Annotated in this window: 56 protein-coding genes, 1 tRNA gene and 1 pseudogene (2 of these 58 running past the window's edge); 35 read left to right on the top strand and 23 right to left on the bottom strand. The window is 63.2% G+C overall.

Features of this window, described 5'->3' with window-relative positions; all coding sequences use genetic code 11:
- The 10 genes from B0G82_RS00555 to upp form a co-directional block, all read right to left on the bottom strand.
- On the bottom strand, positions 1-275 hold the start of the coding sequence (locus tag B0G82_RS00555) for a dihydrofolate reductase family protein (RefSeq protein ID WP_121306336.1). It extends 388 nt beyond the left edge of the window; 275 of the gene's 663 nt are visible here — the first part of the coding sequence; it begins with the start codon at positions 273-275; its stop codon lies beyond the left edge, outside the window.
- A gap of 209 nt (positions 276-484) precedes the next feature.
- Positions 485-1,954: a ribonuclease G gene (gene rng / locus B0G82_RS00550; protein ID WP_012432329.1), complete on the bottom strand. Its 1,470-nt coding sequence runs from the start codon at positions 1,952-1,954 to the stop codon at positions 485-487.
- Positions 1,955-1,963: 9 nt separating this feature from the next.
- Positions 1,964-2,593 carry a Maf family protein gene (locus B0G82_RS00545; RefSeq protein WP_116148599.1) on the bottom strand — a complete coding sequence of 210 codons (630 nt, stop codon included), beginning with the start codon at positions 2,591-2,593 and terminating at the stop codon, positions 1,964-1,966.
- 250 nt (positions 2,594-2,843) lie between these two features.
- Positions 2,844-3,314, bottom strand: coding sequence for a 23S rRNA (pseudouridine(1915)-N(3))-methyltransferase RlmH (gene rlmH / locus B0G82_RS00540; protein WP_106280297.1), 471 nt, complete (start codon positions 3,312-3,314; stop codon positions 2,844-2,846).
- A 70-nt stretch (positions 3,315-3,384) separates the two neighbouring features.
- Entirely contained in the window at positions 3,385-3,843 is a 459-nt protein-coding gene (gene rsfS, locus B0G82_RS00535; protein ID WP_116119403.1) for a ribosome silencing factor, read from the bottom strand.
- 4 nt (positions 3,844-3,847) lie between these two features.
- Positions 3,848-4,588 carry a nicotinate-nucleotide adenylyltransferase gene (locus tag B0G82_RS00530; RefSeq protein WP_121306335.1) on the bottom strand — a complete coding sequence of 247 codons (741 nt, stop codon included), beginning with the start codon at positions 4,586-4,588 and terminating at the stop codon, positions 3,848-3,850.
- 28 nt (positions 4,589-4,616) lie between these two features.
- On the bottom strand, positions 4,617-5,540 hold the full coding sequence (hemF, locus tag B0G82_RS00525) for an oxygen-dependent coproporphyrinogen oxidase (RefSeq protein WP_121306334.1): 924 nt from the start codon (positions 5,538-5,540) through the stop codon (positions 4,617-4,619).
- A gap of 283 nt (positions 5,541-5,823) precedes the next feature.
- Positions 5,824-7,122, bottom strand: coding sequence for a phosphoribosylamine--glycine ligase (gene purD / locus B0G82_RS00515; protein ID WP_121306332.1), 1,299 nt, complete (start codon positions 7,120-7,122; stop codon positions 5,824-5,826).
- 260 nt (positions 7,123-7,382) lie between these two features.
- The gene (locus B0G82_RS00510) at positions 7,383-8,111 is read right to left on the bottom strand and encodes a YebC/PmpR family DNA-binding transcriptional regulator (protein WP_106280309.1); all 729 of its coding nucleotides are present in this window, start codon (positions 8,109-8,111) and stop codon (positions 7,383-7,385) included.
- 485 nt (positions 8,112-8,596) lie between these two features.
- Complete coding sequence (gene upp / locus B0G82_RS00505; RefSeq protein ID WP_012432337.1) at positions 8,597-9,247, bottom strand: uracil phosphoribosyltransferase; 651 nt, start codon at positions 9,245-9,247, stop codon at positions 8,597-8,599.
- A gap of 362 nt (positions 9,248-9,609) precedes the next feature.
- On the opposite strand from upp, the gene B0G82_RS00500 reads away from it, so the two are divergent.
- The 15 genes from B0G82_RS00500 to B0G82_RS00430 all read left to right on the top strand — a co-directional run bounded on the left by B0G82_RS00500 (position 9,610) and on the right by B0G82_RS00430 (position 25,626).
- Positions 9,610-10,389, top strand: a complete 780-nt coding sequence (locus B0G82_RS00500) for an SDR family oxidoreductase (protein ID WP_106280311.1) — start codon at positions 9,610-9,612, stop codon at positions 10,387-10,389.
- Between the two features lie 87 nt (positions 10,390-10,476).
- Complete coding sequence (locus B0G82_RS00495; protein WP_121306331.1) at positions 10,477-10,866, top strand: methylglyoxal synthase; 390 nt, start codon at positions 10,477-10,479, stop codon at positions 10,864-10,866.
- 49 nt (positions 10,867-10,915) lie between these two features.
- Positions 10,916-11,890 (top strand): quinone oxidoreductase, encoded by a 975-nt coding sequence (locus tag B0G82_RS00490; protein WP_121306330.1) that lies wholly within the window; start codon positions 10,916-10,918, stop codon positions 11,888-11,890.
- A 258-nt stretch (positions 11,891-12,148) separates the two neighbouring features.
- Positions 12,149-12,262 carry a hypothetical protein gene (locus B0G82_RS00485; protein WP_007175652.1) on the top strand — a complete coding sequence of 38 codons (114 nt, stop codon included), beginning with the start codon at positions 12,149-12,151 and terminating at the stop codon, positions 12,260-12,262.
- Positions 12,259-12,351 (top strand): K(+)-transporting ATPase subunit F, encoded by a 93-nt coding sequence (kdpF, locus tag B0G82_RS00480; RefSeq protein WP_007583461.1) that lies wholly within the window; start codon positions 12,259-12,261, stop codon positions 12,349-12,351. The genes B0G82_RS00485 and kdpF overlap by 4 nt, the downstream gene beginning before the upstream one ends.
- Positions 12,348-14,153, top strand: coding sequence for a potassium-transporting ATPase subunit KdpA (gene kdpA, locus B0G82_RS00475; RefSeq protein ID WP_121306329.1), 1,806 nt, complete (start codon positions 12,348-12,350; stop codon positions 14,151-14,153). The genes kdpF and kdpA overlap by 4 nt, the downstream gene beginning before the upstream one ends.
- Positions 14,154-14,221: 68 nt before the next feature.
- Positions 14,222-16,306: a potassium-transporting ATPase subunit KdpB gene (gene kdpB / locus B0G82_RS00470; RefSeq protein WP_121306328.1), complete on the top strand. Its 2,085-nt coding sequence runs from the start codon at positions 14,222-14,224 to the stop codon at positions 16,304-16,306.
- A gap of 51 nt (positions 16,307-16,357) precedes the next feature.
- A complete protein-coding gene (kdpC, locus tag B0G82_RS00465) occupies positions 16,358-16,936 on the top strand; it encodes a potassium-transporting ATPase subunit KdpC (RefSeq protein ID WP_116142466.1) in 579 nt (192 codons plus the stop codon).
- Positions 16,937-17,108: 172 nt separating this feature from the next.
- A complete protein-coding gene (locus B0G82_RS00460; RefSeq protein WP_116142465.1) occupies positions 17,109-19,943 on the top strand; it encodes a DUF4118 domain-containing protein in 2,835 nt (944 codons plus the stop codon).
- Complete coding sequence (gene kdpE / locus B0G82_RS00455; protein WP_106280323.1) at positions 19,936-20,634, top strand: two-component system response regulator KdpE; 699 nt, start codon at positions 19,936-19,938, stop codon at positions 20,632-20,634. The genes B0G82_RS00460 and kdpE overlap by 8 nt, the downstream gene beginning before the upstream one ends.
- Before the next feature lie 152 nt (positions 20,635-20,786).
- Positions 20,787-21,107 carry a quaternary ammonium compound efflux SMR transporter SugE gene (gene sugE / locus B0G82_RS00450; protein WP_116119413.1) on the top strand — a complete coding sequence of 107 codons (321 nt, stop codon included), beginning with the start codon at positions 20,787-20,789 and terminating at the stop codon, positions 21,105-21,107.
- 257 nt (positions 21,108-21,364) lie between these two features.
- Positions 21,365-21,976, top strand: coding sequence for a DUF4126 domain-containing protein (locus tag B0G82_RS00445; protein WP_012432348.1), 612 nt, complete (start codon positions 21,365-21,367; stop codon positions 21,974-21,976).
- Positions 21,973-24,558 carry an FtsX-like permease family protein gene (locus tag B0G82_RS00440; protein WP_199730042.1) on the top strand — a complete coding sequence of 862 codons (2,586 nt, stop codon included), beginning with the start codon at positions 21,973-21,975 and terminating at the stop codon, positions 24,556-24,558. Before B0G82_RS00445 ends, B0G82_RS00440 begins: the two co-directional genes overlap by 4 nt.
- Before the next feature lie 26 nt (positions 24,559-24,584).
- Positions 24,585-24,998 (top strand): group II truncated hemoglobin, encoded by a 414-nt coding sequence (locus B0G82_RS00435; protein WP_012432350.1) that lies wholly within the window; start codon positions 24,585-24,587, stop codon positions 24,996-24,998.
- Positions 24,991-25,626: a DUF924 family protein gene (locus B0G82_RS00430; protein ID WP_121306327.1), complete on the top strand. Its 636-nt coding sequence runs from the start codon at positions 24,991-24,993 to the stop codon at positions 25,624-25,626. The genes B0G82_RS00435 and B0G82_RS00430 overlap by 8 nt, the downstream gene beginning before the upstream one ends.
- A gap of 161 nt (positions 25,627-25,787) precedes the next feature.
- On the opposite strand, the gene B0G82_RS00425 is transcribed toward B0G82_RS00430, so the two are convergent.
- The 10 genes and pseudogenes from B0G82_RS00425 to B0G82_RS00380 form a co-directional block, all read right to left on the bottom strand.
- Complete coding sequence (locus B0G82_RS00425) at positions 25,788-26,534, bottom strand: SDR family oxidoreductase (RefSeq protein WP_121306326.1); 747 nt, start codon at positions 26,532-26,534, stop codon at positions 25,788-25,790.
- Positions 26,535-26,558: 24 nt separating this feature from the next.
- A complete protein-coding gene (locus tag B0G82_RS00420; protein ID WP_106280332.1) occupies positions 26,559-27,143 on the bottom strand; it encodes a TIGR00730 family Rossman fold protein in 585 nt (194 codons plus the stop codon).
- Between the two features lie 2 nt (positions 27,144-27,145).
- The gene (locus tag B0G82_RS00415; RefSeq protein ID WP_106306725.1) at positions 27,146-27,871 is read right to left on the bottom strand and encodes a TetR/AcrR family transcriptional regulator; all 726 of its coding nucleotides are present in this window, start codon (positions 27,869-27,871) and stop codon (positions 27,146-27,148) included.
- A gap of 202 nt (positions 27,872-28,073) precedes the next feature.
- The gene (locus B0G82_RS00410) at positions 28,074-28,721 is read right to left on the bottom strand and encodes a diacylglycerol kinase (protein ID WP_121308572.1); all 648 of its coding nucleotides are present in this window, start codon (positions 28,719-28,721) and stop codon (positions 28,074-28,076) included.
- Positions 28,722-28,741: 20 nt separating this feature from the next.
- Positions 28,742-29,773 carry a glycosyltransferase family 1 protein gene (locus tag B0G82_RS00405; RefSeq protein ID WP_106280336.1) on the bottom strand — a complete coding sequence of 344 codons (1,032 nt, stop codon included), beginning with the start codon at positions 29,771-29,773 and terminating at the stop codon, positions 28,742-28,744.
- A gap of 36 nt (positions 29,774-29,809) precedes the next feature.
- Entirely contained in the window at positions 29,810-30,751 is a 942-nt protein-coding gene (locus B0G82_RS00400; protein WP_106280338.1) for a UDP-2,3-diacylglucosamine diphosphatase, read from the bottom strand.
- A 333-nt stretch (positions 30,752-31,084) separates the two neighbouring features.
- Positions 31,085-31,609, bottom strand: coding sequence for an RDD family protein (locus B0G82_RS00395; RefSeq protein ID WP_121306325.1), 525 nt, complete (start codon positions 31,607-31,609; stop codon positions 31,085-31,087).
- Positions 31,610-31,623: 14 nt separating this feature from the next.
- A pseudogene (locus B0G82_RS00390) lies at positions 31,624-32,380 on the bottom strand (DUF3106 domain-containing protein).
- Between the two features lie 16 nt (positions 32,381-32,396).
- Positions 32,397-32,825 (bottom strand): DUF3619 family protein, encoded by a 429-nt coding sequence (locus tag B0G82_RS00385; protein WP_116142457.1) that lies wholly within the window; start codon positions 32,823-32,825, stop codon positions 32,397-32,399.
- Complete coding sequence (locus B0G82_RS00380; protein WP_012432361.1) at positions 32,822-33,385, bottom strand: RNA polymerase sigma factor; 564 nt, start codon at positions 33,383-33,385, stop codon at positions 32,822-32,824. The genes B0G82_RS00385 and B0G82_RS00380 overlap by 4 nt, the downstream gene beginning before the upstream one ends.
- Positions 33,386-33,747: 362 nt before the next feature.
- Here B0G82_RS00380 and B0G82_RS00375 point away from each other — a divergent pair, with 362 nt between their 5' ends.
- From B0G82_RS00375 to B0G82_RS00350, 6 genes are all read left to right on the top strand, one after another.
- The gene (locus tag B0G82_RS00375; protein WP_012432362.1) at positions 33,748-35,511 is read left to right on the top strand and encodes an acetolactate synthase 3 catalytic subunit; all 1,764 of its coding nucleotides are present in this window, start codon (positions 33,748-33,750) and stop codon (positions 35,509-35,511) included.
- A gap of 124 nt (positions 35,512-35,635) precedes the next feature.
- Positions 35,636-36,127 (top strand): acetolactate synthase small subunit, encoded by a 492-nt coding sequence (gene ilvN, locus B0G82_RS00370; protein WP_012432363.1) that lies wholly within the window; start codon positions 35,636-35,638, stop codon positions 36,125-36,127.
- A gap of 121 nt (positions 36,128-36,248) precedes the next feature.
- Positions 36,249-37,265, top strand: coding sequence for a ketol-acid reductoisomerase (ilvC, locus tag B0G82_RS00365; RefSeq protein WP_074763518.1), 1,017 nt, complete (start codon positions 36,249-36,251; stop codon positions 37,263-37,265).
- A gap of 133 nt (positions 37,266-37,398) precedes the next feature.
- A complete protein-coding gene (locus B0G82_RS00360) occupies positions 37,399-38,037 on the top strand; it encodes a phosphatidylserine decarboxylase (RefSeq protein WP_012432365.1) in 639 nt (212 codons plus the stop codon).
- A 23-nt stretch (positions 38,038-38,060) separates the two neighbouring features.
- Entirely contained in the window at positions 38,061-38,927 is an 867-nt protein-coding gene (gene pssA, locus B0G82_RS00355; protein WP_012432366.1) for a CDP-diacylglycerol--serine O-phosphatidyltransferase, read from the top strand.
- Between the two features lie 423 nt (positions 38,928-39,350).
- Positions 39,351-40,898 carry a 2-isopropylmalate synthase gene (locus tag B0G82_RS00350; RefSeq protein ID WP_106280347.1) on the top strand — a complete coding sequence of 516 codons (1,548 nt, stop codon included), beginning with the start codon at positions 39,351-39,353 and terminating at the stop codon, positions 40,896-40,898.
- Positions 40,899-41,021: 123 nt separating this feature from the next.
- Here the strand turns inward: B0G82_RS00350 and B0G82_RS00345 are convergent, their stop codons facing one another.
- From B0G82_RS00345 to B0G82_RS00335, 3 genes are all read right to left on the bottom strand, one after another.
- Complete coding sequence (locus tag B0G82_RS00345) at positions 41,022-42,602, bottom strand: SulP family inorganic anion transporter (RefSeq protein WP_121306324.1); 1,581 nt, start codon at positions 42,600-42,602, stop codon at positions 41,022-41,024.
- 87 nt (positions 42,603-42,689) lie between these two features.
- Positions 42,690-43,328: a carbonic anhydrase gene (locus tag B0G82_RS00340; RefSeq protein WP_106280351.1), complete on the bottom strand. Its 639-nt coding sequence runs from the start codon at positions 43,326-43,328 to the stop codon at positions 42,690-42,692.
- A gap of 226 nt (positions 43,329-43,554) precedes the next feature.
- A complete protein-coding gene (locus B0G82_RS00335; protein ID WP_116119424.1) occupies positions 43,555-44,106 on the bottom strand; it encodes a hypothetical protein in 552 nt (183 codons plus the stop codon).
- Between the two features lie 183 nt (positions 44,107-44,289).
- Here B0G82_RS00335 and B0G82_RS00330 point away from each other — a divergent pair, with 183 nt between their 5' ends.
- From B0G82_RS00330 to nuoG, 14 genes are all read left to right on the top strand, one after another.
- On the top strand, positions 44,290-45,645 hold the full coding sequence (locus tag B0G82_RS00330; protein ID WP_121306323.1) for a branched-chain amino acid ABC transporter substrate-binding protein: 1,356 nt from the start codon (positions 44,290-44,292) through the stop codon (positions 45,643-45,645).
- Positions 45,646-45,820: 175 nt separating this feature from the next.
- Complete coding sequence (gene rpsO, locus B0G82_RS00325) at positions 45,821-46,093, top strand: 30S ribosomal protein S15 (RefSeq protein ID WP_011487489.1); 273 nt, start codon at positions 45,821-45,823, stop codon at positions 46,091-46,093.
- 344 nt (positions 46,094-46,437) lie between these two features.
- Positions 46,438-48,594 carry a polyribonucleotide nucleotidyltransferase gene (gene pnp / locus B0G82_RS00320; RefSeq protein ID WP_181916771.1) on the top strand — a complete coding sequence of 719 codons (2,157 nt, stop codon included), beginning with the start codon at positions 46,438-46,440 and terminating at the stop codon, positions 48,592-48,594.
- 151 nt (positions 48,595-48,745) lie between these two features.
- Positions 48,746-49,762: an NAD(P)H-quinone oxidoreductase gene (locus B0G82_RS00315; protein WP_121306322.1), complete on the top strand. Its 1,017-nt coding sequence runs from the start codon at positions 48,746-48,748 to the stop codon at positions 49,760-49,762.
- Positions 49,763-49,883: 121 nt separating this feature from the next.
- Entirely contained in the window at positions 49,884-50,663 is a 780-nt protein-coding gene (gene tpiA / locus B0G82_RS00310) for a triose-phosphate isomerase (protein ID WP_121306321.1), read from the top strand.
- Between the two features lie 82 nt (positions 50,664-50,745).
- Complete coding sequence (gene secG, locus B0G82_RS00305; RefSeq protein ID WP_095419939.1) at positions 50,746-51,123, top strand: preprotein translocase subunit SecG; 378 nt, start codon at positions 50,746-50,748, stop codon at positions 51,121-51,123.
- A 113-nt stretch (positions 51,124-51,236) separates the two neighbouring features.
- Positions 51,237-51,321, top strand: a tRNA-Leu gene (locus B0G82_RS00300).
- A 162-nt stretch (positions 51,322-51,483) separates the two neighbouring features.
- Complete coding sequence (locus B0G82_RS00295; protein WP_013339872.1) at positions 51,484-51,843, top strand: NADH-quinone oxidoreductase subunit A; 360 nt, start codon at positions 51,484-51,486, stop codon at positions 51,841-51,843.
- A gap of 63 nt (positions 51,844-51,906) precedes the next feature.
- On the top strand, positions 51,907-52,386 hold the full coding sequence (locus B0G82_RS00290) for an NADH-quinone oxidoreductase subunit B (RefSeq protein ID WP_006052903.1): 480 nt from the start codon (positions 51,907-51,909) through the stop codon (positions 52,384-52,386).
- A 21-nt stretch (positions 52,387-52,407) separates the two neighbouring features.
- Positions 52,408-53,010, top strand: a complete 603-nt coding sequence (locus tag B0G82_RS00285; protein ID WP_106280363.1) for an NADH-quinone oxidoreductase subunit C — start codon at positions 52,408-52,410, stop codon at positions 53,008-53,010.
- 9 nt (positions 53,011-53,019) lie between these two features.
- Entirely contained in the window at positions 53,020-54,273 is a 1,254-nt protein-coding gene (locus B0G82_RS00280; protein WP_012432378.1) for an NADH-quinone oxidoreductase subunit D, read from the top strand.
- Positions 54,274-54,404: 131 nt separating this feature from the next.
- Positions 54,405-54,890, top strand: coding sequence for an NADH-quinone oxidoreductase subunit NuoE (nuoE, locus tag B0G82_RS00275; RefSeq protein ID WP_106280364.1), 486 nt, complete (start codon positions 54,405-54,407; stop codon positions 54,888-54,890).
- Positions 54,887-56,215, top strand: coding sequence for an NADH-quinone oxidoreductase subunit NuoF (gene nuoF, locus B0G82_RS00270; RefSeq protein ID WP_116142448.1), 1,329 nt, complete (start codon positions 54,887-54,889; stop codon positions 56,213-56,215). The genes nuoE and nuoF overlap by 4 nt, the downstream gene beginning before the upstream one ends.
- A gap of 122 nt (positions 56,216-56,337) precedes the next feature.
- Positions 56,338-56,679, top strand: the 5' portion of a protein-coding gene (gene nuoG / locus B0G82_RS00265; protein WP_121306320.1) for an NADH-quinone oxidoreductase subunit NuoG. It continues 1,992 nt past the right edge of the window; only the first 342 of its 2,334 coding nucleotides appear in the window; the start codon lies at positions 56,338-56,340; its stop codon lies beyond the right edge, outside the window.

Raw genomic sequence — 56,679 nt, 5'->3', positions numbered from 1 at the left:
CTCATGTCCGGCCAGGGCCCACGAACGGGGCTGAACATGTTTCTGCCGAGAATCCAGGCCCCGACATTCTCAAAGCCGCGAGCCGCGAAGTCGTCGTCTGCCCCGGTCGTGCCGCCGTCCTTACCGAATAAGGTCCGCTGGAACGTGCGTGTTGGAATCAGCCAATGGTGCAGATCCGTCCCGCCAACGCCGAGCGGATTGTCAATGTCCTGGTTTGGGCCTGCTCCGTATCCGTCGAGCGAGATGGTGAAGCCGTTAACGCGAACTCGTGTCATCTTGTGTCTCCGCTTGGACGCCTAACTATTCGTTCTCGGACAGTGCCGTGTAGGAACTCTACAAGTGGCGCGTCTGGACGTGTTCGTTTGCAGGCGTTGAAGTGTTCAAGTACGACGGGTATTGCATTCGGGAAGGGAAGAGCGGTAGCCAGAGGAGAAGCTGGCTGCCGATCTCTTTACAGATGTTTGTTTCTAAACAAAAAACACTTTCACATCAGCACAATATCGTACTGCTCCTGGCTCAAATTCGACTCCACCTGCAGCGACACCGGCTTGCCGATGAAATCAATCAGCATTGCCAGATGCTGCGACTCTTCCTCGAGAAACAGGTCGATCACCTGCTGCGACGCCACCACGCGAAACTCGCGTGGATTGAACTGGCGCGACTCGCGCAGAATCTCGCGCAGCACGTCGTAACACACCGTGCGTGGCGTCTTGACCTGCCCCTTGCCCTGGCAAACCGGACAAGGTTCGCACAGCACATGAGCAAGAGATTCACGCGTACGCTTGCGCGTCATCTCCACAAGGCCGAGTTGCGAGAACCCATTCACCGTCACACGCGTGCGATCGCGCGACAACGCTTTCTTCAGTTCGCCCAACACCTGATCGCGATGCTCGACGTTCTCCATGTCGATGAAGTCGATAATGATCACGCCGCCCAGATTGCGCAGACGTAATTGCCGCGCAATGGTGTGCGCGGCTTCGAGGTTGGTCTTGAAGATCGTATCGTCGAAGTTGCGCGCGCCGACGTAGCCGCCGGTATTCACGTCGATGGTCGTCATCGCTTCGGTCTGGTCGATCACGAGATAACCGCCCGACTTCAGATCCACCCGGCGCGACAACGCGCGCTGAATTTCCGCCTCGATGTTGTACAGATCGAAGAGCGGCCGCTCGCCCGTGTAGTGATGCAGCTTCGACGACACCGCCGGCGTGAACTCGGCCGCGAAATCCGCCAGCATCTGATACGTCTCGCGCGAGTCGACCTGAATGCGCGACGACTCGTCGTTGACGAAATCGCGCAGCACGCGTTGCGCGAGATTCAGATCCTGATACAGCAGGCTGGTGGGCGGCATGCGCTGACCTTGCGACAGAATCGTCGCCCACGTCTTGCGCAGATACGCGACGTCGCCGGCCAGTTCCTCGCTAGTCGCATCTTCGGCGATGGTGCGCACGATGTAGCCGCCTTTTTCGTCGGCGGGCAGCACGGCGGTCAGACGCGCACGCACGGCTTCGCGCTCGGCTTCGCTCTCGATCTTCTGCGAGATGCCGATATGCGGCTCCTGCGGCAGATACACGAGCGTGCGCCCGGCGATGCTCACTTGCGTGGACAGTCGCGCGCCCTTGGTGCCGATCGGATCCTTCACGACCTGCACCATCAACGTTTGCCCCTCGAAGACGATTTTTTCGATCGGCTGATGCGGTGTTTGATGCTGGGGCTCGCCGGCAATGCGCGGGTGCCAGATGTCGGCTACATGAAGGAACGCGGCGCGTTCGAGACCGATGTCGATGAAGGCGGACTGCATGCCCGGCAACACGCGTACGACCTTGCCGAGATAGACGTTGCCGACGCGGCCGCGCGACAGCGTTCGTTCGACGTGAAGTTCCTGGACGGCGCCTTGCTGGACCAGCGCGACGCGCGTTTCCTGCGGCGTGACATTGATCAGGATTTCTTCATTCATGGTGTTATTTTAGAAGTCGATGCGCGCTGCACGCAGGAGGGCAGCGGATTCAAAAAGCGGCAAACCCATGATACCTGAATAGGACCCGTCGATATGCTCGATAAACTCCGCGGCGCGCCCCTGCACACCGTACGCGCCCGCCTTGCCGAGCGGCTCGCCGCTCGCGGCATAGCGGCGGATCGCGTCTGCGTGCAGTGCAGCAAAACGTACCTTCGACACGGATAGCGCAGCCGGCAGTAGCGTGCCTTCGGCATCGACCACGGCCACGGCCGTCAGCACTTCGTGATCGCGTCCGGCGAGGCGCTTGAGCATCGCGACGGCGTCGTCGGCATCGACGGGCTTGCCGAGAATCGCGTCGTCGATCGTGACGGTTGTATCCGCAACCAGAATCGGCCGCGCGGCATGGCCGCCGGCCACAAGGCGCGCGCGCGCCGCATGCGCCTTGGCGACGCACACCCGCTGCACGTAGTCGTGCGCGCGTTCGCCGGGCAGTTCGGCTTCGAGTGCTTCGGCGTCTTCATCGGGGCGCGGCAGCAGCAGTTCGAAACGCACGCCGAGCTGTTGCAACAACTCCTGGCGGCGTGGACTCTGCGAAGCGAGGTAGACGAACGGATGCAGCGAAGCGGCGGACGTGGACATGAACAGGTCTCGATGAAGCGGATTGCGTGGGGGCGCGACGGGTGTCGAGCGTCGATCAGTGCGGTGGGAAACCAGCGGTGCGAGCATGACGACGCGTGGCACGCGCACGTTGTTGTGCACGCCAGCATGCACGTGGGTCAGCTCCGCAAATGCGAGCCGAAAAACACGGCTACAAGGCGCGACTACGACACGCAACCTGGCGTCGCGACCGCCAACCGCGCCCGCGCATTCTCCGCGCCGCCTCATTCGCTCACACGCGATGATAGGGGTGATTTTGCGTGATGGTCCACGCGCGGTAAAGCTGTTCGGCAAGCAGCACGCGGACCATCGCGTGCGGCAAGGTCAGGCTGGAGACGCGCAGCAGCATATCGGCACGCGCTTTCAACTGAGGATCGAGTCCATCGGCGCCGCCGATCAGGAACGCCACGTCGCGGCCGTCCTGCTGCCAGCCGGGCAGGGCGCCGGCGAGCTGCATGGTGGTCCAGTCCTTGCCGCGTTCGTCGAGCGCGACAATGCGCGCGTTCTTCGGCAACGCGGCTTCGATTTTCAGCCGCTCGGCGGCCATCACGCTTTCCGCCGGCCGTCCCGACGAACGCTGCTCGGGTTTGATTTCGCGTAACTCGATGCGCAGCTCGGGCGGCATACGCTTCGCGTATTCGTCGAAGCCGGTGGCGATCCAGTCCGGCATCTTGTGGCCGACGGCGAGGATATGCAGTTTCATGACGGATCGAAGATCGCGAATGTCATCGCGGACCGGAACGGTGTGAGTCGCCCAAAGCCCGCCGGCTGACTTACTTGCGGCGCGCGGCCGTCTTGCGTGCGGGCTTCTTCACGGCCGGCGCTGCTTCCTCTTCGTCCTCGTCCTCATCGGGTTCGCTCGAACGAGCGCCGCCAAACGGATCCGGCGTGGACAGCTTGATGCGCACCGGCTTGTCGCCCCAGATTTCCTCGAGGTTGTAGTACTGGCGCAGGGCCGGTTGCAGGATGTGCACGATCGCGTCGCCGCAATCCACCAGCACCCATTCGCCGATGTCCTCGCCTTCGGTACTGATGATGTCGCCGCCGTTTTCCTTGACGCTCTCGCGCACGCTCGAAGCGAGCGCCTTGGTCTGGCGATTGGAGGTGCCGCTCGCGACGATCACGCGATCGAACAGCGCGGTCAGGTGGCTGGTGTTGAACACCTTGATGTCTTGCGCTTTGACGTCTTCAAGAGCGTCGACGATCACGCGTTGCAGTTTGCGAATATCCATAGGGTTACCGGTGGTACAGATGATGTTGAAGAATATAGTCCCACACCGCGGTGGGGACATGGCTCGCCGCCTGGTCTTGCTGTTCGTCGCCCGCGAGGGCGAGCCGCTGGCTCACCTGTTCGCGCAGATGCGCGCGAATGTCGGTGGCCGAAACGTTGAACGCAAGCGTCGTATCGATCAGCAAGTGGCCGCAGGGCGTGGCTTGCAGAACGTCGGCGCGGGCACGGCGCGCGTCGATTTCTTTTGCGACCACGGGAGGAATCGACGCGAGGTCGAAGCCGGGCCGCGTGGCCGCACAAATATGCGCAAAGTCGAACAGGCGCCGCCAGTCGTGCCATGTGTCGAGATGCACCAATTGATCCGCGCCGATCAGGAGCGCAATCGAGGCGTCCTCACCTTCGCGTTCACGCCAGCGTTGCAGCGTGTCGACCGTGTAGGTCGGGCCGTCGTGCTCGATCTCGTCGGTCGCGACACGCACGGTCGCGCCCGGCAGCACCAGCTCGCTGGCCGCCGCGCGCGTCATGGCCAGCCGATGCACGGCCGGCGAGACGTCGGCTTTCTGCCAGGGCTGGCCGGCCGGCAACAGCACGAGTTCGGTCAGATGCAGCACGTGCGCGAAACGACGCGCGAGCGCGAGGTGGCCGTCGTGGATCGGATCGAAAGTGCCGCCGAGCAGTCCGATCCGGCGAGGCAGGGCAACAGGATGAGCGTTCGGCTTCAGGTGAAGATCCTTTGTCGTGACGATGCGCGGCGCAGTGCGGGCCTGATGAGCCTCACACCCACTCGCGCGGCACGAGAAAATCGCTATAAAGACGCGCTTCCGGCGTGCCCGGTTCGGGGTGCCAGTTGTAGCGCCAGTTCACCACAGGCGGCATGGACATCAGGATCGATTCCGTGCGCCCGCCGCTCTGCAGCCCGAACAGTGTGCCACGGTCGAAGACCAGATTGAACTCGACGTAGCGCCCGCGCCGGTATGCCTGGAAATCGCGCTCGGCCTGGCCATATGGAATGCTGCGGCGCTTTTCGATGATCGGCAGGTACGCTTTGAGGAATGCGTCGCCCACGCTTCTGAGCATCGCGAACGATTGGTCGAAGCCCGGCGCCGAGAAATCGTCGAAGAAAATCCCGCCGATGCCGCGCGCTTCGTTGCGGTGCTTAAGGAAGAAATACTCGTCGCACCAGCGCTTGAAACTCGGGTAGAGGTCCGCGCCATAAGGTTGCAGCGCGTCGCGGCAAGTGCGATGAAAATGCTGCGCGTCTTCCTCGTAGCCGTAGTACGGCGTCAGATCCATGCCGCCGCCGAACCAGAACACCGGCTCTTCGCCGGCCTTGGTCGCGATCAGCAGACGCACATTCATATGCACGGTCGGGCAATGCGGATTGTGCGGATGCAGCACGAGCGATACGCCCATTGCTTCGAAACCACGGCCGGCCAGTTGCGGACGCGCGGCGCTCGCCGAAGCCGGCAAAGCGTCGCCCGCGACGTCCGAAAAACCGATGCCGGCCCGCTCGAAGAAGTTGCCGCCTTCCAGAATCCGCGTGTAGCCGCCGCCGCGCAGCTTCTCGCCGGGCGCGCGCTGCCATGCGTCGGTGGCGAACGGCGTGCCGTCGAACGCGCCGAGCGTGTCCGCGATATGCGTTTGCAGGCCTTGCAGCCAGCTGCGCACGGCCTGTGCGTCATAGCTCGAATCGGTCATGAATGCAGATGCTGAGGGCGGCACGCTCGTCGTGCCGCGGGTTCATCGTGAAGGGCGACGGCCGGGCCGGCGTCAGGGGGAACCTGCGAAGGCGCGGCCACACGGTTTTTCGCTGCGGGCGGAATACTGCCGCCGCGACGGGCTTCGGTCAGGCCACGTCGGGCCTGCGTCGGTTCATATCGGCCCAGGTCATGCCGCGGGCGTGGATAGCGAAGCGAAACTCGCCGCGAAAACCCGCAGTGTAGCGCCGTTGGTGCCGCACGCGGGCGAGTGGGGTCGTGGCTTAGTGCTTGCCGTCGGTCTTGACGTCGTGCTTGCGATTCAACGCACGGTAGCCGATGTCGCGGCGATACTGCATGCCGTCGAACGAGATCTGGTTGATCGTTTCGTACGCGACCGACTGCGCGCTGCGTACCGAATCCGCCAGTCCCACCACGCACAGCACGCGGCCGCCCGAGGTGGTCAGCTTGCCGTCCGCCAGCGTAGTGCCGGCGTGGAACGTGACCGAATCCGCAGTTTCAGCCGGAATGTCGTTGATGCGGTCACCCTTGCGCGGCGTGTCCGGATAGTTGTACGCGGCGAGCACGACGCCGAGCGCGGTGCGGCGATCCCACTCCAGTTCCACCGTATCCAGCGTGCCGGCAATCGCCTGCTCGACCACCTTCGAATAGTCGCCCTTCAGACGCGCCATGATCGGCTGCGTTTCCGGGTCGCCCATGCGGCAGTTGAATTCGAGCGTTTTCGGGTTGCCTTGCGCGTCGATCATCAGACCGGCGTACAGGAAACCCGTGTAACGGATGCCTTCCTTCTCCATGCCGCGCACTGTGGGCAGGATGATTTCGCGCATCACGCGAGCGTGCAGTTGCGGCGTGACGATCGGCGCGGGCGAGTAGGCGCCCATACCGCCCGTGTTCGGACCCTGGTCGCCGTCGAGCAGACGCTTGTGATCCTGGCTCGACGCGAGCGCCAGCACATGCTTGCCGTCCACCATCACGATGAAGCTCGCTTCCTCGCCGGTGAGGAATTCCTCGATCACCACACGCACGCCGGCGTCGCCGAGCTTGTTGTCCGACAGCATCATGTCGACGGCGGCGTGCGCTTCTTCCAGCGTTTGCGCGACCACCACACCCTTGCCCGCGGCGAGGCCGTCGGCCTTGATGACGATTGGTGCGCCTTTGGCGTCGAGATACGCGTGCGCGGCGGCGACGTCGGCGAAGGTTTCGTATTCGGCCGTCGGGATCGCATGGCGCTTCATGAACGCCTTGGCGAAGTCCTTCGAGCTTTCGAGCTGGGCGGCTTCTTTGGTCGGCCCGAAAATCTTCAGACCGCGCGAGCGGAACAGATTGACGATGCCGGCTGCCAGCGGCGCCTCCGGCCCGACCAGCGTGAAGGCGATCTGTTCCTGTTCGACGAAATCGGCGAGCGCAGCCGGCTCGGTGATGTTGACGTTGCGCAGACGCTCGTCCTGGGCGGTGCCGCCGTTGCCCGGAGCAACGTAGACGAGCTGAACCCGCGGCGATTGCGCGAGCTTCCATGCGAGTGCATGTTCGCGACCGCCGGAACCGACGACGAGTAACTTCATGTGAATCCCCGAGACTTAAAAACCATAAACGGCTGACGCAGCACGCTCAGCCGTGGAATGACAGCAAGGTTCGCAAAGAGCCCGCAGCAGCCGGTGGCGGCGCGCAGGGCGCAGTACGAACCCGGGTGGTCGCGCGATGTGAGGTCACACACGCACGCCCGCTCAGCAACAACGCGAGGGCCAGACGGCGGCGCGGGCGTGGGTGCATGCAAGTGCAAGTGCCACTGCAAGTGCATGCGCCACGCGCTGCCGTGGCACGCTCATTCGTCGGCGATCGCGGCGTTTGTATAGACTTCCTGCACGTCGTCCAGATTCTCCAGCGCGTCGAGCAGCTTCTGCATTTTCACGGCGTCTTCGCCGGTGAACTCGACTTCCGTCTGAGGTTTCATCGTCACCTCGGCCAGTTCGGCCTTGAAGCCGGCGGCTTCCAGCGCCGACTTCACCTTCGGGAAATCGTTCGGCGGGCACAGCACTTCGATACTGCCGTCTTCATTCGTGACGACGTCGTCGGCGCCGGCTTCGAGCGCGGCTTCCATCAGCTTGTCTTCCGCCGTGCCGGGCGCGAACAGGAACTGGCCGACGTGATCGAACATGAACGACACCGAGCCGTCCGTGCCCATATTGCCGCCGTTCTTCGAGAACGCGTGACGCACTTCCGCCACCGTGCGCGTGCGGTTGTCGGTCATGGTGTCCACGATCACCGCCGCGCCGCCGATGCCGTAGCCTTCGTAGCGGATTTCTTCGTAGCTTGCGCCGTCCACGCCGCCCACGCCACGCTGGATCGCGCGGTTGACGTTATCTTTCGGCATGTTGGCGTCGTACGCCTTTTCGACGGCGAGCCGCAGGCGCGGGTTCGAGTCGATGTCGCCGCCGCCCATGCGCGCCGCGACCTGGATTTCCTTGATGAGCCGCGTCCAGACCTTGCCGCGCTTGGCGTCGGCCGCTGCTTTCTTATGCTTGATGTTGGCCCATTTCGAATGACCCGCCATACCTGTTCTCCATCGCGCGCGCCAGTGGGGCGCACGCATTGTGCAATTGTCGTTGCGATGTCGGGCGCTTGCTCGTGTTCGCGCGCCTGTGCGCGCGTTCGCGGTATTGTGCGCCTCGCTGTCAAACCGCCCGCTGCCTGACTGTCCGGCTCAACTGTTCGTGGCCAACCCGCCGTGGCTGAGCGTCTCGAGCCTGCTCGCGGCCAGCCGGGCCCGGCTGGCGGGACCGCGAGTCGGCAGCGCGATTGGGACGGGGCGGTGCGGCTGGCACGCGGCAAACGCCGCGCCGGCCTGCCAGGCCCCGCGAAAGGCGCGATGCGCCTGGCGGTGTGGTCGACGGTAATGCGAGTTGAGCCGCTCTTTGAGCGGATTCGAATTTTATCACGCCGCAGGGGGGCGGCAGAGGACGAGATAGCGGCGAACGCCGCGAAAAGTGCGTGATGACGGCGGCCGGCGCGCGCCGTCACGCGTTTTTCAGGCCGCTTTCAGTTTTTCGTGCCGAACAGGCGGTCGCCGGCGTCGCCGAGACCCGGCACGATGTACGCGTGCTCGTTCAGATGCGAATCGAGCGAGGCGACATACAGCTTGACGTCCGGATGGGCGTCCTGGAACACCTGCACGCCTTCGGGGGCGGCGACCAGCGCGAGGAACATGATGTTCTCGCCGGCCACGTTGCGGCGCTTGAGCACGTCGACCGCGTGCACGGCGGAGTAGCCGGTGGCGACCATCGGATCACACAGGATGAACACGCGGTCTTCGAGGTCGGGCAGACGCACCAGATATTCGACCGGGCGATGATCTTCGGCACGGTACACGCCGATGTGGCCCACCCGCGCCGACGGCACCAGTTCCAGCAAGCCGTCCGACATGCCGATGCCGGCCCGCAGCACCGGTACGATCGCCAGCTTCTTGCCGGCGATCACCGGCGCGTCGATTTCGACGAGCGGCGTGGTCAGGCGGCGCGTGGTCATGGGCAGGTTGCGGGTGATCTCGTAGCCCATCAGCAGCGTGATTTCACGCAGCAGTTCGCGGAACGTGCGAGTCGAGGTATCCCGGTCGCGCATATGCGACAGCTTGTGCTGGATCAGCGGGTGATCGAGGATGAAGAGATTGGGAAAACGGCTGTCCTGGGTCATGGCGGGTGCGCACGGGGCGGCTAGAGGGATCGGTTCGGCGCGCCGCGCGGCCGGGAAACCGGCAGGCTGGCGGACGCGCCACGGCGCAAGTTTACCGAAAGAGTGCCGCCGGAAGATACCGGAGATTGCAGCGGCCCGCCGCAGTCCGGCACCGATTCTTCTAGAATCGGGGAAACTTGCCGCGCGAGGGTCCGGGATATCTCGCCGGGGCCGAGGCCGAGGGGAGAGCGCGCGAGGCGGTCCGCGGTTTCGCCAGAATGCAGCCCGGACCTGTCGCTTTACGCCAGGCCTCTGAGGAACGTAAGAAAACTTGCGGCGGCCCGGTGTCTCGCACGCGGCACAACTTCACGAGGAGCACACATATGGACATGGGAATCGCAGGACGCACCGCGCTGGTCTGCGCGGCCAGCAAAGGCCTGGGGCGCGGCTGCGCGGAAGCGCTCGCCGCCGAAGGCGTCAACCTGACGATCGTCGCGCGCACCGCGGAGACGCTGGAGGCGACCGCGGCCGAGATTCGCAAGCAAAGCGGCGTGGAAGTGAAGACGGTGGCGTGCGACATTACCACGCCGGAAGGCCGGGCCGCGGCGCTCGCCGTCTGTCCGCAGCCGGACATTCTGGTCAACAACGCGGGCGGCCCGCCGCCGGGCGACTTCCGCGACTTCACGCACGAAGACTGGATCCGTGCGCTCGAAAGCAACATGCTCACGCCGATCGAGCTGATACGCGCGACCATCGACTCGATGAGCGCGAAAGGTTACGGGCGCATCGTCAATATCACGAGTTCGGCGGTGAAGGCGCCGATCGACGTGCTCGGGCTGTCCAATGGCGCGCGCTCGGGGCTGACCGGCTTCGTCGCGGGACTCGCGCGCAAGGTCGCGCCCACCGGTGTGACCATCAACAACCTGCTGCCGGGGCTGTTCGACACCGACCGCATCGGCGTCACCTTCGCGGCGCAAGCCAAGGCGCAGAACATTTCCGTCGACGAGGCGCGCAAGCAGCGCACGAAGACGATTCCCGCCGGCCGTTTTGGCACCCGCGAGGAATTCGGCGCTGCCTGCGCGTTCCTGTGCAGCGTGCATGCCGGCTATATCACCGGACAAAACTGGCTGATCGACGGCGGCGCCTATCCCGGAACGTTCTGAACGGCACGTCCTAAAGCATCACCACAAGCATCACCACAAGCATCACCACAACAACGACAATCACAACGGTTTCAGGAGTCTTACGTCATGACCACCCGCATCGCGCTGATCGCGCACGATCACAAGAAGGACGACATCGTCAAACTGGCCGGCGAATACGTCGACACGCTCAGGCGCTGCGACATCGTGGCGACCGGCACGACCGGCGGGCGCATCGCCGACGCGCACGGCCTCGTGGTCGAGCGGATGTTGTCCGGTCCGCACGGCGGTGATCTGCAGATCGGCGCGCAACTCGCGGAAGGGCGCGTGGGCATGGTGATCTTCCTGCGCGACCCAATGACGCCGCAGCCGCATGAGCCGGACATCAACGCGCTGGTGCGCGCGTGCGACGTGCACAACATTCCGTGCGCAACCAACATTTCGACGGCGCGCATGGTGCTCGACTCGCTGACCTTGCGCCTCACGCAACAGGTTTGAGCTTTCGCTCCCGGCACGCCTGAATCAAAACCAACCTCAAGGAGACGTGATGGTCAAAGCAATCCGATTCGATAAAACCGGCGGTCCCGAAGTGATGAAGTGGGTCGACGTCGAAGTCGGCGAACCGGGCGCGGGCGAGATCCGCGTCAGGCAGACGGCGGTCGGGCTGAACTATATCGACGTGTACTTCCGCACGGGTCTCTATCCGTTGCCGTTGCCCGGCGGTCTCGGCATGGAAGCGGCCGGCGAAGTGACGGCGCTCGGCTCGGGCGTCAGCGGTCTGAAAGTGGGCGATCGCATCGCGTACGTGGGACGTCCGCCTGGCGCGTATGCGCAGGAGCGTGTGCTGCAGGCGGCGCAAGCGGTGAAAGTACCCGACGCGTTGAGCGACGAGCAGGCCGCCTCGGTGATGCTGCAAGGCCTCACCGCGCAATATCTGCTGCGCCGCACGTATCCCGTGAAAGCCGGCGACACGATCCTGATCCAGGCCGCGGCGGGCGGCGTCGGTCTGCTGGCATGCCAGTGGGCGAAGGCGCTCGGCGCGACGGTGATCGGCACAGTCGGCTCGGATGAGAAAGCGGAGATCGCCAAGGCGCACGGTTGCGACCACGCGATCGTCTACACGCGCGAGAACTTCACCAAACGCGTGCGCGAGATCACCAACGGCGCGGGCGTGCCGGTGGTGTACGACTCGATCGGTAAAGACACGTTTACGGGCTCGCTCGATTGCCTCGCGCCGCTCGGCATGTTCGTGAGCTTCGGCAATGCGTCGGGGCCGTTGCCGCCGATCGATTCGTCGGAATTCGCCGGACGTGGCTCACTGTTTTTCACGCGGCCGACGCTCTTTACCTACATCGCCAAACGCAGCGATTACGAGGCAATGTCCACCGAGTTGTTCGACGTGCTGGTGTCGGGCGAGGTCAAGACGAGCATCAATCAGCGTTACGCTTTGTCGGACGTTGGCCAAGCGCATGCGGATCTCGAAGGGCGCCGCACAACGGGCTCGACGGTGCTCCTGCCGTAACGGACGACGACGACCCGAGCGCGATAGCGACGGCCGTATAAAACGAACGCACATCGACGAACCCGCCCAAGCCCTGGTCAAACCGGCGCCGCACGCCGCAAAGCCTGACGCAGCCCACCCAAGGCTGTTCCATCGCAGGATGGAACAGCCTTGTTCGTTTACGCGATTTTTATACACGCCACTCCATCTTTGACCAGGCCTTTACACGGATCGGCATAACGTTGCGGCTATCCAAAGTCCGTGTAATGGAGAACAAAAATGGATGTGCTGTATGTCGGAGGGCTGGTGCTGTTTGCCGCGCTGACCTTCGCGTTGATTGCCGGCTGCGAGAAGTTGATGCAGTTCCGCCGTGGGCAGGGAGCGCGCTCATGAACTGGATTCTGTGGTTATCGGGCGCGGCGACCGCGCTGCTGTTCGCCTATCTGGTCTATGCGCTGTTGCGCGCGGAGGACATTGAATGAACTCGAACAATGTCCTGCAAGCGGGCCTCTTCATCGTCGTGCTGCTGGCAGCCGCGGTGCCGATGGCCCGCTATCTGAGCGCCGTGATGGACGGCAGTTCGCGCGTGGTCCGCTTCGGCGGTCCCGTCGAACGTCTGCTGTATCGCATCGCGGGCGTCGATCCGTCGAAGGAAATGAGCTGGAAGCACTACGCGATCGCCACGATCGCCTTCAACGTGCTCGGCGTCGCGTTTCTCTACCTGCTGTTGCGCGTGCAAGGCTGGCTGCCGGGCAACCCGCAGCAGTTCGGCCCGATGACGGTCGACGGCGCGTTCAACACGGCAATCAGTTTTGTGACCAACACGAACTGGCAGGATTACACGCCCGAGCAGACGGTAGGTTATCTAACGCAGATGCTCGGTTTCACCGTGCAGAACTTCTTCTCGGCGGCCACCGGCATCGTGGTGGTGATTGCGCTGATTCGCGGCTTTGCGCGTCACACGGCACAAACCATCGGCAACTTCTGGGTCGATCTGACCCGCGTGACGCTGTACGTGTTGCTGCCGATGGCGGCGATCGTCGCGGCGCTGTTGATGAGCCAAGGGGTGATTCAGAACTTCAAGGCCTATCAGGACGTGCCGACGCTGCAAACCACCACCTATGCCGCGCCGAAACTCGACGCGCAAGGCAACCCGGTGAAGGACGCCAAGGGCAATCCGGTCACGGTCGATACGCCTGTGAAGACGCAAACCCTCGCCATGGGCCCGGTCGCGTCGCAGGAAGCGATCAAGATGCTCGGCACCAACGGCGGCGGCTTCTTCAACGGCAACTCGGCGCATCCGTTCGAGAACCCGACGCCGTTCTCGAACTTCCTGCAGATCTTCTCGATCCTGATTATCCCCGCGTCGCTCGCGCTGGTGTTCGGCCGCATGATTGCGGACCGCAAGCAGGGCGTGGCCGTGCTCGCCGCCATGACGATCGCGTTTGCGGTCTGCGTGTTCGGCGAGATCAGCGCGGAGCAGGCCGGCAATCCGGCCATTGCCGCCTTGCATGTCGACCAGTCGGCTAACGCGCTGCAATCGGGCGGCAATGCGGAAGGCAAGGAGACGCGTTTCGGCATCGCGCAGTCGGGCATCTTCACGGTCGCGACCACCGCAGCTTCGTGCGGCGCGGTCACCAACACGCACGACTCGCTGACGCCGATCGGCGGCCTCTATCCGATGCTGCTGATGCAGCTCGGCGAAGTGATCTTCGGCGGCGTGGGTTCCGGCATGTACGGGATGCTCGTATTCGCGATGCTGGCTGTGTTCGTGGCGGGCCTGATGATCGGCCGCACGCCGGAATACGTGGGCAAGAAGATCGAAGCGTACGAGATGAAGATGGTGTCGATCGTCGTGCTGCTCACGCCGCTGCTGGTTCTGGTCGGCACGTCGATCGCGGTATTGAGCGACGCGGGCAAGGCGGGCATCGCCAACCCCGGCGCGCACGGTTTCTCCGAAATCCTCTATGCGTTCAGTTCGGCGGCCAATAACAACGGCAGCGCGTTCGCGGGCCTCACCGTAAGCACGCCGTTCTACAACTGGCTCACCGCAATCGCGATGTGGTTCGGCCGCTTCGGCACGATCATTCCGGTGCTCGCGATTGCCGGTTCGCTGGCCGCGAAAAAGCGCATTGGCGTGACGGGCGGCACGCTGCCCACGCATGGACCGCTCTTCGTCGTGCTGTTGCTCGGCACGGTGCTGCTGGTCGGCGCGCTGACTTATGTGCCCGCGCTCGCGCTCGGTCCTGGTGTCGAACATCTGATCATGATGGGCGCCCATTGAGGCGGCCCGTCGGGATGGCACACGCGACCAACGACTGAACAGGCGCAAACGGGAAATTCGAGGATTCAATGACTGAACATAATGCAACCCGGTCCATGTTCGACCCAGCGCTGCTGCGCCCGGCGATCGTGGACTCCTTCAAGAAGCTGACGCCGCGCACGCAGTTCCGCAATCCGGTGATGTTCTGCGTGTACGTGGGCAGCATTCTCACGACCATTCTCTGGATCGCCGCGCTCGGCGACCAGGCCGAGGCGCCCGCGGGCTTCATTCTCGCGGTCACGCTGTGGCTGTGGTTCACGGTGCTGTTCGCCAACTTCGCGGAAGCGCTCGCCGAAGGCCGTTCGAAGGCCCAGGCGGCGTCGCTGCGCAGCGCGAAGAAAGACGTGATGGCCAAGAAGCTGAACGAGCCGCATCCGAAGTCGCCGATCCGCATTCTGACGGCTTCCGATCTGCGCAAGGGCGACGTGGTGCTGGTCGAAACCGGCGACGTAATCCCGGCCGACGGCGAAGTGATCGATGGTGTCGCGTCGGTCGACGAATCGGCGATCACGGGCGAATCCGCGCCGGTGATCCGCGAGTCGGGCGGCGACTTTTCGTCGGTGACGGGCGGCACGCGCGTGCTGTCGGACTGGATCGTGGTGCGCGTCACCGCGAATCCGGGCGAAGCATTCCTCGACCGCATGATCGCGATGGTGGAAGGCGCGAAGCGTCAGAAGACGCCGAATGAAATCGCGCTGACGATTCTGCTGGTCGCCTTGACGATCGTGATGCTGCTCGCGACCGCGACGCTGCTGCCGTTCTCGATGTTTTCGGTCGAAGCGGCGAAAGCGGGCCACGTGGTGACGATTACTGCACTAGTCGCTCTGTTGGTATGTCTGATTCCGACCACCATCGGTGGTTTGCTGTCGGCGATCGGCGTGGCCGGCATGAGCCGCATGATGCAGGCGAACGTGATCGCCACCTCGGGTCGCGCCGTGGAAGCCGCCGGCGACGTTGATGTGCTGTTGCTCGACAAGACCGGCACCATCACGCTCGGCAATCGCCAGGCTTCGCAGTTCGTGCCCGCGCCGGGCTTGACGGAAGAAGCGCTCGCGGATGCCGCGCAACTGTCGTCGCTTGCCGACGAAACGCCGGAAGGCCGCAGCATTGTCGTGCTGGCGAAGCAGCGCTTCAACATCCGTCAACGCGATATGGCCTCGCTGCATGCCACCTTCCTCGCATTCACCGCGCAAACGCGCATGAGCGGCGTCGATCTGCCGGGCCGTGAAATTCGCAAGGGCGCGGCCGACGCGGTGAAGAACTACGTCGAAGCCAACGGCGGCCGTTTCCCGAATGAAGTCAGCAACGCCGTGGCCGACGTCGCGCGGCGCGGCAGCACGCCGCTGGTGGTCGCCGAGAAAGGCGAGCAGGGCGCGCGCGTGCTCGGCGTGATCGAGTTGAAGGACGTGGTGAAGGGCGGCATCAAGGAACGTTTCGCCGAACTGCGCAAGATGGGCATCAAGACCATCATGGTGACGGGCGACAACCGCCTGACGGCGGCGGCGATTGCCGCGGAAGCCGGGGTCGACGATTTCCTCGCCGAAGCCACGCCGGAAGCGAAACTCGCCACGATCCGCGCGCACCAGGCCGAAGGGCGCCTCGTCGCGATGACCGGCGACGGCACCAACGACGCCCCGGCGCTCGCGCAGGCCGACGTCGCGGTGGCGATGAACACCGGCACGCAGGCCGCGAAGGAAGCGGGCAACATGGTCGACCTCGATTCGAATCCGACCAAGCTGATCGAGATCGTGGAGATCGGCAAGCAGATGCTGATGACGCGCGGTTCGCTCACCACGTTCTCGATTGCCAACGACGTCGCCAAATACTTCGCGATCATTCCGGCCGCGTTCGCCACGACCTATCCGGCGCTGAATGCGCTCAACGTGATGCATCTGGCCACGCCGACCTCGGCGATCATGTCGGCGGTGATTTTCAACGCGCTGATCATCGTGCTGCTGATTCCGCTGGCGCTCAAGGGCGTGCGTTATCGCGCGCTGGGCGCGTCGATCCTGCTGCGCCGCAATCTGCTGATCTACGGTTTGGGCGGGATCATCGTGCCGTTTATCGGCATCAAGCTGATCGATATGGTGCTGGCCGCATTCGGTTGGGTCTAAGCGTTAGTGCGCCAGTGCGCCAGTTCGCCAGTTCACAAGGAATCATTCATCATGAAAAATCTGTTGCGTCCGTTGATCGTGATCTTCGCGGTGCTCGCCGCCGTCACCGGACTTGCTTATCCCGCCGTGATGACCGCGGTCGGTCAGGCGGCCTTCCACGATCAGGCCAACGGCAGCATGCTCGAACAGGACGGCAAGGTGGTCGGCTCGAAGCTGATCGGCCAGCAGTTCGATGCGCCGCAATACTTCTGGGGCCGCCTGTCGGCCACCAGTCCGATGCCGTACAACGCGCAGGGTTCGGGCGGCTCGAACCTCGGCCCGACCAATCCGGCGTTGCTCGATGAAATCAAAGGCCGCCTCGACGCATTGAAAGCCGCCGGCACCGATATGTCGAAGCCGGTGCCGGTTGATCTGGTGACGTCGTCGGGCAGCGGTCTCGACCCGGAGATCAGCCCCGCCGCAGCGGCTTATCAGATCGAACGCGTCGCCAAGGCACGCAAGCTCGCAGCGAATGACGTGCAGGCGCTGGTGGATCGTTATACGAGCGGCCGTCAGTTCGGTATTCTCGGCGAGCCGCGCGTGAACGTGCTGCAACTGAACCTGGCGCTGGACGAGATGAAGCACGGCTGATCGACGTAACGCAACAGCGCTTCGCTTCACAAAGGCGGCGTCCGCGCGACTCCGCCTTTACCTTTTGACGGCGCCACGCAATAGACGCGACAGTGCCCGTTATTTGCGGCCGCGCCGACGCCGTGCCACCATGCATACACCGACGCTCGTCCAACGATGAAAACCATTGAGCATGAACCGCCCCGATCCCGATGAGTTGCTCGACAAGCTGCAACGCGACGAAGAAAAACGTCAGCGAGGCAGGCTGAAGATTTTTTTCGGCGCGTCGGCGGGCGTCGGCAAAACCTATGCGATGTTGCAGGCCGCGCGCCGCCGTCATGACGAAGGCGCGGACGTGGTGGTCGGTATCGCCGAAACGCATGGCCGCACTGAAACCGCGGCGCTGCTCGACGGTCTCGACGTGCTGCCGCTCGCGCATATCGAATATCGCGGCCGCAAGCTCAACGAGTTCGATCTCGACGCCGCGCTGGCCCGCAAGCCGGCGCTGATTCTCGTCGACGAACTCGCGCATTCGAATGTGCAAGGCGCGCGGCATCTGAAGCGCTGGCAGGATGTGTATGAGCTGCTCGACGCGGGCATCGACGTCTATACGACGGTCAATGTCCAGCACCTCGAAAGTCTGAACGACGTGGTCGGCCAGATCACCGGCATTCGGGTCTGGGAGACGGTGCCGGACCGCGTGTTCGACCGTGCCGACGAAGTCACGCTGGTCGACCTGCCCGCCGAGGAACTGCTCGACCGGATGCGCGACGGCAAGGTGTATATGCCGCAGCAGGCCGAGCGCGCGGTGCGCAACTTCTTTCGCAAAGGCAATCTGATCGCGCTGCGGGAGCTGGCGTTGCGCCGCACCGCGGATCGCGTCGATGCGCAAATGCACGAGTACCGCGCTGACCGTTCGATCCAGCGCATCTGGCAGGCGCGCGAGCGCTTGCTGGTGTGCGTCGGCCCCGGCCCGGAAGCGCCAATGCTGGTGCGCGCGGCGGCGCGTCTGGCTGCCAGCCTGAAGGCCGACTGGATTGCCGTCTATGTGGAGACGCCGGCCTTGCAGCGTTTGCCGGATGCGCGCCGCGAACGCACGCTCAACGCGTTGAAGCTCGCCGCGGAACTCGGCGCCGAAACCGCCACGCTCGCGGCCGCCGACGCGGCTGTCGCGTTGATCGGCTACGCGCAGGCGCGCAACGTGTCGAAGCTGGTGGCCGGCGCGTCGGCACGCACGGGCTTGAGGCGCTGGCTGCGTCGTCCGCTCGGCGAACGGATCGCCGAAAACGCGGGCGATCTCGATCTCACGTTGATTCGCGCCTCGTCCGAGCGCGACGGCGGCGAGCATCGGCATCTGTTGAACACCACCGCGAACGCATGGCGCGAGGCGCTGAGCGCGGCGCGCGAGCGCCGCTCGCCGCCGCGCGCCTACGGTTTCGCGCTGTTGATCTGCGCGGCCATCACGTTGCTGGCCAGCCAGTTGATCGACCATATCGATCTGACCAATCTCGTCATGCTGTATCTGCTCGGCGTGATCTTCGCGGCGGTGAAGCTGGGGCGCGGGCCCGGCGTGCTGCTGTCGTTCATGAGCGTGGCCGCGTTCGATTTCTTCTTCGTGCCGCCGCGCATGTCGCTGTCGGTCTCCGATACGCAATATCTGCTGACCTTCTTCGGCATGCTGCTGACCTCGCTGGTGATCAGCCATCTCACCTCGAGCCTGCGCCACGAGGCGAGCGTGGCGCGGCGCCGCGAGCAGCGCACCGGCGCGATGTACGCGATGGCGCGCGAACTGGCCGCGGCGCTGACCACGGAACAGATCGTCGGTATCGGCAGCCGTCATGTCAGCGAGGTGTTCGGCGCGCGCGTGGCGATTCTGTTGCCGGACAGCGCCGATCAGGTGAAGCAGAAGATCGAGGATCCCGACGCGGCGATCACGCTCGAAGGCGAGATGCTCGATAGCGATGTCGGCCAATGGGTCTACGATCAGCAGAAGCCGGCCGGCCACGGCACCGACACGCTGCCGGCCGCCGCCGCGCTTTACCTGCCGTTGAAGGCGCCGATGCGCACGCGCGGCGTGCTCGCTGTCGTGATGCGCAACGAAGGCGAGCTCGACGTGCCCGAGCAGCAGCGCATGCTCGACGCGTTCGCCGCGCAGATCGCACTGGCGCTTGAGCGGGTGCATTACGTCGACATCGCGCGCGATGCGCTCGTCAACATGGAATCGGAGCGCTTGCGCAACTCGTTGCTGTCGGCGATCTCGCACGATCTGCGCACACCGTTGACGACCATCGTCGGCTTTTCGTCGATGCTGGAGCAAGCGCCCGAGTCGCAGCCCAACCGTGAGTTGGTCGAAGCGATTCACGAGGAAGCGCTGCGCATGACCGGCATCGTTACGAATCTGCTCGACATGGCGCGGTTGCAGGCGGGCAGTCTGCAACTGAACCAGCAATGGACGCTGCTGGAAGAGACGGTAGGCGCCGCGCTGCGCGCGTGCAAACGCGTGCTGGCGGATCATCCGGTGCAGGTGAAACTGCCCGCCGATCTGCCGCTCTTGCACCTCGACGCCGTGCTGATGGAGCGCCTCTTCTCCAACCTGTTCGAGAACGCCGCCAAATACACCGCACCGGCCACGCCGCTGACGATCGGCGCGCAGCGTCTCGATACGGACGGCAAGTCGTTCGTGCGCGTGACTGTGGACGATAGCGGCCCGGGCCTGCCGGCCGGCATGGAAGCGCGCGTGTTCGAGAAATTCACGCGCGGCGAGAAGGAGTCGGCCAAGCCGGGCATCGGCCTGGGACTCGCAATCTGCCGCGCGATCGTGGAAGCGCACGGCGGTACAATCGGCGCGCTCAATCGCGTTGCGGCGGACGGCCGTGTCGAGGGCGCGCGCTTCTGGTTCACGCTGCCGGTGGACACACAGCCCGACGCACCGGATGCATTGGAAAACGAAGGCGCCGATTCCTTGACCCGCGCCGACACCGCCAGCGATTCAACTCTTAATTCGCTTTCCAAGCCTAGTCATGAGTGACCCGAGCATCACCGTCGTCCTGATTGAAGACGAAAAGCAGATTCGCCGCTTTGTGCGAACCGCGCTGGAAGGCGAGGGCATCGTCGTGCACGATGCCGAAACCGGCAAGCAGGGTCTTGTCGAAGCCGCGACGCGCAAGCCGGATCTGGTGATCGTCGATCTCGGCCTGCCCGACACCGACGGTCTCGACGTGATCCGCGAACTGCGCGGCTGGAGCGAGCTGCCGGTGATCGTGCTGTCGGCGCGCACCCAGGAAAGCGAGAAAGTCGCCGCGCTCGATGCCGGCGCGGACGACTATCTCACCAAGCCGTTCGGCGTGTCCGAATTGCTGGCACGGATTCGCGCGCACATGCGGCGGCGCAATCAGGGCGGCGCGAACGAGACGCCGCAAGTGCGCTTCGGCACGGTCATGGTCGATCTGGCCTTGCGGCAGGTGAGCCGCGATGGCGCGGCGGTCCATCTGACGCCGATCGAATACCGGCTGCTGGCGACGCTCGTGCGCCACGCCGGCCGGGTGCTGACGCATCGCCAGTTGCTGCGCGACGTGTGGGGGCCGTCGCATGTCGAGAGCCATCACTATTTGCGCATCTATATGGCGCATCTGCGCGGCAAGCTGGAGCGCGACCCGGCGCAGCCGGAACACATCGTCACGGAGACGGGTGTCGGATACCGGCTGGTGGGCGCGATTTGAGCGTGTGGCGACAATTTGCCACGGCGGCACGCGTGTCCCGGCAGCGAGCGGCCGCCGGCGGCCTCGGGCGATGTTGGTATAATTACAGATCGTAAGGACGACCTTGCGGATTCACAAACGGGGACGGCCCCATCTGACCATGGAGCTGTCTCATGTCCTGGATTCTTCTGTTGATTGCCGGGTTGCTCGAAGTCGCGTGGGCAGCCGGTCTCAAAACCTCCGAAGGTTTTACCCGCCTCTGGCCGTCCGTGTTCACGATCGTGACGGCGCTCGGCAGCTTTGTGCTGCTCGCCATGGCCATGCGTCAGTTGCCGCTCGGCACCGCGTACGCGGTATGGACGGGGATCGGCGCGGTTGGTGCGTTCATCTTCGGAATCGTGATGATGGGCGAGGCGCTGAGCGTCGCGCGAGTCGCGAGCGCGGCGCTGATCGTGATCGGATTGATCGGCCTGAAGCTGTCTTCCGGGCACTGAGTCTTGCACTTCAAACCGCCGCCGGGCGTCGTCAGCCATCTGTCTGCGCCCGGCCCGCACCTCCATTAAAGCCGCCCATTTATTCGCCGCTCTGCGTTCTGCGAATTAACGTGGCTATAATGAGATCGAATCCAACCTGAAATTGTCCGCGGCCCATTTGGCGCGACCGGCTTGGCGCGGGTCTGACGACTTCGATGCTCGGCCCCATTTGTGGCCCGTCGAAACGCCCGGCACGCACAGCGCGCCTGGAGGCGGCCATGCTTGAATCACTTTCGCTCGCGGCGGGGCTCTCATGGGGCAGCGGCCTGCGCCTCTATCTGACAGTCCTGCTGGCCGGCGTGTTCGCCCGTCTCGGCCTCGTCCATCTCCCCGATACGCTGTCCGCGCTGTCCTCGCCGTGGGTCATCGGCGTGGCGGGCGTGCTCACCGTCACCGAATTCCTCGCCGACAAAATCCCCGCGTTCGATTCGCTGTGGGACGCGGTCCATACTTTCATTCGTATTCCGGCGGGCGCTGTGCTTGCGGCCGGCGCGCTCGGCCATGCCGATCCGGCGCTGCTGACCGTGGCCGCGCTCGCGGGCGGCACGCTCGCCGGCACGGCGCACCTCGCCAAGGCCGGCACGCGCGCGTTGATCAATCTGTCGCCGGAACCGGTGTCGAATGTGGTGACCTCCACCGCTGAAGACGGGCTCGTGTTCGGCGGCATGCTGCTCGCGCTGTTCGTGCCGCTGGTGTTTCTGGTGCTGATGATCGGTTTCCTGATGCTGGCCGGCTGGGCGTTGCCGCGTCTCTGGCGCGGGGTGCAGGGCGGTTTTCGCGGTATGGCGACGCACATGGTGTCGCGCTTCGCCAGGAGCAGGCACGATTGAGCGATACGGTACGGGGTTCCGCCGCGCGCAGAGCGTTACCGACGACGACGCGCCGGTTCGGTGGCATGGATCTGGTGCGCCAGTCCATTCGCATGACGTCGCGCGACTGGCGCGCGGGCGAGTTGACGATGCTTCTGCTGGCGCTGGTGCTGGCTGTCGCGGCGCTATCGAGCGTCGGCTTTCTGGCTGACCGTCTGCATCAGGGGCTCGAGCGCGACGCGCGGCGCATGATTGCCGCCGACTTCATCGTGCGAGCGGATCATCCCGTCGATCCGCAATTCGCCGGGCAAGCCAGGGCGCTCGGCCTGAATACCGCCAGCACGGCGATCTTTCCCAGCATGATCAATTCGACCGGCGCGCAGCCGGTCTCGCGGCTCGCCGCCATCAAGGCGGTGTCGCCCGGTTATCCGCTGCGCGGCGCGTTGCGCATTGCGTCGGCGCCGGGCGCGGCGGACCATCCTGCGCACTCGATTCCGCCGCCGGGCGTTGTGTGGGTCGATCAGGCGCTGCTCGACGCGTTGAAGGTGCATGTCGGCGATAGCGTGAAAGTCGGCGGCCGCAACTTCACGATCGGCGCGGTGATCACGCGCGAACTCGACCGCGGCTTCTCGTTCGTCAATTTCTCGCCGCGCCTGATGCTGCGCGCCGACGACGTGCCGTCCACCGGTCTCGTCACCTACGGCAGCCGCGTAACTTACCGCCTGCTGGTCGCGGGCGCGGACGAGTCCGTCAAGCGTTTCGCGCAGTTTGCGCATGAGCGAGTGGACGGCGGCAAGATGCGCGGCGTCGCGCTCGAATCGTTGCAGGACGGTCAGCCGCAAGTGCGCCAGACGCTCGACCGCGCGAGCCACTTCCTCACGCTCGTCTCGCTGCTCACCGCGTTGCTGGCGGCGGTGGCGATCGCGATGGCCGCGCACAGGTATATGCGCCGGCACCTGGACGGCTGCGCGGCGATGCGTTGCCTCGGCGTCAGCCAGTCGACTTTGCGTGCGCTCTTCACGCTCGAATTCGTCGGGCTCGGGTTGATCGGCGGCGCGCTGGGTGTGGCGCTCGGTTTTCTGGGGCATCTCGCGCTGCTCACGTGGCTCGGCAGTCTGATCGACGTCGCGCTTCCCTATCCGACGGCATGGCCGGCGCTCGAAGGCATCGCGGCCGGCCTCGTGCTGCTGCTGGGCTTTGCATTGCCGCCTCTGTTGCCGCTTACGCGCGTGCCGCCGGTGCGCGTGCTGCGCCGTGAGTGGGGCGAAGCAGGGCGCACGGCGTGGGCGGCTTACGCGCTCGGCATCGCGCTATTCGCCGCGCTGCTGATCATTGCGGCGGGCGAGTTGAAGCTCGGCGGAATCGTCGCGGGCGGTTTCGCGGGCGGGATGCTGGTGTTCGCGTGCATCGCGCGGCTGGCGCTGTGGGGCGCGGCGCGGGTCGTGCGCAGCGAGCGTGTGAATGCGAGCATCGGCTGGCGTTATGCGCTGGCGTCGCTCGAACGGCGCAGCAGCGCCAGCGCATTGCAGATCACCGCGCTCGGCATCGGGCTGATGTGCCTGTTGCTGATCGCGATGACGCGCAACGACCTCGTGGCCGGCTGGCGCAAATCGACGCCGCCCGATGCGCCGAACGAATTCATCATCGACATCCAGCCCGACCAGCGCGACGCCGTCACGCAGTATCTGAGCACGCACGGCGTGCCCGGCACGGTGCTCGCGCCGATGGTGCGCGGACGGCTCACGGCGATCAACGGCAAGCCGGTCAACCCCGATTCGTTCAAGGGCGACGACGCCAAGCGTCTGGTGGATCGCGAATTCAATCTCTCGTACACGACCGAGCTGCCCGACGACAACCGGCTCGCCGCCGGCACCTGGTACGGCGACACGAAAACGCCGCAGATCTCGATCGAGCAGGGCCTCGCCAAACTCATCAACGTGAAGCCCGGCGACATGCTGCGTTTCGACGTGACCGGCTTGCAGATCGACGCGCCGGTCACGAGTGTGCGCAAGCTCGACTGGGGCTCGTTCAAGGTCAACTTTTTCGTGCTGATGCCGCCCGCGGCATTGCAGGATTTCCCCGCGACGTTCATCACGAGCTTCCATTTGCCGCAGGAAAAACAGTCGACCATCGACGGCCTGATCGCCGCCTATCCGAACCTCACGGCCATCGACACCGGCCCGATCCTCGCTCAGGTGCAGCGCGTGTTGCAACAGGTGATCGGCGCGGTGCAATTCCTGTTCGCGTTCACGCTCGCGGCGGGCGTGCTCGTGCTGTACGCGGCGCTCGCGGGCACGCGCGATGAGCGTATGCGAGAATCCGCGCTGCTGCGCGCGCTGGGCGCGTCGCATCGGCAGGTGCGGGCGGTGCAGATCGCCGAGTTCGTCGCGGTGGGTGCATTGGCGGGCTTGATGGCGGCGGCCGGCGCGCAGGCCATCGGCTATGTGCTGGCAACGCGCGTGTTCGAGTTCTATCTGAGTTTCAATCCCTGGCTGTTGCCGGCGGGCATTGCCGCCGGCATCGCGTGCGCCGGTGTGGGCGGCTGGCTGAGCCTGCGGCATGTGCTGGCGCGGCCCGCGCTGCAATCGCTGCGGGACGCGTGAATTTTCTTATCGGTTGGTGAGCAGGTATGAGTGATTTGAACGACGAGGTGTCCGCGGCGCAGCCGACGGCCTTCGAACTGGTGGGCGGCGAAGCGCGCGTGCGCGAACTGGTCGACCGCTTTTACGACCTGATGGATCTCGAAGCGGACTTCGCCGGCATCCGCGCGCTGCATCCCGAATCGCTCGACGGTTCGCGCGACAAGTTCTTCTGGTTTCTGTGCGGCTGGATGGGCGGTCCTGATCATTACATCAGCCGCTTCGGTCATCCGCGTTTGCGCGCGCGGCATCTGCCGTTCGCGATCGCCTCCAGCGAGCGCGATCAGTGGCTCAGGTGCATGGCGTGGGCGATGGAAGATGTCGGTCTCGACGAGCCGCTGAGAGAGCGCCTGCTCGGCTCGTTCTTCGAAACGGCTGACTGGATGCGCAACCGGAATGGCTAACGCGTCGGGCTCGGCATCTGGCGCGGCATCGCCGGACTACGCTGACTTGCCTCAGGAAGCGCGCGAGGTCCTCGACTGCTGGTTTGGCGTACCGGGCGCGCCGGAATACGGCACCGAGCGCAAAATCTGGTTTTCACGCAATGCGGCTTTCGACGCGATGCTGCGCGAGCGCTTCGGCGCGCTGATTGACGCGGCGCGTGAATCAGCGCTCGATAGCTGGACGCAAACACCGCTCGGCGCGCTGGCGCTCGTCATCGTGCTGGATCAGTTCTCGCGCAATTGTCATCGCGGCACAGCGCGCGCGTTTGCTGCCGATCAGAAGGCATTGCTCGTCGCGCGGCAAATCGTCGCCAGTGGCGCCGACCGCGAGTTGCCCACCGTGCACCATCGCGCGTTCGCCTGTCTGCCGTTCGAGCACGATGAAACGCTCGAGGGCCAGCGCGAGTCGCTGCGTCTTTTCAGGCAACTGGAAGCGGAGCCGGGTGGCAAATCGTACTACCGGTTCGCGGTGCGGCACGCGGAAATCGTCGAGCGCTTCGGGCGCTTTCCGCATCGCAATGCGACGCTCGGGCGTCCCTCGACGGCTGAGGAAATAGCCTTTCTGGGTACGCCCGGTTCATCGTTCTAGGCGCGCGGCGCCGGTACTATTCGTCGATCACCGCTCTCGCGGCCCTCGGCGTAAGCACGCAAATCACGCCAGTTCGTTCGCGTCACTCGGGAAAGGCAAAGCGGGCGCTCGTGCATGCATGCGGCCGGTTATAACGGGAAAAGCGGTAAGCGGGCGGGCGCCTAGCGTCCGCCGGACACGTCGAGCAGCGCGCCCGTCACATACGAGGCGGCATCGCTCAACAACCAGACGATGGTCTCGGCCACTTCATCAGCCGTGCCGGGACGGCCCAGCGGCGTGGTTGCGCCGAGCTGCGCGGCGCGTTCGGGTTTGCCGCCGCTCGCATGAATCTCGGTGTCGATCAGGCCGGGGCGCACCGCGTTCACGCGCACGCCGCGCGGGCCGAGTTCCTTGGCGAGTCCGAGCGTCATTGTGTCGACGGCGCCTTTCGAGCCGGCGTAGTCGACGTATTCGTTCGGTGAACCGAGACGCGAAGCCGCCGACGACACGTTGACGATCACGCCGCCCGCGCCGCCACGCTCCGTCGACATGCGCCGCGCGGCTTCGCGCGCGCAGAGATACGCGCCGAGCACGTTGACGTCGAACATGCGTTTCAGGCGCGCGACGTCCATATCGGCGAGCTGGCTGGACGGCGCGACGATGCCGGCGTTGTTGACGAGCGCGTCGATCCGGCCGAACTTCTGCCCAAGCGTGTCGAACATTGCGAGCACGTCGGCTTCATTCGCGACGTCGCCGGCAATCGTCAACGCCTGGCCGCCTGCGCGCTCGACTTCGGCGGCGGTGTCCTGCGCGGCAGCGAGATTGCGTGCGTAATTCACGCCGACGGACCAGCCGCGCGCACCCAGCAAACGCGCCGTCGCGCGGCCAATGCCGCGGCTGCCACCGGTGATCAGAACGGCTTTCGTCATCGCAACCTCGACGTTAAGGGAAAGTCAGACCGCGTCGCGCTTGATCGCCCACTTGTCGGCGACGGGCGGCTGATAGCGTTGCAGCTTGCCGATCAAGGCGACAGGATCGGCGTCGATCTGGAGGATGTCGAAATAGGTCTGGCGCATGAAGCCTTCGTCGACCGTGTGCTGAAGCATGTTGATCAACGGATCGTAGAAGCCGTCGATATTCAGCACTGCCACCGCTTTCTGGTGATAGCCGAGTTGCGCCCACGTGTAGACCTCGAACAGCTCTTCGAGCGTGCCCGCGCCGCCCGGCATCGCGACGAACGCGTCGGACAGGTCGGCCATCATCTTCTTGCGATGATGCATGTCGGGCACCACATGCAATTCGGTCAGGCCGTTATGGCCGACTTCCTTGTTGACCAGCAGCTCGGGAATCACGCCGATCGCGCGGCCGCCTTCGGCCATCACCGTGTCGGCGATCACGCCCATCAGGCCGACCTTGCCGCCGCCGTACACCAGTGCAAGATCGGCTTGCACCAGCGCGCGGCCGAAGGCGCGCGCCGCTTCCGCATACAAGGGTTTGGCTCCGTTGGAAGAGCCGCAATACACGCACACCGACTTCATGCTCAAACGTCCTTCGGTTCGTTGCGGGGCGCGGCGCCTTCCTTGGGCGGCAGGTAGTCGTAAAACTCGCGCTTGGGCAGCTTGCCCGACACGAGGTCGTCGAAAATCTGCCGCGAGCGGCCGCGCAGATAAGGCGCCATGAGCGACACGATCTGCACGCTCACCTGATGCAGTTCCGCGCGAATCGCTTCCTGTTCGTTGTATTTGCGCGGATTCATCACGAACTGATACGAGAGCCAGTACGTGCCGATCACGCCGACGTTGGTGGCGATCACATGAAGCTCTTCCGGCGTGACGACCATTTCGCCGTCGGCCACGAGCTGCTCGCAGAACTGGCTTGCAAAACGCACCTTGTGGCTGATGATCTGCTTGAAGTGCGTTTCGAGCGTGCGATTGCGCGCCAGCAGATCGTTCAGATCGCGATACAGGAAACGGTAGCGCCACGTGAAATCGACCATGTACTGCAGATACGACCACATTTCGTCGATGGTCGCGCGGTGGTCTTCGGGGAAACGCAGACGCTTTTCGATCTCCTGCTCGAACTGGCTGAAGATGCTGTTGATGATGTCGTCTTTGTTGCGGAAGTGGTAGTACAGGTTGCCTGGACTGATTTCCATTTCCTCGGCGATCGTCGTCGTCGTGACGTTCGGCTCGCCGATTTCGTTGAACAGTTTCAGCGACAGTTCGAGAATCCGTTCGCGCGTGCGGCGGGGAGGTTTGGCTTCCATGTCGTCCGGCCCTGGTTACGCCGGGGGGCACACGGCGGCGTGCCGCTCTTCGCGTGATCCGCCCGGACGCGGTTGGTGTATCGGACGATTATAAACCGAGCGTTCTAATCTCAAACGGATAGTCAGGGTTTTCATTCCCGCGACCATTTCGCGCGTCGCTCGAACCCGCTTCCACGGCGCTAAAACAGTGTGTGGCGCGGCTTCACAGCCATGCCTGAACCCAATGCACGACGAGCGGTCCGACGATCAACAGCCACGTCATCAGGCACATGCCCAGCGCGACCATCACGGCCGCGCTGCCGAGATCCTTCGCGCGGCGCGAAAGTTCGTGGCGTTCGAGCGAAATCCGGTCGATGGCTGCTTCCACGCTCGAATTCAGCAACTCGACGATCAACACGAGCAGCACGGAGCCGAGCAGCAACACGCGCGACACCGGCTCGACCGGCACCAGCACGCCGCAGGGAATCAGGATCGCGGCGAGCGTGAGTTCCTGGCGAAACGCGCTTTCCTCGCGAATCGCGACGCGAAAGCCGGCGAGCGAATTTTTCATCGCGTGCCAGGCGCGGGTGAGGCCGCGATTGCCTTTGTAGGGATTGAAAGGCAGCGGCGCGAGCGGATCGTCGGGACTGAGCGGTTCGTTCTGCGTGTCGTGTTGGGTGCCGTTCTGTTGCGTGCCGTTCGCGATGCTCGCCCCGTTCGAACCATGCGCGTGATCTGCATGATTCGGCGTGCCTGGTTCGCTCACGTCGTCGAACGGTTCGATGCTCGCGGTGTCGTTGTCGTTGCCGGCTTCGACGGCACGCAGCGCGCCGTTCGACGCGCGCCCCACGGGGGATGGTCTGGTTCGCATGGACGGCTCGGCACGCCGCATCACGCGGCGGCGCTTTCCTCGCGATACGAGGCGCGCGGCAGCGGCTTCAGATGCGCGGCGAATTGCTCGGAGGCCGCCGCCCACGAGAAGCGTTCGGCCCACGCGCGCGCATGGTTGCGATCGATCTTCAAGGCTTCGAGGCAGGCTTCGCGCAGGTCTTCATGCATCGCGCCCGCGCCGCCGTCGCCCAATACATCGATCGGACCGGTGACGGGATACGCCGCGACCGGCGTGCCGCAGGCGAGCGCTTCGAGCAGCACCAGCCCGAATGTGTCGGTGCGGCTCGGGAACACGAAAACGTCCGCCGCCGCATAGACCTTCGCCAACTCGGCCTGGGTCAGCACGCCCAGATAATTCACTTGCGGATAGCGCGACTTCAGTTCGGCGAGTGCCGGACCTTCACCGGCAACCCATTTCGAACCGGGCAGATCGAGCTTCAGAAATGCCTCGACGTTTTTCTCGACGGCCACGCGTCCCACGTACAGGAAGATCGGCCGCGCGCTATTGAGCACCTTCGAATCCATCTGGTGAAAGATGTCCAGGTCGACGCCGCGCGTCCACAGCACGACGTTGGTGAAACCGAATTTTTCGAGGTCGCTCTTGACGACCGGCGTAGGCGCCATCACAGCCAGCGACGGCTTGTGAAACCAGTGCAGGAACTTGTAGGTCGCGGCGAGCGGAATGCCGAAACGCGCCTGCACGTACTCCGGAAAACGCGTGTGATACGCGGTGGTGAACGGCAGCTTGTGCTGGATTGCGTAGGCGCGCGCGGCCATGCCGAGCGGACCTTCGGTGGCGATGTGCAACGCGTCGGGCGAGAAGGCGTCGATACGCTCGCGCAGTTTGCGGCGCGGCAGCAGCGAGAGGCGGATCTCCGGATACGTCGGGCAAGGGATCGTCTTGAATTCGAGCGGCGTCAGCAGATCGACGTGATGGCCGAGCGCGCTGAGTTCGCGCGTGGTGTTTTTCAGCGTGCGCACGACGCCATTGACCTGCGGTTCCCATGCGTCGGTGACGATCATGATCTTCATCGGTTTCGGCCCAATAGAGAAGTTAACAAGCAGGGACTACGCGGTTGCCCTGGCCTTTTGCACGCCCACTTCCGGGGAGCGCATCACGGTCCAGTAGATCACCTTGAGTTCGCCCTCGTACGTCTCGACGAGGGCCGACAGACTTTCGACCCAGTCGCCGTCGTTGCAATACAGGACGCCGTCGATATCGCGTATCTCGGCTTTATGAATATGTCCGCAGACCACGCCGTCGCAGCCGCGGCGGCGCGCTTCGTCGGTCATCACGCGTTCGAACGAGGAGATGAAATTCACCGCGTTCTTCACCTGATGCTTGAGGTACTGGGACAGCGACCAGTACGGAAAACCGAGCCGGCTGCGGATCCGGTTGAACCAGCGGTTCAGGATCAGGATCATGGTGTAGAGCGTGTCGCCGAGATAGGCGAGCCACTTGGCGTGCTGGATCACGCCGTCGAACAGATCGCCATGCACGATCCACAGACGCTTGCCGGCGAGCGTGGTATGGAACGCCTCGCCGCGCACGTGGATGTCGCCGAACGCGAGGTCGCAGAACTGGCGCGCGGCTTCGTCGTGATTGCCGGGCACGTAGATCACTTGCGTGCCCTTGCGCGCCTTGCGCAGTACCTTCTGCACGACGTCGTTGTGAGCCTGCGGCCAGTACCAGCCTTTCTTCAACTGCCAGCCGTCGATGATGTCGCCCACCAGGTACAGATACTCCGACTCGTTGTGACGCAGGAAGTCGAGCAGATAGGGCGCCTGGCAGCCGCTCGAGCCGAGATGGATGTCGGACAGCCAGATGGTGCGGTAGCGATGCGGCTCGGCGTGATCGTCGTCGTGCTGGCCGGTATGGGCGTCGAGCGGCAGTGGCGCCACGGGCAACGGCAAGCCGTGACTAGGGTTGGGTTCCGGGCGGAACGCGACGGGGTCGACGCTCGGGCCGGTCTGGCGGAACAGGGAAGTCGCGGACGTTTTGGGGTCCATGGCTCACGCGTCGAGTTGCGGTGCCCGTATTGGGCCGGGTGCGCGTGACTGTGCCGTGACAGTCATGAGAAGTTCTTATTACTGCGGGGCGGGGAGACGGGGAGCGGAAAGAGTGATGACCGCGCTGGGCGTAGCTCGCGCGGCGTGGTGACTGGCTATGGGGTGATGATCGAGAGATCGACACGACCGCGACCGGCGCCGCGCCCAGTGTTGTGGTGGCCCGACAGCAAAGCGCATTCGCGTCCGGTCGGCACGGCCGCGAACGGCATGATGTGCGCGGCGTGACGGCGGCCCGACAGGCGGGCGACATCCCGACCGGCAACCCGGCGCGGGTCAGCGCGAGACGCTGACGACTCGCGTGCCGGCGAGGCGGTCGTGCAGGAATCGGCGCTGCGGATCGAAACGGCCGGTGGCCGCCCACAGCAGGAACCAGATGCCGGCGATCATCAGCGTCTGCGGCAGCTTGAGTCCGAGCAGCGGATGCAGCGCCAGCGGCGGCAAAAACCACAGCCACGCAAGCGCGTAGCGGGCAATGGCGCGGCCGGTGGAAAGCGGCGCGCCATCGGCGGCGACCACGCGCAGACGCCAGGTTTTCATGGGTAAGGTCTGGCCGCTATGAGTCCAGAACCAGACGAAGTACAGGCCGAGCACGAGGCCGATCCACGCCGCCAGCAGGTTGTGATGGGTCAGGCCGTTGCGCTGCTGCGTCAGCGTGCTGAACAGATAGCCGGCGACGAACACTACGCCGAACAGGATCAGCGCTTCGTAGAGCAACGCCGCGAGGCGTCGGCGGACGGTAGGTGCGTTGCCGTTGCTGCTGTCAGCGGCGATGGTTTGGCCCGCGAGCGGTTGGGACACGGCGGCGCTCGGGCTTAGGAGCCGTTGAAAATCGACGGCGCTTCGGCTGGCGAAACCGGCAGCGGCGTAGCAGGCACGAAGCTGCCGGCGGCGGGAATCGGCGGCACGGCGACGGGGCTCGGCAGCGAAGCCGCGGCGGCGCTGGCCGCTGTCACGTGGCTTGCGCCGTGCTCACGCGCGTTGACGAGCCGATCGATCCCCTTGATTTCAGTGCGGCCTGAGGGCGGCGCGCTGACCACGCTGGGGCGCCGCTTGCGTTCGCTGGCGGCAAGGCGTTCTTTCTGCTCTTCCGGTAACTGCTGATAGGCTTTCCACGCGTTCTGGCGGGTTTCGCGCGGCAATTCCTTCGATACCTGATAATTTTCACGCGCGACGCGCCGCTGGTCGGGCGTCATGCGGGTCCATTCAGTCATGCGGTCATGCAGGCGTTTTTTGCGCATCGGCCGACATTTTCGGGTAACGCGACGCGATCTTGATCCATTTTCGCTTGCGTTCTTCACTGAAGGAGTCCCATTGGGCTTCGAACGGCGCCAGCGCGATGTGCTCGGCCGAAGTCAGCCGCGACCACGCCATCGGGCTGTTGCTGCCGGGCAGGCTGGGCAATTCGACGGCGAGCGTGGGCGCGGGCGCCTTGGCGGTGACGTTGCCGCCCGCAACAGGCGCGCTGGCCGGAGACGGGCTCGGATAAAAGCGCGGATAAGTCGCGGCAAACGACACCAGGGCCGCGATCGTGCATCCGAAAACAACGGCCAGGCCGCGCTTGTAACTCACCCGAAGAATCTCCCGCTCAGTGGGCGCGTGAAAGGTACGCGTTGAAACCGTGGTCGAGATAGGCATTGAGCGGCAGGTCGTCGCTTAACATGGCGGCATCGATATCGGCGAGTTCGGCGGTGCGTTGCTGATCTTCCCAATAGGCAATGCCCACGAGGCTGATCACCAGCGCGGCCAGCGGCCACGCAAGCGCGAAGCGGCGCAGCGGCGAACGGCGGCGCTGCGGCAGTTCGACCGGCGGCAGGCCGGCTGCCATGCCCGCGCCGGCAAAGGCCGGCACGAACACCGGCGCGCTCACGGTTTCGGGCTTCTTGCGGGCGAGCGCGGCATGGCGCGCCGCAGCGAGCCGATCGGCGGTGGCGGACGGAATGCTGGCAGCGTTTTCGTCGAGCGCGCGGCGCACCTGGCGGGCGAACTCGAGTTCTTTAGTTTCTAGGGAGCTCATAGCGTGATTCCTTTGGCCTTGAGCGCTTGCGCCAGCGTGTGGGTGGCCCGCGAGCAGTGCGTTTTCACACTGCCTTCGGAGCAGCCCATAGCGGCGGCAGTCTCGGCGACATCCATATCTTCCCAATAACGCATGAGAAACGCCTCCCGTTGACGTGCCGGTAACTTTTGGATCTCGTCGTCGATTAACTGCAGGACCTGTTCGCGCTCGAGCTTCTGTTCGTTGCTCTCCGAGCCCGCCGAGCCCTGCTGGGCTTCGAAGGTTTCGAGCGGGTCGAAATCTTCGTCGTCGGCGTTGCCGAGCGACGAGAAGAGACTCACCCAAGTATTGCGTACTTTGGCACGACGGAAATAGTCGTGCATCGCATTCTGCAGAATACGCTGAAACAGCAGCGGAAGTTCGGCTGCCGGACGGTCGCCGTATTTTTCGGCGAGCTTGATCATCGCGTCCTGCACGATATCCAGCGAGGCGTCGTCGTCCCGCACGGCGTAGACCGTCTGCTTGAATGCGCGCCTTTCGACGCCCGCCAGAAAATCGGCGAGTTCCTTGTCTGATGCCATCCGTTGGGGGTCGGCGCAGCGAGCGTGCGCGTAATCGGTCGAAAAATGTCGTAAAACTCGCGGATGCTAACAAACTTTTGCGCTGCTGGGGCGAAACGTGATGCACCTTGCATCTCTATAACAAGGTTTCGGTCGCTTTTGGTTAGTTGGCGAGTTTCGGTTGATGGCGCCACGGCAAGATTTGCTTGACCGCGCGGGCGTCTGCAGATATCGTCGCTGGTTCGCAACATAAGTGACTTGTCTCAATTGAGGTGTGGCCCAAGAAGCTCACCTGTCAACTGGACGCGCCGCTTGAACCCGAGCCACAAGCCCGGCAGAGAGCACCCGATCAAATTTTTGCCGAAATTTCGAAAGGTGAATTAATGAATATGCCCAGCGCGGAATTCTCCACGTCGGATACGACACCCCATCCTGAAGCTGACTCTATCGGCGCCACAGTGCTCATGAAGGCACTGGCTGACGAAGACGTCGAGTTTGTGTGGGGCTATCCCGGCGGCTCGGTACTCTACATTTACGACGAGCTGTACAAGCAGGACAAGTTCCAGCATATCCTCGTACGCCACGAGCAGGCCGCGGTCCACGCCGCCGACGCTTACTCGCGTTCCACCGGCAAGGTCGGTGTGTGCCTCGTGACCTCCGGCCCCGGCGTTACCAATGCGGTGACCGGCATCGCCACGGCATACATGGATTCGATTCCGATGGTCGTGATCAGCGGCCAGGTGCCGACTGCCGCGATCGGCCAGGATGCGTTCCAGGAGTGCGACACGGTCGGCATCACGCGTCCTTGCGTGAAGCACAACTTCCTCGTGAAGGACGTGCGCGACCTCGCCGCCACCGTCAAGAAAGCCTTCTTTATTGCCCGTACCGGCCGTCCCGGCCCGGTGCTGATCGACATTCCGAAAGACGTGTCGAAAGCGCCTTGCCAGTACGAACCGCTCAAGACTGTTTCGCTGCGCTCGTATAACCCGGTTACCAAAGGCCACTCCGGGCAGATTCGCAAGGCCGTGTCCTTGCTGCTGTCGGCCAAGCGTCCGTATATCTACACCGGCGGCGGCATCATTCTCGCGGATGCATCGCGCGAGTTGAACCAGTTCGCCGATCTGCTCGGTTATCCCGTCACCAACACGTTGATGGGTCTGGGCGGCTACCGCGCGAGCGACAAGAAATTCCTCGGCATGCTCGGCATGCACGGCACGTACGAAGCCAACATGGCGATGCAGCACTGCGACGTGCTGATCGCGATCGGCGCGCGTTTCGACGACCGTGTGATCGGCGACCCGGCGCACTTCTCGTCGCGTCCGCGCAAGATCATCCATATCGACATCGATCCTTCGTCCATCTCCAAGCGCGTCAAGGTCGACATTCCGATCGTCGGCGACGTGAAGGAAGTGCTGAAGGAGCTGATCGAGCAGTTGCAAACGGCCGAGCATGGCCCGGACACCGCGGCGCTCGCCGACTGGTGGAAGGACATCGAAGCCTGGCGCGCGAAAGACTGCCTCAAGTTCGACCGCAAGAGCGACATCATCAAGCCGCAGTACGTGGTGGAAAAGGCGTGGGAACTGACCGACGGCAATGCCTTCGTGTGTTCCGACGTCGGCCAGCACCAGATGTGGGCGGCGCAGTTCTATCGCTTCAACAAGCCGCGCCGCTGGATCAATTCCGGTGGTCTCGGCACGATGGGCTTCGGCCTGCCGGCGGCGATGGGCGTGAAGATGGCGCACCCGGACGACGACGTGCTCTGCATCACGGGCGAAGGCTCGATCCAGATGTGTATCCAGGAGCTCTCTACCTGCAAGCAGTACGAGACTCCGGTGAAGATCATTTCGCTGAACAATCGCTATCTGGGCATGGTGCGCCAGTGGCAGCAGATCGAATACAGCAAGCGCTATTCGCATTCCTACATGGATGCACTGCCGGATTTCGTGAAGCTCGCCGAAGCGTACGGCCACGTCGGCATGCGTATCGAACGCACGGCAGATGTCGAGCCGGCGCTGAAGGAAGCGCTGCGCCTGAAGGATCGCACGGTGTTTCTCGATTTCCAGACCGATCCGACCGAAAACGTCTGGCCGATGGTTCAGGCCGGCAAGGGCATCACCGAGATGCTCATGGGTTCGGAAGATCTATAACGACGGCGCGTTGAGTTAAACGCAGCGCCGGCTTCGTCATGCGCGCCTTCATGAAAGGCGACAAGCGGACGAAGCGGCGCGAACCGTTCGCAGACATCGACAAAACATCTGGAAGAAGCGAATCATGAGACACATCATTTCCGTCCTGCTGGAAAACGAACCGGGCGCGTTATCACGCGTGGTGGGTCTGTTCTCGGCACGCGGCTACAACATTGAAACCTTGACGGTGGCTCCGACCGAAGACCGTTCGCTGTCGCGCATGACCATCGTCTCCATTGGCTCGGACGACGTGATCGAACAGATCACGAAGCATCTGAACCGCCTGATCGAGGTGGTGAAAGTGGTCGACCTTACCGAGGGCGCCCACATCGAACGCGAGCTGATGTTGATCAAGGTGAGGGCGGTCGGCAAGGAGCGTGAGGAGATGAAACGGATGTCGGATATTTTCCGCGGCCGCATCATCGACGTCACCGAAAAGACCTACACGATCGAACTGACGGGCGCGAGCGACAAGCTCGACGCATTTATCGAAGGGCTCGACGCCACGGCGATTCTCGAAACGGTCCGCACGGGCGGCTCGGGGATCGGTCGCGGCGAGCGCATTCTGAAGGTGTGACGCGCGAGCGTTCAACCGTCTCGATCCAGGCCGGGCCGTGCCTGCACCAACCCGGCCACGCAACACACTATTTGCAGCATTTGATTTTCACTGAATCATCGAATTTAGCCAAGGAACCGACATGAAAGTTTTCTACGACAAGGACGCTGACCTCTCCCTCATCAAGGGCAAGCAAGTCACCATCATCGGCTATGGCTCGCAAGGCCATGCGCACGCGCTGAACCTGAAGGAAAGCGGCGTGAACATCACGGTCGGTCTGCGCAAGGGCGGCGCATCGTGGAGCAAGGCTGAGAACGCCGGCCTGCAAGTCAAGGAAGTGGCGGAAGCCGTCAAGGGCGCGGACGTGGTCATGATGCTGCTGCCGGACGAGCAGATCGCCGAAGTCTATGCGAAGGAAGTGCACGCCAATGCCAAGCAAGGCGCGGCGCTGGCATTCGCGCACGGCTTCAACGTTCACTACGGTCAAGTGATTCCGCGTGCCGACCTCGACGTCATCATGATCGCGCCGAAGGCACCGGGCCACACGGTTCGCGGCACCTATTCGCAAGGTGGCGGCGTGCCGCACCTGATCGCTGTCGCGCAGGACAAGTCGGGCGCAGCACGTGACATCGCTCTGTCGTACGCTGCGGCGAACGGCGGCGGCCGTGCCGGCATCATCGAAACGAACTTCCGCGAAGAAACGGAAACCGACCTGTTCGGCGAACAAGCCGTGCTGTGCGGCGGTACCGTCGACCTGATCAAGGCCGGCTTCGAAACGCTGGTGGAAGCGGGCTACGCGCCGGAAATGGCGTACTTCGAATGCCTGCACGAACTGAAGCTGATCGTCGACCTGATCTATGAAGGCGGCATCGCGAACATGAACTACTCGATCTCGAACAACGCCGAATACGGCGAGTATGTGACGGGTCCGCGTATCGTGACGGCTGAGACGAAGAAGGCGATGAAGGCTGTGCTGACCGACATTCAGACGGGCGAGTATGCGAAGAGCTTCATCATCGAAAACAAGGCTGGCGCACCGACGCTGCAATCGCGCCGCCGTCTGACGGCTGAACACCAGATCGAAACGGTCGGTGCAAAGCTGCGTTCGATGATGCCGTGGATCGCCGCGAACAAGCTGGTCGACCAGTCGAAGAACTAAGCTGCTTTTTCCAGCTGATGTCCGGTGCGGCGTCATGCCGTAATAGCCGGACAGATCAAAAAGCCGCCCAAGGGTGCTGAACCCTGGGCGGCTTTTGCTATCCTACGGTTTTACAAAAACACAGAAGCCATTCATGAATTACCCTCATCCGATCATCGCGCGAGAAGGCTGGCCGTTCATCGCCATCGCGGCCGTCGTTGCATTGCTGGTTCACTTCATCGCGGGGTTCGGCTTTTCATGGCTGTTCTGGCTCCTCCTGATCTTCGTCGTGCAGTTCTTCCGCGATCCGGCGCGTCCCATCCCCACGCAGGCGAATGCCGTGCTGTGCCCGGCCGACGGCCGTATCGTCGCGGTCGAAACCGCGCATGATCCGTATGCCAATCGCGAAGCGCTGAAGATCAGCGTGTTCATGAACGTCTTCAACGTCCACTCGCAACGCTCGCCGGTGGATGGCGCGATCTCCAAGGTCGAATATTTCCCGGGTGCGTACCTGAATGCCGCGGTGGACAAGGCTTCGACCGAAAACGAGCGCAATGCGGTGGTGATCGAAATGGCCGGCGGCCAGACGGTGACTTCGGTGCAGATCGCCGGTCTGATCGCGCGGCGCATTCTTTGCTACGTACGGGCAGGTGAGCCGCTCACCCGTGGTCAGCGTTACGGATTTATCCGCTTCGGTTCGCGCGTCGACGTGTATCTGCCGGTGGGCAGCCGTCCGCGTGTGTCGATCGGCGAGAAGGTTTCGGCGTCGTCCACGATCCTCGCTGAACTATAAAGCGGCACCAAGGAGGTTTCCGAATGGCCGCATTCAAACCGCGTCGACCCCGTAACAGCGGACCGCTTCCGCGTCCGTTCCGCCGTAACAAGCCGATGGTGACGGAGGCGGCGGTCGACAGCCGGCGCGCCCAGCGTCAGCAGTTCCTGCGAAAGCGCGGCATTTATCTGTTGCCGAACGCCTTCACCACGGCGGCGCTGTTCTGCGGCTTCTTTGCCGTGGTGCAGGCCATGAACGTGCGTTTCGAGGTCGCGGCTATCGCGATCTTCGTGGCGATGGTGCTCGATGGCATGGACGGCCGCGTCGCCCGCATGACGCATACGCAAAGTGCGTTCGGCGAGCAGTTCGACAGCCTGTCGGACATGGTCTCGTTCGGCGTGGCGCCGGCGCTGGTCATGTACGAGTGGATTCTGAAAGACCTCGGCCGCTGGGGCTGGCTCGCGGCGTTCGTCTACTGTTCGGGCGCGGCATTGCGTCTCGCGCGGTTCAATACGAACATCGGCGTGGTCGACAAGCGTTTCTTCCAGGGCATGCCGAGCCCGGCCGCGGCGGCGCTGATCGCCGGTTTCGTGTGGCTCGCTACGGACAACCGCGTGCCGCTCAAGCTGGTGTGGTTGCCGTGGGTTGCTTTCGTGCTGACGATTTACGCCGGCGTGACAATGGTGTCGAACGCGCCGTTCTACAGCGGCAAGGCGCTCGACGTGCGGCATCGCGTGCCGTTCGGGGTGATTCTGCTGGTGGTGGTCGCGTTCGTGCTGGTGTCCTCCGACCCGCCGCTGATGCTGTTCGGCCTGTTCGTGCTGTACGGCCTGTCCGGCTACGTATTCTGGGGTTATCAGGCGGTGCGGGGCAGGGCGAATCCGGCCCGGTCGGTGTCTGTCGACCGGTAGACACTTGTAACAACCGGTAGCGAGCGGTTTGCGTGCGCTGCCAGGCATGGCATGGAAAACGGCGGCCTTCGGGCCGCCGTTTTGCTTTCGGCGAGGCCGCCCCGCGGCGCTCCGCGGGCCCTCGCACGCAGGTCCGGCGCTAATTGCACGGCAGCGGGAATGTCGCTATAGTCGTTGGATCAATGCGTCTACATTTCTTTGCCGAGCCGCGCAACGAGTCTCGACACGCGGAGCGTCGCTGCCCGTGCTTATGCTTGAGCGTGCGCCGCGCGGACCGTCACGCCGAACGTCACGCTTTGGATCACGCTGATCGTTTTTGTCCCCGGTTCGCTTCGTCCGTGATCGAGCGTCGCCAGTGGTAACGCAAACAGCCAATTCCAATATCCCCTCCCCATAATTGAACGACTCCGCAGGAGACTCGACATGTCCGACAAACTGATCATATTCGACACCACGTTGCGAGACGGCGAACAATCGCCTGGCGCGTCGATGACGAAAGAAGAGAAAATCCGTATCGCGAAGCAACTCGAGCGGATGAAAGTGGACGTGATCGAAGCAGGCTTCGCGGCAAGCTCGAACGGCGACTTCGATTCGATTCACACCATCGCGAGCCTGATCAAGGACAGCACGGTCTGCTCGCTCGCGCGCGCGAACGACAAAGACATTCAGCGCGCGGCCGACGCGCTCAAACCCGCCGATCACTTCCGCATCCACACGTTCATTGCAACCTCGCCGTTGCACATGGAAAAGAAGCTGCGCATGACACCGGACCAGGTGTTCGAGCAGGCGAAGCTGGCCGTTCGTTTCGCCCGCAAATTCACCGACGACGTCGAGTTCTCGCCCGAAGACGGCAGCCGCTCGGATATGGACTTCCTGTGCCGCGTGCTGGAAGCGGTGATCGCCGAAGGCGCGACCACGATCAACATCGCCGACACAGTGGGTTACGGTGTGCCGGAGTTGTACGGTCAGCTCGTCAAAACGCTGCGCGAGCGTATTCCGAACTCGCATAAGGCGGTGTTTTCGGTGCATTGCCACAACGACCTCGGCATGGCGGTGGCGAATTCGCTGGCCGGCGTGCAGATCGGCGGCGCGCGTCAGGTCGAGTGCACGATCAATGGCCTCGGCGAGCGCGCGGGTAATACGTCGCTCGAAGAAATCGTCATGGCGGTGAAGACCCGCAAGGATTACTTCGGCCTCGACATCGGTCTCGATACCACGCAGATCGTGCCGGCCTCGAAGCTGGTGTCGCAGATCACGGGTTTCGTCGTGCAGCCGAACAAAGCCGTGGTCGGCGCGAACGCGTTCGCGCACGCATCCGGTATCCATCAGGACGGCGTGCTGAAGGCACGCGATACCTACGAAATCATGCGCGCCGAAGACGTAGGCTGGAGCGCGAACAAGATCGTTCTCGGCAAGCTGTCGGGCCGTAACGCGTTCAAGCAGCGTCTGCAGGAACTGGGTATCGCGCTGGACAGCGAAGCGGAATTGAACACGGCATTCGCGCGCTTCAAGGAACTGGCCGATCGCAAGTCGGAAATCTTCGACGAAGACATCATCGCGATCGTCACGGAAGAATCCGCCGAGGCGCAGGAGAGGGAGCACTACAAGTTCCTGTCGCTGTCGCAACATTCGGAAACCGGCGAGCAGCCGCACGCGAAGATCGTGTTCACCATGGAAGGCAAGGAAGTGACCGGCGAAGCGCGCGGCAATGGCCCGGTCGACGCCACCCTGAACGCGATCGAAACGGAAGTGGGCAGCGGCTCCGAACTGCTGCTGTACTCGGTGAATGCGATCACCACCGGCACGCAGGCGCAAGGCGAAGTGACCGTGCGCCTGTCGAAGAGCGGACGCATCGTCAATGGCGTCGGCACCGATCCGGATATCGTCGCGGCGTCGGCGAAGGCGTATATCTCGGCGCTCAACAAGCTGTATTCGAACGCGGACAGGTTGAATCCGCAGCGTTCGGAGTGAGCGGCGTGGCAGCCGCGCGCTAACGGCGTGATGGCGTAGATAGCGTTGTCGTTATCGTCGTCGTATGAATCGGAAAAGCCCCGTGCCTTGATTGGCACGGGGCTTTAATCATTGCGAGCAGCGTTACTCTGTCGCCGCGCGCCGCATCGACCAGCCGCGTGACGCGCGCGCCTGTGCCTGCACCTGATGCCGCACTTCGACGGCGATGCCGCGGCGCGGCGCATCGGCCACGAACGTGTCGAGCAGTTCGCGTACATCGTGATCGACGAAATCGGCGCGCGTCGCATCGACGATCACGGTGGCGCCGTCGGGAATCTGTTGCAGGTAGTGCTTGAGCGGCACCTTGCCGAGAAACGACACGTCCTTGCGAAACGACAGCAGATAGTGGTCGCCATGTTGCGCGAGCACGATCGGACTGCGCAGATTCGCATACAGCGCGAGCAGCACGCTGCACAGAATGCCGAGCACGATGCCGATCAGCAGATCCGTCGCGAGCACGCCGACGAGGGTGACGATAAACGGCGCGAACGGCGCAAAGCCCTGTTTCGCGATGGCGACGAACAGCGACGGCTTGGCGAGCTTTATCCCCGTGAAGATCAGAATTGCCGCGAGACAGGCGAGCGGAATCAGGTTGATGACACTGGTGAGCGCAAACACGCTGACGAGCAGCAGCATGCCGTGAATGATCGCCGAGAGCCGGCTTTGCGCGCCCGCATGCACATTGGCTGAACTGCGCACGATCACCGACGTGATCGGCAATCCGCCGATCGCACCGGCAATCAGGTTGCCGATACCCTGCGCCTTCAGTTCGCGATCCGGCGGCGCTGCGCGTCGCTCGGGATCGATCTGCTCGACGGCTTCAAGGCTCAGCAGCGTTTCCAGGCTCGCGACGATCGCCAACGTGATGGCGACGCGCCAGACATCGGGATTGATCAGTTGCGCGAAGTGTGGCCCGAAGTCGGCCCATTCGAGAGCGACCCGCAACGCGGCGAACGATTCCAGCGGCGGCAGCGCCACGCGATGTTCGGCGGGCGGCGCGAGCGACGGCGCCAGCACGCCGAGCAGCAACGTCGCGCCGATCCCCAGCAGAACGACGGCGAGCGGCGCCGGTACGCGGCGCACCAGTGCGAAGCGGCGAAATGCGCGAGTCTCCCAGCCGATCAGAATCGCCAGCGACAGCACGGTGATCACGCAAGCCGCCAGCGAGATCGAACCGAATGGCGTGGCAATCGCCGCTGCTGTCTGCGCGGTGGCTTGCGCACCGGACGCCGCATCCACGCGGGACAGTCCGAGCGCGAGCGGAAACTGCTTGACGATCAGCAGCACGCCAATCGCCGCGAGCATGCCCTTGATCACCGGCGACGGCACATAGGCTGCAAAACGGCCGGCCTTGAGCATGCCGAAACCGAACTGGATTGCACCGGACAGCAGCACGGCCAGCAGGAACGCGGAGAAACTGCCGAGCTGCGCGATCCCATCGACGACGATCACGACAAGGCCCGCCGCCGGCCCGCTCACGCTCAGACGTGATCCGCTCAGCACGGCCACCACCAGCCCGCCGACGATGCCCGAGACGAGCCCGGCAAACGGTTCGACGCCCGATGCGTTGGCGATGCCCAGACAGAGCGGCAGAGCCACCAGAAAAACGACCGTGCCCGCCAGCAGGTCGCGCTGAAATGTGGAGAAAAAAGCTCGAAGGTTCATGGTGTCGGTGCAGTAAGGAGTGGCGCCTGGTATGCGGCGAAAGCTGAACCGGATTGGATTCGCATAAGGTCTCGCGTGGCTATCGCGCTAGGCGGCCGCGCTGTGGGCGGCGGTCGCGCAGGTCATGGCGTCGTCGGCGTCGTAGCCCGACGTGAGGACCTTGAGGCGGCCGTCTTCGAGCGCGAAGATCCAGCCGTGCACGAGCGGCGCCGGATCGGCGTCCCGCACGACGGGGTGCGCGCGCAACCCGCGCACCTGTTCGAGCACGTTCAGCTCGGCGAGGTGATTGACACGCTCACGTTCGCTCTCGAGGTCCTGCAGTTCTTCGCGATGCGCGTTGGCGAGCGAGCAAAGCGGCGCGATCCGCCGATTCACATGCGGCAGGCTCGGCTCGGGCGGCAGCAGCGCGGCGCGCACACCGCCGCATCCGTAGTGGCCGCAGACGATCACGTGGCCGACCTTCAGCACCTTCACCGCATACTCGAGAACGCTCGCCGAATTGTCGTCGTCGGGCTGAAAGAGGTTGGCGATGTTGCGGTGGACGAACAGGTCGCCCGGCTCACAATGCGTAATGGTCTCAGCGGGCACGCGGCTGTCCGAGCAGCCGATCCACAGTACGTGGGGATTCTGACCTCGCGCCAGATCACGGAAAAACTGGGGGTTGCGCACGGCGGTTTCGTGCGCCCAGGCAACATTGGCGACTAGCAGGCGTTTGGGACGGTTCATCGAGAGCGGCTCCGTAAATGGGGCGTATTCATTCGGCGCCGAAAATCACGGCTAAACCGTGCGGCCTCATGTGAGGCCAGCGCCGAATCAATGCTTACGAAAGCCTTTCTATCAAAAAATAAATCCTCTGTGCACGAAATAATATTCGCCGTGATGCGCAATAAATAAAAAAAAGCCGCCCGGGAAGGCGGCTTCGTAGATTCATGCGGATTGGTTCGCGAGGCGCTCAGAACAGGCTGCGACGATCCGGATCGTGCAATGGATCGGGCGTTTTCTGCGTAAGCCGCACGATGCCCTGCTCGTCGAAATAAAAGCTGTACATCATGTACCAGACGTTGTCTTCCAGGTAACGATAGGTCCAGACTTCGCGTTTCATCAGCGGGAAGTACGAGGTTTCGACCGGGCGGCCAAAGTTCACCAGCACGTCGCTCTTGGTCCATTTGCCGATTTCGGCGCGATAGAACTCGTTCGGTTGCAGCACCTGGCGCACGTTGACGATCTTGCCGGCCGCGTCGATGTCGGCTGCGGTGGTGGTTTCGCCCATCGGCTGGGTCGGCCACATCAGCCGCTTGCCGCCGTTCGGCAGGTCGTAGCTTTCGCGCGGCGGGCCGAGGCGCGCGACGATGGTCGATTCGTCCGCGCCCTGAGTGTATTGCTGCCACGGCTGCACGCAGCCGGCGAGCGCCAGCGCGCTCAGGCAAACAAGCGCCGCGCGGCGCAGGCGCCCAGCGGCAGGCGCTCCGATCGAGGCCGCCGTGCTGTGATGGCGGTTGAACATGTATTCCTCCGATGGCGTTTGAGTAGCGGTTTTTATCATCGAGACGCATTATTTTGACACGCGCTGCGGCAAAAGATTGCGCTGCGTGCAGAGCCGGCCCGGCAATACGATAACGCTTGCGCCGGCTTGCTTATTCCATGCTGAACGACCTATGATCCGCGCTTTCACCAGGCAGGCGGGGCGATGACGATGGCGAAGTGGCAACGGAGCGCGGCAGCGGCGCTAGCGGCGATGTCGATGGCCGTGGCGGCAGCGGTTGCGTATGCGGCGGGCGAGCCGGGCGCGGCTGGGACTAACCCGGCGGCCGGCCCAGCGGCTAACGCGGCGGCGAAACCCGCGAGCAAACCCGCCGGCGCGCCGATCCAGTTGGCGCTTATCGAAGGCATGTCGGGCCCGTTCGCCAACGCGGGTGCGGCGGTGGAGCGCAACCTGCGCTTCGGCGTCGAACAGGTCAATGCGCATGGCGGCGTAAAGCTCGCCGACGGAGCGCATCCGTTCGAACTGGTCGTGCTCGACAGCAAAGGCGGCACCGAAGAGGCGCTCACGCAACTGCGCGCGGCCGCCGACCGCCGTATCGGCTACATCATGCAGGGCAACAGCTCGGCGGTCGCCGCCGCGCTGATCGGCGCGATCGACAAGCAGAACAGCCGAGAACCGGGCAACCGCGAACTGTTTCTCAACTATTCCGCCGACGACCCGGCGCTGACCAACGCCAACTGCAGCTTCTGGCATTTCCGCTTCGACGCGCACGCGGGCATGCGCATGGACGCGCTGGCCGACGTGATCCAGCGCGACAAGGCGGTGAAGAAGGTCTATCTGCTGAACCAGGATTACAGCTTCGGGCACGACGTCAGCAGCCTCGCGCGCTCGACGCTGGCCACGAAGCGTCCGGACATCGCGGTGGTCGGCGACGAATTTCATCCGATCGGCCGCGTGAAGGACTTTGCGCCGTATATCGCCAAGATCCGCGCGAGCGGGGCGGACGCCGTGATCACGGGCAATTGGGGCAACGATCTGACGCTGCTGGTCAAGGCCGCGCGCGAGCAGGGGCTGGACACGAAGTTCTACACCTTCTACGGCAACAGCCTCGGCGCGCCGGCAGCGTTGGGCGACGCCGGTGTCGGTCACGTGATTGCGGTGGCTGACTGGCATCCGAACGCCGGCGGTGCGGCGTCCGACGCCTGGTACGCGGCCTTCCGGACCCGTTTCCCGGCCGCGCAGGACGATTACCCCGTGCTGCGCATGCCGCTGATGATCGAAACCCTGGCCGCGGCGATGACCCGCGCCGGCAGCGCCGACCCGACGGCAGTGGCGAAAGCGCTGGAAGGAATCCGCTTCGACAACGGCTTTCACGCCTCGCGGATGCGCGCCGACGACCATCAACTGATTCAGCCCCTTTACGTGATGGAGATGGACAAGGCCGGCACGCCGGGCGTGCATTTCGATAACGAAGGCTCCGGCTACGGGTTTCGCACGGTGCTGGCGTTGCCGCCCGAGCGCACCGTCTTGCCGACCGTCTGCAAGATGAAGCGGCCGTAACGCGGATCGGGCGCGCGCCATCGCCCGGCACAGCCGGGTTCGCGGCCGGAATCGGCTGTGCTACAATACGCGTCCCGTTATGAGGCAAGCCTGTATCCAGGGCGTGTCAAATACGGGTAACCCACGGCACGGCCTTTCTTCCGTGACCGCCTGTCTAGTTCTTAAGGAAATCGACATGTCCGCAGTTGAAACAAGCAAGAAGTCCGAAGTCGTTGCGCAATTCGCACGCGCAGCCAATGACACCGGCTCCCCCGAAGTTCAGGTCGCGCTGCTCACGACCCGCATCAACGAACTGACCGTTCACTTCAAGGCACACACGAAAGATCACCACAGCCGCCGCGGTCTGCTGCGCATGGTGAGCCGCCGTCGTAAGCTGCTCGACTACCTGAAGGGTAAGGACGCGGATCGTTACCGCGCACTGATCGAGAAGCTGGGTCTGCGTAAGTAATCGGCCAGTCGTTCAGCAAGATGCCTGTGTCAGTTCCACTGATACAGGCATTTTGTTTTTGCACGGTGCGCTTCATGTGATGCGCGCCGGCTGTTCTCCGCAGTAGCGTGCCGGTTCATGCGGCGGGAGCAGCGAAGCAGTAATCAAGCAGTAGAGCAGGCAGTAAAGAAGGGATTCACGGCCGGGCTTCAGGGGCGGAGCTTTGTGTCATTCCAGCGGTTCGCGCGTACTCATCGTAAGGCGTGGTTCTCTGGAATGGCATAACACTACTCTTCCCATGCGGCGCCGGTCCTGGCGTTGCCGCGCCGCTTCTGGTCCGCGCGGCATTACGAAGAGGAAAAGCAATGACTATGTTCAATAAGATCGTCAAAGAATTTCAGTGGGGACAACACAAGGTTCGCCTCGAAACCGGCGAAATCGCTCGCCAGGCGAGCGGTGCCGTGATCGTCGACGTCGAAGATACCGTGGTGCTGGCCACCGTGGTCGGCGCCAAGACCGCCAAGCCGGGTCAGGACTTCTTCCCGCTGACCGTCGACTACCTCGAAAAGACCTACGCCGCCGGTAAGATCCCGGGTGGCTTCTTCCGCCGTGAAGGCCGTCCGTCGGAAGGCGAAACGCTGATCTCGCGCCTGATCGATCGCCCGCTGCGTCCGCTGTTCCCGGAAGGCTTCTACAACGAAGTCCAGGTCGTGATCCACGTCCTGTCGCTGAACCCCGAAATCCCCGCCGACATCCCCGCGCTGATCGGCGCGTCGGCGGCGCTCGCCGTGTCCGGTCTGCCGTTCAACGGCCCGGTCGGCGCAGCACGCGTGGCCTACATCAACAACGAATACGTGTTGAACCCGACGCGTCCGCAAATGAAGGAATCGGCGCTCGACCTGATCGTCGCCGGTACGGAACGCGCGGTGCTGATGGTGGAATCGGAAGCGCAGCAACTGAGCGAAGAAGTGATGCTCGGCGGTGTGGTGTTCGGTCATGAGCAAATGCAGATCGCGATCGACGCGATCCACGATCTGGTCCGTGAAGGCGGCAAGCCGGAATGGGATTGGCAACCGGCGGCGAAGAACGAGCCGTTGATCGCGCGCGTGACGGAACTGGCGCAAGCCGACCTGCTGGCTGCGTATCAACTGCGCGACAAGCAAGCCCGTTCGACCAAGCTCAAGGAAGTCTACGCGGCGACGTCGAAGAAGCTGGAAGAAGAAGCTGCAGCGGGCGGCACGGTGGCGGCCGACAAGGCAACCGTCGGCAACGTGCTGTTCGATATCGAAGCGAAGATTGTCCGTACGCAGATCCTGAACGGCGAACCGCGTATCGACGGCCGCGACACGCGTACCGTGCGCCCGATCGAAATCCGTACCGGCGTGCTGCCGCGTACCCACGGTTCGGCACTGTTCACGCGCGGCGAAACGCAAGCGATGGTGGTGGCCACGTTGGGCACCAAGGGCGACGAGCAGAACATCGACGCGCTCGAAGGCGAGTACCGCGAACGCTTCATGCTCCACTACAACATGCCTCCGTTCGCGACCGGCGAAACGGGCCGCGTCGGTTCGCCGAAGCGCCGTGAAATCGGTCACGGCCGTCTGGCCAAGCGCGCGCTGGCTGCATGCCTGCCGAGCGCCGACGAATTCGGCTACTCGATCCGCGTCGTGTCGGAAATCACGGAATCGAACGGTTCCTCGTCGATGGCTTCGGTGTGCGGCGGCTGCCTCGCGCTGATGGACGCCGGCGTGCCGATGAAGGCGCACGTCGCCGGCATCGCCATGGGCCTGATCCTGGAAGGCAACAAGTTTGCCGTGCTGACCGACATCCTCGGCGACGAAGATCACCTCGGCGACATGGACTTCAAGGTGGCGGGCACGGAACAAGGCGTGACCGCGCTGCAGATGGACATCAAGATCCAGGGCATCACCAAGGAAATCATGCAGGTCGCCCTCGCGCAAGCGAAGGAAGGCCGTATGCACATCCTGAGCAAGATGACCTCGGCGGTGTCGGGCGCGAACACGGTGCTGTCGGACTACGCACCGCGCATGATCACCATCAAGATCAATCCGGAAAAGATCCGCGACGTGATCGGCAAGGGTGGTTCGGTGATCCGCGCGCTGACCGAAGAAACCGGCACGACGATCGATATTTCGGACGACGGCGTCGTCACCATCGCCAGCACGAGCAGCGAAGGGATGGCCGAAGCGAAGAAGCGTATCGAGAACATCACGCTGGAAGTCGAAGTGGGCCAGGTGTACGAAGGCACCGTGCTCAAGCTGCTCGATTTCGGCGCGATCGTGAACATCCTGCCGGGCAAGGACGGTCTGCTGCATATTTCCGAAATCGCCAACGAGCGTATCAAGGACATCAACGACTACCTGAAGGATGGCCAGCAAGTGAAGGTCAAGGTCATCCAGACGGACGAAAAGGGCCGCGTGCGTTTGTCGGCCAAGGCGTTGCTGAACGAAGGCGCGAATGGCGCAAGCGGCGCGCCGCAAGGCGAGCCGACGCCGCAGTAATGCGGTAGCGGAACAACGGCCGGCAGCGCGAATGCGCGCCGGCCGTTTTTTATGAAGGCTGCAGGGTGGATTGCGTTGCAGGTAATTAGAAACGGGTACTCTACCTGTTCATTCCGGCATGCAACGCAATCCAATCTTGGAGTTGACGCAGATGAAAGCGATCGAAATCACCGAATTCGGAGCGCCGGAAGTCCTGAAGCTGGCTGAGCGGCCCACGCCGCAGCCTAAAGCAGGCGAGGTGCTGATCAAGGTGGCCGCATCCGGCATCAACCGTCCGGACGTGTTCCAGCGCAAGGGCGGCTATGCGCCGCCGCCGGGCGCATCGGATCTGCCGGGGCTGGAAGTGGCGGGCGAAATCGTCGAAGGAAACATCGACGAGAAGAACAACCCGTTCGGTCTGAAGGTAGGCGATCGCGTGTGCGCGTTGCTGGCCGGCGGCGGCTACGCGGAATACGCGGTTGCGCCATTGTTGCAATGCCTGCCGGTGCCGGCCGGTTTGTCCGATGTCGAAGCTGCTTCGCTGCCCGAAACATTCTTCACGGTGTGGAGCAATGTGTTCGACCGTGCGCAACTCGGCAAGGGCGAAGGCGCGCCGAACGAAACGCTGCTGGTGCAGGGCGGTTCGAGCGGCATCGGCGTGACGGCGATCCAGATTGCGCATGCGCTCGGCTTTCGCGTGTTCGCAACCGCCGGCTCGGACGAAAAGTGCCGCGCATGTGAAGCGCTCGGCGCCGAGCGCGCGATCAACTACAAGACTGAAGATTTCGTCGAAGTGATCAAGTCGCTGACCAACGATCGCGGTGTCGACGTGGTGCTCGACATGGTGGCGGGCAGTTATGTGTCGCGCGAGCTGACGGCGTTGGTGGATGGCGGCCGCATTGTGCTGATCGCGTTGCTGGGCGGCGCGAAAGCGGAGCTGAACCTGAACGAAGTGTTGCGCCGCCGTTTGACGGTGACGGGTTCGACGCTGCGTCCGCGGCCGATCGAATTCAAGGCGAAGATTGCCGCGCAGTTGAAAGAGCACGTGTGGCCGCATCTCGAGGATGGGCGCATCAAGCCCGTGGTGCATCGCGTATTTCCAGCCGCGCAGGCTGCTGACGCGCACACGCTGATGGAGAGCAGCACGCATGTCGGCAAGATCGTACTGTCTTGGGGTCAGGACGCTTGACACGGTCGGTTTGACCCGATCCACCCCACGCAGTAAAATTGCGCGTTTTGCGCACGCCGCATGAAACCGAAAGGCGGACTGTAAGCGCAAACGAAGTCCGCCGCCAAGACAAGACGAGACGATGTCGAAACAACGAGCCAAGCTGGTAGTCGGTAACTGGAAGATGCACGGGCGCCTCGCCGAGAATGCCGCGTTGTTGCAAGCGGTGGCACAAGGCGCGGGCGAATTGCCGGCCGACGTGCGCGTCGGCGTCTGTGTGCCGAGTCCGTATCTCGCGCAGTCTCAATCGTTGCTGGCCGGCAGCCCGGTCCTATGGGGCGTGCAGGACGTGTCGGCGTTCACCCACGGCGCCTATACCGGCGAAGTGGCCGCGCCGATGGTGGTCGAGTTTGGCGCCACGCTCGCGATCGTTGGGCACTCGGAGCGCCGTGCCTATCATCGCGAAAGCGCTGAGCTGGTCGCGGTCAAAACGCAGCGCGCGCTGGAAGCGGGTCTGACGCCGATCGTTTGCGTCGGCGAAACGCTTGAAGAGCGCGAAGCCGGTTCCACCGAGCAGGTGGTCGGCACGCAACTCGACGAAGTGCTGGCGAAATTGTCGGTGCAAGAGGCGGCGAAGCTTGTCGTCGCGTATGAGCCGGTTTGGGCGATCGGCACCGGCAAGAGCGCAAGCTCGGAGCAGGCGCAGGCAGTTCATGCGTTCCTGCGTGCGCGTCTGGCGGCAAAAGGCGCGGCGGTGGCGGATGTGCCGTTGCTTTACGGCGGCAGCGTGAAACCGGAAAACGCGGAAGAACTGTTCCGCCAGCCGGATATCGACGGTGGCCTGATTGGCGGCGCGTCGTTGAAAGACCAGGATTTCCTGGCGATCTGCAAGGCGGCGGCCGCAACGAGCGTCGCCGGTTAAGCAGGGCGCTTTGGCGAGGATGACCCCATCCCGTGCAACACGCAGTGTGTGGCGCGGTTAAATAAAGACTCAGGTGAGTGTGATGCTGTATTTGAAAACATTGATTATCGTCGTTCAGCTGTTGTCGGCACTTGGGGTGATTGGCCTCGTTTTGCTGCAACACGGCAAAGGCGCCGATATGGGTGCGGCTTTTGGTAGCGGCGCGTCCGGCAGTCTGTTCGGTGCGACCGGTTCGGCGAACTTTTTGTCGCGTACAACCGCGGTTCTCGCAGCGGTGTTTTTTGTCACCACGCTGACGCTCACTTACCTCGGCGCGTATCGTGCGAAACCTTCCGCAGGCGTGCTGGGCGCGGCTGTCACCGCACCGGTCGCGGCCTCGGCTGCTTCGGCACCGGCAGGTGGCTCGGCTGTTTTGCCGGCGTCGGCTGCGTCGGTCCCGGCGACCGACGTGCCGAAATAAATTTTCGTTCAAACGTGCTTTTGTGCGTTGAACAATCTGTTTAGACCAGTTACAATCTAAGTCTTGAAGCGATTCGCGGGTTTTATAAGTTGTTTTCCCGGATTGCATGCAGTGCCGACGTGGTGAAATTGGTAGACACGCTATCTTGAGGGGGTAGTGGCGAAAGCTGTGCGAGTTCGAGTCTCGCCGTCGGCACCAAAATGTTATCTAAATGCCAGCCGCTTGCTTCGCTTCGGCTGGCATTTTCACTTCTGGCGTGCGGCTTGCGTTGGGCTTGCGGCATGTGCGTTTCGGAAGTGATTTCGCGTCAGGAGTGCTATGCTCCTGACGGCACTCAGAACCAACCGATTGAGGATAGTCTTGAACCTCGCAGCCTATTTCCCCGTCTTGTTGTTCCTCGTTGTGGGCACCGGTTTAGGCGTAGCACTGGTCAGTATCGGCAAGATCCTCGGTCCCAACAAGCCTGATACCGAGAAAAACGCACCGTACGAGTGCGGCTTCGAAGCATTCGAAGACGCGCGCATGAAGTTCGATGTGCGCTATTACCTCGTCGCCATTCTCTTCATCATTTTCGATCTTGAAACCGCGTTCCTGTTTCCGTGGGGCGTCGCCCTGCGCGACATCGGCTGGCCCGGTTTCATGGCAATGATGATTTTCCTGCTCGAATTCCTGTTGGGCTTCGCCTATATCTGGAAGAAAGGCGGCCTCGACTGGGAATGATGGATTAATCGCCGGTTTGCGTGGGTGGCCAAGGCTTGCCACCCCGTCTGGAGTGGAAAGCAAATGAGTATCGAAGGGGTCTTGAAGGAAGGGTTTGTCACCACCACAGCTGACAAACTGATCAACTGGACGCGCACCGGCTCGCTGTGGCCGATGACGTTCGGTCTTGCGTGCTGTGCGGTCGAGATGATGCATGCGGGCGCTGCCCGTTATGACCTCGACCGTTTCGGCGTGGTGTTTCGTCCGAGTCCGCGTCAGTCGGACGTGATGATCGTCGCCGGCACGCTGTGCAACAAGATGGCGCCGGCTCTGCGCAAGGTCTACGACCAGATGGCCGAGCCGCGCTGGGTGATCTCGATGGGCTCGTGCGCGAACGGCGGCGGCTATTACCACTACTCGTATTCGGTGGTGCGCGGCTGTGACCGGATCGTGCCCGTGGACGTCTACGTGCCGGGTTGTCCGCCCACGGCGGAAGCGCTGGTGTACGGCGTGATCCAGCTGCAGGCCAAGATTCGCCGCACCAACACAATCGCCCGTCAATAAGGCCAACGCCTCCCCCACAATATGGCAAGCAAACTCGAGACCCTGAAAGCGAACCTCGAGGCGGCCTTTGGCGGCCTCCTGCTGAACCTCAGCGAAGCAATCGGTGAGTTGACGATCGTCGTGAAGGCTGGCGACTACCTCAACGTGGCAACGCGTCTGCGCGACGACCGCTCGCTCGGTTTCGAGCAATGCGTGGATCTGTGCGGCGTCGACTATCAGACTTACGCCGAAGGCGCTTACGACGGTCCGCGTTTCGCGGCCGTGCTGCATTTGTTGTCGGTGCAGAACAACTGGCGTCTGCGCCTGCGCGTGTTCGCGCCGGACGACGAAGTGCCGATCCTGCCGTCTGTCGTCGAGATCTGGAATTCGGTCAACTGGTACGAGCGCGAAGCATTCGACCTGTACGGCATCGTCTTCGAAGGCCACCCGGATCTGCGCCGCATCCTCACTGACTACGGTTTCATCGGTCACCCGTTCCGCAAAGATTTCCCTGTCTCCGGTTATGTCGAAATGCGTTACGACCCGGAAGAGAAGCGCGTCGTCTATCAGCCTGTGACGATCGAGCCGCGAGAAATCACGCCGCGCGTGATCCGCGAAGATCGCTATGGCGGTCTGAAACACTAAGAGAACGCCATGGCAGAGATCAAGAACTACACGCTCAACTTCGGCCCTCAGCATCCGGCAGCGCACGGTGTGCTGCGTCTCGTGCTCGAACTCGACGGCGAAGTCATCCAGCGCGCCGATCCGCACATCGGCCTGCTGCATCGCGCGACTGAAAAGCTCGCCGAAACCAAAACATTCATCCAGTCGGTGCCGTACATGGACCGTCTCGACTACGTGTCGATGATGGTCAACGAGCACGGCTACGTGATGGCGATCGAAAAGCTGCTCGGCATCGAGGTGCCGGTGCGCGCGCAATACATTCGCGTGATGTTCGACGAAGTCACGCGCGTGCTGAACCACCTGATGTGGATCGGCGCGCACGCGCTCGACGTCGGCGCAATGGCGGTGTTCCTGTACGCGTTCCGTGAACGCGAAGACCTGATGGACGTGTACGAAGCGGTGTCCGGCGCACGGATGCACGCGGCTTACTATCGTCCGGGCGGCGTCTATCGCGATCTGCCTGACGCAATGCCGCAATATAAAGCGTCGAAGATTCGCAATGCCAAGGCATTGTCGAAGATGAACGAGAACCGTCAGGGTTCGCTCCTCGACTTCATCGACGATTTCTTCACGCGTTTCCCGAAGTGCGTCGACGAATACGAAACGCTGCTTACCGACAACCGGATCTGGAAGCAACGTCTGGTCGGTATCGGCGTGGTCAGCCCGGAACGCGCGCTGAACCTCGGCATGACCGGTGCGATGCTGCGCGGTTCGGGTATCGAATGGGATTTGCGCAAGAAGCAACCGTACGAGGTCTACGACAAGCTCGATTTTGACATCCCGGTCGGGGTCAACGGCGACTGTTATGACCGATATTTGGTACGCGTAGAGGAAATGCGCCAGTCCACACGCATTGTGAAACAGTGCATTGAGTGGCTGCGTAAGAATCCCGGCCCCGTGATGATCGACAATCACAAGGTTGCGCCGCCGTCGCGCGTGGGCATGAAGTCGAACATGGAAGAGTTGATTCACCACTTCAAGCTCTTCACGGAAGGCTTTCATGTACCGGAAGGCGAGGCATACGCCGCGGTCGAGCATCCGAAGGGCGAGTTCGGCATCTATCTGATCTCCGACGGCGCCAACAAGCCGTATCGCCTGAAGATCCGCGCGCCGGGCTACGCACACCTGTCCACGCTCGATGAAATGGCGCGCGGTCACATGATCGCCGACGCCGTGACGATCATCGGCACGCAGGACATCGTGTTCGGCGAAGTGGATCGCTAGGACGTATTCATCAGAGCGCGCCTTCAGATTGCACCGAAGCGCGCGTCAAGCAAAGGAACGCCGGGTCTGTCGCATCATGCAGCGCGCGACAGGTTTTCGTTCGGTAGGAATTGAAAGAGTCGTGTCTGAAAATGATCTCAGCTGAAGGCCTGAAAGAAATCGATCGCGCGATCGCGAAGTATCCCGCCGATCAGAAACAGTCCGCCGTGATGTCGGCGTTGGCCACTGCTCAGGAAGAGCATGGCTGGCTGACGCCCGAACTCATGCAGTTCGTCGCGGACTATCTCGGCATGCCGGCAGTCGCCGTGCAGGAGGTGGCTACCTTCTACACGATGTACGAGACCTCGCCGGTCGGCAAATACAAGATCACGCTCTGCACCAACCTGCCGTGCCAGCTCGGCCCGGACGGCGGCTCGGACAGCGCTGCTGAATATCTGAAGCAGAAGCTCGGCATCGACTTCGGCGAAACCACGCCCGACGGCAAGTTCACCCTGAAAGAAGGTGAGTGCATGGGTTCGTGCGGCGACGCGCCGGTGATGCTGGTGAACAACCATCGCATGTGCAGCTTCATGAGCCGCGCGAAGATCGACCAGCTGCTCGAGGAACTTTCGAAATGACGTCTTTACACGATCGTCACATCAAACCGCTGATTCTCGCCGGCCTGAACGGCGACAACTGGCATCTCGAAGATTACGTGGCGCGCGGCGGTTACGCCCAGCTGCGCCGTATTCTGGAAGAGAAGATTCCGCCGGAGCAGGTGATCGCCGACGTCAAGGCGTCGGGTCTGCGTGGCCGTGGCGGTGCGGGCTTCCCGACCGGTCTGAAGTGGAGCTTCATGCCGCGTCAGTTCCCTGGCCAGAAGTACCTCGTCTGCAATTCGGACGAAGGCGAACCGGGCACGTTCAAAGACCGCGACATCCTGCGTTTCAACCCGCATTCGCTGATCGAAGGCATGGCCATCGGCGCGTACGCGATGGGCATTACGGTCGGCTACAACTATATTCACGGCGAGATTTGGGAAGTCTACAAACGCTTTGAACAGGCATTGGACGAAGCTCGCCGCGCCGGGTTCCTCGGCGAAAACATCATGGGTTCGGGCTTCTCGTTCGAACTTCATGCGCACCACGGTTACGGCGCCTATATCTGCGGCGAAGAAACCGCGTTGCTCGAATCGCTGGAAGGCAAGAAAGGCCAGCCGCGCTTCAAGCCGCCGTTCCCGGCGAGCTTCGGCGTGTACGGCAAGCCGACCACGATCAACAACACCGAGACGTTCGCCGCAGTGCCGTTCCTGCTCGCAATCGGCCCGCAGAATTACCTCGAAATCGGCAAGCCGAATAACGGCGGCACGAAGATTTTCTCGGTCGCCGGCGACGTCGAACGTCCGGGCAATTACGAAATTCCGCTCGGCACGCCGTTTTCCACGCTGATGGAACTCGCCGGCGGCATGCGCGGCGGCAAGAAGATCAAGGCCGTGATTCCTGGCGGCTCGTCGGCACCGGTGATTCCGGGCGACATGATGATGCAGACCGACATGGACTACGACTCGATCGCCAAGGCCGGCTCGATGCTCGGTTCAGGCGCGGTCATCGTCATGGACGAGACGCGTTGCATGGTGCGCTCGTTGTTGCGGCTGTCGTATTTCTATTACGAAGAATCGTGTGGTCAATGCACGCCTTGCCGCGAAGGCACGGGCTGGCTGTACCGCGTCGTGCATCGTATCGAGCATGGGCTCGGCCGTCCGGAAGATCTGGATCTGCTGAACTCGGTTGCTGAAAACATCATGGGCCGCACGATCTGCGCGCTCGGCGATGCAGCGGCCATGCCGGTTCGCGGCATGCTCAAGCACTACTGGGACGAGTTCGAATATCACGTTGCCCACAAGCATTGCCTTGTCGGCGGTCATGCCGGCGCAGCGGCGGCGTCGGAAACCGTAGCGGCTTGAGTCTGCGGATCAATAAGCAGATAAGTACGCAGAAGAACACGTCATCCGCGGGATTCATCGCCTGAAACGGTGATGAACGGGCGAACGATTGAGCGGTAACAGGTTAAGGAAGATTGACCATCATGGTTGAACTTGAAATAGACGGCAAGAAAGTAGAGGTGCCTGAAGGCAGCATGGTGATCCAGGCTGCGCATAAGGTCGACACGTACATTCCTCACTTCTGCTATCACAAGAAGCTGTCGATTGCGGCCAACTGCCGGATGTGTCTGGTCGATGTCGAAAAGATGCCGAAGGCGGTGCCTGCATGCGCCACGCCGGTATCGGCCGGCATGATCGTGCGCACCAAGTCGGACAAAGCGGTGAAGGGCCAGCAAGCCGTGATGGAATTCCTGCTGATCAATCACCCGCTGGATTGCCCGATCTGCGACCAGGGCGGCGAGTGTCAGTTGCAGGATCTGGCCGTC

It is taken from the genome of Paraburkholderia sp. BL17N1 (assembly GCF_003634175.1).
Taxonomy (GTDB): Bacteria; Pseudomonadota; Gammaproteobacteria; order Burkholderiales; family Burkholderiaceae; genus Paraburkholderia.
Note: the sequence above shows the minus strand (reverse complement) of the source record. Positions and strands in the feature narration are given on the sequence as shown.

Excerpts from the sequence above, each read along its gene's own strand:
- rng (WP_012432329.1), bottom strand. The coding sequence starts at position 1,954 with ATGAATGAAGAAATCCTGATCAATGTCACGCCGCAGGAAACGCGCGTC.
- B0G82_RS00545 (WP_116148599.1), bottom strand. The coding sequence starts at position 2,593 with ATGTCCACGTCCGCCGCTTCGCTGCATCCGTTCGTCTACCTCGCTTCG.
- rlmH (WP_106280297.1), bottom strand. The coding sequence starts at position 3,314 with ATGAAACTGCATATCCTCGCCGTCGGCCACAAGATGCCGGACTGGATC.
- rsfS (WP_116119403.1), bottom strand. The coding sequence starts at position 3,843 with ATGGATATTCGCAAACTGCAACGCGTGATCGTCGACGCTCTTGAAGAC.
- hemF (WP_121306334.1), bottom strand. The coding sequence starts at position 5,540 with ATGACCGATTCGAGCTATGACGCACAGGCCGTGCGCAGCTGGCTGCAA.
- purD (WP_121306332.1), bottom strand. The coding sequence starts at position 7,122 with ATGAAGTTACTCGTCGTCGGTTCCGGCGGTCGCGAACATGCACTCGCA.
- B0G82_RS00510 (WP_106280309.1), bottom strand. The coding sequence starts at position 8,111 with ATGGCGGGTCATTCGAAATGGGCCAACATCAAGCATAAGAAAGCAGCG.
- upp (WP_012432337.1), bottom strand. The coding sequence starts at position 9,247 with ATGACCCAGGACAGCCGTTTTCCCAATCTCTTCATCCTCGATCACCCG.
- B0G82_RS00500 (WP_106280311.1), top strand. The coding sequence starts at position 9,610 with ATGGACATGGGAATCGCAGGACGCACCGCGCTGGTCTGCGCGGCCAGC.
- B0G82_RS00495 (WP_121306331.1), top strand. The coding sequence starts at position 10,477 with ATGACCACCCGCATCGCGCTGATCGCGCACGATCACAAGAAGGACGAC.
- B0G82_RS00490 (WP_121306330.1), top strand. The coding sequence starts at position 10,916 with ATGGTCAAAGCAATCCGATTCGATAAAACCGGCGGTCCCGAAGTGATG.
- B0G82_RS00485 (WP_007175652.1), top strand. The coding sequence starts at position 12,149 with ATGGATGTGCTGTATGTCGGAGGGCTGGTGCTGTTTGCCGCGCTGACC.
- kdpF (WP_007583461.1), top strand. The coding sequence starts at position 12,259 with ATGAACTGGATTCTGTGGTTATCGGGCGCGGCGACCGCGCTGCTGTTC.
- kdpA (WP_121306329.1), top strand. The coding sequence starts at position 12,348 with ATGAACTCGAACAATGTCCTGCAAGCGGGCCTCTTCATCGTCGTGCTG.
- kdpB (WP_121306328.1), top strand. The coding sequence starts at position 14,222 with ATGACTGAACATAATGCAACCCGGTCCATGTTCGACCCAGCGCTGCTG.
- kdpC (WP_116142466.1), top strand. The coding sequence starts at position 16,358 with ATGAAAAATCTGTTGCGTCCGTTGATCGTGATCTTCGCGGTGCTCGCC.
- B0G82_RS00460 (WP_116142465.1), top strand. The coding sequence starts at position 17,109 with ATGAACCGCCCCGATCCCGATGAGTTGCTCGACAAGCTGCAACGCGAC.
- kdpE (WP_106280323.1), top strand. The coding sequence starts at position 19,936 with ATGAGTGACCCGAGCATCACCGTCGTCCTGATTGAAGACGAAAAGCAG.
- sugE (WP_116119413.1), top strand. The coding sequence starts at position 20,787 with ATGTCCTGGATTCTTCTGTTGATTGCCGGGTTGCTCGAAGTCGCGTGG.
- B0G82_RS00445 (WP_012432348.1), top strand. The coding sequence starts at position 21,365 with ATGCTTGAATCACTTTCGCTCGCGGCGGGGCTCTCATGGGGCAGCGGC.
- B0G82_RS00435 (WP_012432350.1), top strand. The coding sequence starts at position 24,585 with ATGAGTGATTTGAACGACGAGGTGTCCGCGGCGCAGCCGACGGCCTTC.
- B0G82_RS00430 (WP_121306327.1), top strand. The coding sequence starts at position 24,991 with ATGGCTAACGCGTCGGGCTCGGCATCTGGCGCGGCATCGCCGGACTAC.
- B0G82_RS00425 (WP_121306326.1), bottom strand. The coding sequence starts at position 26,534 with ATGACGAAAGCCGTTCTGATCACCGGTGGCAGCCGCGGCATTGGCCGC.
- B0G82_RS00420 (WP_106280332.1), bottom strand. The coding sequence starts at position 27,143 with ATGAAGTCGGTGTGCGTGTATTGCGGCTCTTCCAACGGAGCCAAACCC.
- B0G82_RS00415 (WP_106306725.1), bottom strand. The coding sequence starts at position 27,871 with ATGGAAGCCAAACCTCCCCGCCGCACGCGCGAACGGATTCTCGAACTG.
- B0G82_RS00410 (WP_121308572.1), bottom strand. The coding sequence starts at position 28,721 with ATGCGAACCAGACCATCCCCCGTGGGGCGCGCGTCGAACGGCGCGCTG.
- B0G82_RS00405 (WP_106280336.1), bottom strand. The coding sequence starts at position 29,773 with ATGAAGATCATGATCGTCACCGACGCATGGGAACCGCAGGTCAATGGC.
- B0G82_RS00400 (WP_106280338.1), bottom strand. The coding sequence starts at position 30,751 with ATGGACCCCAAAACGTCCGCGACTTCCCTGTTCCGCCAGACCGGCCCG.
- B0G82_RS00385 (WP_116142457.1), bottom strand. The coding sequence starts at position 32,825 with ATGAGCTCCCTAGAAACTAAAGAACTCGAGTTCGCCCGCCAGGTGCGC.
- B0G82_RS00380 (WP_012432361.1), bottom strand. The coding sequence starts at position 33,385 with ATGGCATCAGACAAGGAACTCGCCGATTTTCTGGCGGGCGTCGAAAGG.
- B0G82_RS00375 (WP_012432362.1), top strand. The coding sequence starts at position 33,748 with ATGAATATGCCCAGCGCGGAATTCTCCACGTCGGATACGACACCCCAT.
- ilvN (WP_012432363.1), top strand. The coding sequence starts at position 35,636 with ATGAGACACATCATTTCCGTCCTGCTGGAAAACGAACCGGGCGCGTTA.
- ilvC (WP_074763518.1), top strand. The coding sequence starts at position 36,249 with ATGAAAGTTTTCTACGACAAGGACGCTGACCTCTCCCTCATCAAGGGC.
- B0G82_RS00360 (WP_012432365.1), top strand. The coding sequence starts at position 37,399 with ATGAATTACCCTCATCCGATCATCGCGCGAGAAGGCTGGCCGTTCATC.
- pssA (WP_012432366.1), top strand. The coding sequence starts at position 38,061 with ATGGCCGCATTCAAACCGCGTCGACCCCGTAACAGCGGACCGCTTCCG.
- B0G82_RS00350 (WP_106280347.1), top strand. The coding sequence starts at position 39,351 with ATGTCCGACAAACTGATCATATTCGACACCACGTTGCGAGACGGCGAA.
- B0G82_RS00345 (WP_121306324.1), bottom strand. The coding sequence starts at position 42,602 with ATGAACCTTCGAGCTTTTTTCTCCACATTTCAGCGCGACCTGCTGGCG.
- B0G82_RS00340 (WP_106280351.1), bottom strand. The coding sequence starts at position 43,328 with ATGAACCGTCCCAAACGCCTGCTAGTCGCCAATGTTGCCTGGGCGCAC.
- B0G82_RS00335 (WP_116119424.1), bottom strand. The coding sequence starts at position 44,106 with ATGTTCAACCGCCATCACAGCACGGCGGCCTCGATCGGAGCGCCTGCC.
- B0G82_RS00330 (WP_121306323.1), top strand. The coding sequence starts at position 44,290 with ATGACGATGGCGAAGTGGCAACGGAGCGCGGCAGCGGCGCTAGCGGCG.
- rpsO (WP_011487489.1), top strand. The coding sequence starts at position 45,821 with ATGTCCGCAGTTGAAACAAGCAAGAAGTCCGAAGTCGTTGCGCAATTC.
- pnp (WP_181916771.1), top strand. The coding sequence starts at position 46,438 with ATGACTATGTTCAATAAGATCGTCAAAGAATTTCAGTGGGGACAACAC.
- B0G82_RS00315 (WP_121306322.1), top strand. The coding sequence starts at position 48,746 with ATGAAAGCGATCGAAATCACCGAATTCGGAGCGCCGGAAGTCCTGAAG.
- tpiA (WP_121306321.1), top strand. The coding sequence starts at position 49,884 with ATGTCGAAACAACGAGCCAAGCTGGTAGTCGGTAACTGGAAGATGCAC.
- secG (WP_095419939.1), top strand. The coding sequence starts at position 50,746 with ATGCTGTATTTGAAAACATTGATTATCGTCGTTCAGCTGTTGTCGGCA.
- B0G82_RS00290 (WP_006052903.1), top strand. The coding sequence starts at position 51,907 with ATGAGTATCGAAGGGGTCTTGAAGGAAGGGTTTGTCACCACCACAGCT.
- B0G82_RS00285 (WP_106280363.1), top strand. The coding sequence starts at position 52,408 with ATGGCAAGCAAACTCGAGACCCTGAAAGCGAACCTCGAGGCGGCCTTT.
- B0G82_RS00280 (WP_012432378.1), top strand. The coding sequence starts at position 53,020 with ATGGCAGAGATCAAGAACTACACGCTCAACTTCGGCCCTCAGCATCCG.
- nuoE (WP_106280364.1), top strand. The coding sequence starts at position 54,405 with ATGATCTCAGCTGAAGGCCTGAAAGAAATCGATCGCGCGATCGCGAAG.
- nuoF (WP_116142448.1), top strand. The coding sequence starts at position 54,887 with ATGACGTCTTTACACGATCGTCACATCAAACCGCTGATTCTCGCCGGC.